We start from the raw sequence: 53410 nt of genomic DNA, 5'->3' as shown, positions 1-53410 counted from the left end.
ATCGTTCGTCAGGTCGAAGCCGAAGCAGCCGCTTAAGGGCGCAGGAGAACACGATGGGTCAAAAGATCAATCCGATCGGTCTGCGTCTCGGCATCAACCGCACCTGGGATTCCCGCTGGTTCGCCGGCAAGCAGGAATACGGCAAGCTGCTGCACGAAGACGTCAAGATCCGTGAGATCCTGCACAAGGAGCTCAAGCAGGCGGCCGTCGCCCGCATCGTGATCGAGCGTCCGCACAAGAAGTGCCGCGTCACCATCCACTCGGCTCGTCCGGGCGTGGTGATCGGCAAGAAGGGCGCGGACATCGACAAGCTGCGCAAGAAGGTCGCGGACATCACTTCGTCCGACGTCGTCATCAACATCGTCGAGATCCGCAAGCCGGAGCTCGATGCGACGCTGGTGGCCGAGTCGATCGCGCAGCAGCTCGAGCGCCGCGTGGCGTTCCGCCGTGCCATGAAGCGCGCCGTTCAGTCGGCGATGCGTCTCGGCGCGGAAGGCATCCGCATCAACTGCTCGGGTCGTCTGGGCGGTGCGGAAATCGCGCGCATGGAGTGGTACCGCGAAGGTCGCGTGCCGCTGCACACGCTGCGCGCCGACATCGACTACGGCGTTGCGACCGCGTTCACGACCTTCGGCACCTGCGGCGTCAAGGTCTGGATCTTCAAGGGCGAGATCCTCGAGCACGATCCGATGGCCCAGGACAAGAGAATGGCCGAAGGCGAGACGGGTGGCAGTGGTGATCGTGGTGGCCGTCAGCGCCGCGATACGGCTGCAGCCTAAAGCCGCACAGGAATTTGAGGGCTTAAAGCCATGATGCAACCTAAGAAAACGAAGTTCCGGAAGGCGCATAAGGGCCGCATCCACGGCGTTGCGTCTTCGGGCGCGACGTTGGCGTTCGGCCAGTTCGGCCTGAAGGCGACCGAGCCTGAGCGCGTCACCGCGCGCCAGATCGAAGCCGCTCGCCGCGCGCTGACTCGCCACATGAAGCGCGCCGGCCGCGTCTGGATCCGCGTGTTCCCCGACGTTCCGGTGTCGAAGAAGCCGGCCGAAGTCCGCATGGGCTCCGGCAAGGGTTCGCCGGAATTGTGGGTCGCGCGCGTCAAGCCGGGCCGGGTGCTGTTCGAGATCGACGGCGTCAACACCCAGACGGCGCGTGAGGCGCTGACCCTGGCGGCCGCCAAGCTGCCGATCAAGACGCGCTTCGTCGAGCGCATTGCGGAGTAATGGCCATGGCCCAGATGAAGATCGAAGACATCCGCGCGATGAGCCCCGACCAGCAGGACGATGCCGTCCTGAACCTGAAGAAGGAGCGCTTCAACCTGCGCTTCCAGCGCGCCACCGGGCAGCTCGAGAACACCTCGCGCCTGCGCGAGGCCCGCCGTGACATCGCCCGGATCAAGACCGTCGCCGCGCAGACGCGCGCGAAGAAGAAGTAAGAGGCTTACGAAGATGCCGAAACGTACTTTGCAGGGCGTGGTCGTCAGCGACAAGCAAGCCAAGACCATCGTGGTGCGCGTCGATCGCCGCTTCACGCACCCGATCTACAAGAAGACGATCCGCCGTTCGAAGAACTACCACGCGCACGACGAGAGCAACGAGTTCAAGCCGGGCGACATGGTGTGGATCGAGGAATCGAAGCCGATTTCGAAGTTGAAGCGCTGGGTCGTGATCCGGGGCGAACACAAGAAAAGCGCCTGATCTGTTGGCTTTAGCCGACTGACTTCAGGGAAATGTTGAGCGCCGGCTGGGCTGGCGCAAAGAGAAGAGGACGAGGTGCATCAATGATTCAGATGCAGACCAACCTCGACGTGGCCGACAATTCTGGCGCACGCCGTGTCATGTGTATCAAGGTGCTCGGGGGCTCCAAGCGCCGCTACGCCACGATCGGCGACATCATCGTCGTTTCGATCAAGGAAGCAATTCCGCGTGGCAAGGTGAAGAAGGGCGACGTGATGAAGGCCGTCGTGGTGCGCGTCCGCAAGGACATCCGCCGCGCCGACGGTTCGGTCATCCGCTTCGACCGCAACGCCGCCGTTCTGATCAACAACCAGTCCGAGCCGGTCGGCACCCGTATCTTCGGGCCCGTGCCGCGCGAGCTGCGCGCGAAGAACCACATGAAGATCATCTCGCTCGCGCCGGAGGTGCTGTGATGGCTGCCAAGATCCGCAAGGGCGACAAGGTCGTCGTGCTGACCGGCCGCGACAAGGGCCGTACCGGCGAAGTGTTCGAAGTGCGTCCCGCCGCCGGCACGGCGCTGGTGCGCGGCATCAATATGGTCAAGCGTCACCAGAAGCAGACGCAGGCCCAGGAGGGCGGCATCATCTCGAAGGAGTCGCCGATCCAACTGTCCAACATCGCGTATGTCGGCAAGGACGGAAAGCCGACCCGCGTCGGATTCAAGATTCTGGCGGACGGCAAGAAGGTCCGCATCGCCAAGAGCTCGGGAGCTGAGATCGATGGCTGAGGCCGCTTACACGCCGCGCCTGCGCGCGGAATACGATGCGAAGATCCGCACGGCCATGACCGAGAAGTTCGGTTATGAGAACGTCATGCAGGTTCCGCGTCTGGAGAAGGTCGTGCTGAACATGGGCGTTGGCGATTCCGTCAACGATCGCAAGAAGGCCGAGACCGCCGCTGCCGAGCTGACCCAGATCGCTGGCCAGAAGGCGATCGTGACCTATTCGCGTATCGCGATCGCGACCTTCAAGCTGCGTGAAAACCAGCCGATCGGCTGCAAGGTCACGCTGCGCAAGGCCCACATGTACGAGTTCATCGATCGCCTGGTGACGGTCGCGCTGCCGCGCGTCCGCGACTTCCGCGGCCTGAACCCGAAGAGCTTCGACGGCCGCGGCAACTACTCGCTCGGCATCAAGGAGCACATCATTTTCCCCGAGATCGACTTCGACAAGGTCACGGAAGCCCGCGGCATGGACATCACCGTCTGCACCACGGCCAAGACCGACGAAGAGGCGAGGGCCTTGTTGACCGCTTTCAATTTCCCGTTCCGGCAGTGAGACGCTGACCTAAAGCCTCTCAAACGCGGATACCCAGGAGCCAAGCATGGCAAAGAAGAGTTCAGTCGAGAAGAACAACCGGCGCAAGCGGATGGTGAAGAACGCCGCCGCCAAGCGCGAGCGGTTGAAGGCGATCATCGCCGACAAGAAGCTGCCGATGGAGGAGCGTTTCGCTGCGACGTTGAAGCTGGCGGAAATGCCGCGCAACTCGTCGGCAACCCGCATCCGCCTGCGTTGCGAGCTGTCGGGTCGCCCGCGCTCGAACTACCGCAAGAACAAGCTGTCCCGTATCGCGCTGCGCGAACTTGGCTCCAAGGGCATGGTCCCGGGCCTCGTGAAGTCCAGCTGGTAAGGAGGGTCGTTTAGATGTCTACGCACGATCCAATCAGCGATCTGATCACCCGTATCCGCAACGCGCAGATGCGCTCCAAGACCAAGGTCTCCACGCCTGGCTCGAAGATGCGCGAGAACGTGCTCGAGGTCCTCAAGTCCGAGGGCTACATCCGCGGTTACGCCACGCTCGAGCATTCCTCGGGCCGCAGCGAGATCGAGATCGAGCTGAAGTATTTCGACGGCGAGCCCGTCATCCGCGAGATCGAACGTGTTTCCAAGCCCGGGCGTCGCGTCTACGCCTCGGTGAAGAACCTGCCGCGGGTCAACAACGGGCTCGGCATTTCGGTGTTGTCGACGCCGAAGGGGATCATGGCCGACCACAGCGCGCGCGACGCGAATGTGGGCGGTGAAGTCCTCTTCACGGTGTTCTGAGAAGGATTTTTGATCCATGTCACGTGTTGGCAAAAGGCCTGTGGCGGTGCCGTCGGGTGTTACCGCGACCGTCGATGGGCAGACCGTCAAGATGAAGGGGCCGAAGGGCCAGCTTCAGTTCGTCGTTCATGACGACGTCGAGGTGAAGCTCGAGAGCGGCCAGATCAAGGTCAAGCCGCGGCTCGAGACCAATCGCGCGCGCGCGCTCTATGGTACCGCTCGCGCCCAGGTCGCGAATCTGGTCGAAGGCGTCACCAAGGGCTTCGAGAAGAAGCTCGAGATCACCGGCGTCGGTTACCGCGCCGCGATGCAGGGCAAGAACCTGCAGCTCGCGCTCGGCTACAGCCACGACGTGATCTACACGATCCCCGAGGGGATCACGATCACCGTGCCGAAGCCGACCGAAATCACGGTGGCGGGCAGCGACATCCAGCGCGTCGGCCAGGTTGCGGCCGAGATCCGCGGTTATCGCCCGCCGGAGCCCTACAAGGGCAAGGGCGTGAAGTATGTTGGCGAATTCATCTTCCGCAAGGAAGGCAAGAAGAAGTAACGGAGCCGGTCATGTCCAAAGCCAAGGTTACCAATGCCCGGCGCAAGCGGAGTGTGCGGCTGAAGCTGCGCCGCTCCGGTGGTGGTCGTCCGCGTCTGTCGGTGTTCCGCTCGTCCAAGCACATCTACGCCCAGGTCATCGACGACCTCAAGGGCGAGACGCTGGCCTCTGCCTCGTCGCTCGAGAAGTCGATGCGCGACGGCGGCAAGACCGGCGCCGACATCGATGCAGCGAAGGCGGTCGGCAAGCTGCTGGCCGAGCGCGCCGCCGAGAAGGGCGTCAAGGAAGTCGTGTTCGATCGCGGCAGCTACCTCTACCACGGGCGCGTCAAGGCTCTTGCCGACGCGGCGCGTGAGAGCGGGCTGAGCTTCTAACAGAATTTGAGGATTGAGGCGCAAGCCTCTGAAGGATTGGAAAAATGGCAGAACGCGAACAACGTGGTGGACGCGATCAACGCGGCGGCGGCGGACGTGAACGCAGGGAGCGCGAGGAGCGCGACAGCGAGTTCGTCGACAAGCTCGTCCACATCAACCGCGTGGCCAAGGTCGTCAAGGGCGGCAAGCGCTTCGGGTTCGCAGCGCTGGTCGTGATCGGCGACCAGAAGGGCCGCGCCGGCTTCGGTCACGGCAAGGCGCGCGAAGTGCCGGAAGCGATCCGCAAGGCCACCGAGTCCGCCAAGCGCAACCTGACCCGCGTCTCGCTGCGCGAGGGCCGCACGCTCCATCACGACATCGCCGGCCGTCACGGCGCGGGCCGTGTCTACCTGCGTGCAGCTCCCGCCGGTACCGGCATCATCGCCGGCGGCCCGATGCGTGCCGTGTTCGAGACGCTCGGCGTCCAGGACGTGGTCGCCAAGTCGATCGGCTCGTCGAACCCCTACAACATGGTTCGCGCGACCTTCGACGCGCTGAAGCATCAGGATTCGCCGCGTTCGGTCGCAGCCCGCCGCAACATCAAGGTGTCCACTCTGCAGTCCCGCCGTATCGGTGGTGATGCCGAGGCGGCCGCCGACTAACGGAAGCTCTGGAGTAGACTCCCATGGCCAAGGCCAGCAAGACGATCAAGCTTGAGCAGACCGGCAGCGCGATCCGCCGCCATCACTCGCAGCGCTCGACGCTGATCGGGCTCAAGCTCAACAAGATCGGTCGCACCAGCGAACTGCAGGACACCCCGGCGGTCCGTGGCATGATCGAGAAGGTTCACCATCTCGTCCGCATCGTCGACGAGAAGTAAATAAGGAGAAGGGCGATGAAGCTCAGCGATATCGCCGACAACGCCGGCTCGCGCAAGAAGCGCATGCGCGTCGGCCGTGGCATCGGTTCGGGCAAGGGCAAGCAGTCCGGCCGCGGCGGCAAGGGCCAGACCGCGCGTTCCGGCGTGCGCATCAAGGGTTTCGAAGGCGGCCAGATGCCGATGCATCGCCGTCTGCCCAAGCGCGGCTTCAACAACATCTTCCGCGTCGAGTTCGCCGAGATCAATCTCGACCGGCTCCAGGAAGCGGTCGACGCCAAGAAGATCGACGCCGGCAGCGTCGTGAACGTCGAGGCCCTGGTGAAGGGCGGCGTGCTGCGCCGCGCCAAGGCCGGCCTGCGGCTGCTCGGCCGCGGCGAGCTCAAGTCCAAGCTCAACATCGAAGTCCACGGCGCCACCAAGACCGCGATCGCCGCGGTCGAGAAGGCCGGCGGCTCGGTGAAGATCCTCGCCCCTGCCAAGGAAGAAGGCGAGGCGGCGTAACAACTGCGTCATTGGCCCGCGGCTAGCGGGCCTTTACGCGTGCGGGACGTGGACTTATCGAAGCCGAGCCCCAGATAATGTCCGGTGTCCGGTATAATGTAGCCCGGCCGCGGGCATGACGGCGCAATAGGCGGCGGGAGAAAGTCCAAGATGGCCTCTGCAGCGGAACAACTGGCAGCCAATCTCAATTTCGGTGCGTTTGCCAAGGCTGACGAACTGAAGAAGCGCATCTGGTTCACCCTGGGTGCGCTGCTCGTTTATCGGCTCGGGACCTACATCCCGCTCCCCGGCATCGATCCCAATATCTGGGAGCAGGTGTTCCGTTCCCAGGCGGGTGGCATCCTCGGCATGTTCAACATGTTCGCCGGCGGCGGCATCCACCGCATGGCGATCTTCGCGCTGAACATCATGCCGTATATCTCGGCCTCGATCATCATCCAGCTCCTCACCACCGTCTCGCCGCAACTCGAGGCGCTGAAGAAGGAAGGTGAGTCCGGCCGCAAGCTGCTGAACCAGTACACCCGCTATCTCACGGTGATCCTGGCCGCGTTCCAGTCCTACGGCATCGCGGTAGGCCTCGAGGGCGCCGGCAACGTCGTCAGCGACCCCGGCCTGTTCTTCCGCCTGTCCACCGCGATCACGCTGACCGGCGGCACCATGTTCCTGATGTGGCTGGGCGAGCAGATCACCTCGCGCGGCATCGGCAACGGCATCTCGCTGATCATTCTCGCCGGTATCGTCGCCGAGCTGCCCGCCGCGCTCGCCAACATGCTCGAGCTCGGCCGTCAGGGCGCGATGTCGACCGGCCTGATCCTGGTCGTCATCATCATGGCGGTCGCCGTGATTGCCTTCATCGTGTTCATGGAGCGGGCGCAGCGCCGTCTCCTGATCCAGTATCCGAAGCGCCAGGTCGGCAACAAGATGTTCGAGGGCCAGTCCTCGCATCTGCCGCTCAAGCTCAACACCTCCGGCGTGATCCCGCCGATCTTCGCGTCCTCGCTGCTGCTGCTGCCGACGACGGTTGCGAACTTCAACGCGGGCAGCGGGCCGGAATGGTTCCAGTGGATCACGACCCAGCTCGGCCACGGCCGTCCGCTGTTCCTGATCATGTATCTGGCGCTGATCGTGTTCTTCGCCTTCTTCTACACCGCGATCGTGTTCAACCCGACCGAGACCGCGGACAATCTGAAGAAGCACGGCGGTTTCATTCCGGGCATCCGTCCCGGCGAGCGCACTGCGGAATATATCGACTACGTGCTCTCGCGTATCACCGTGCTTGGTGCGATTTATCTCGCGATCGTCTGCTTGATCCCGGAGATCCTGATCTCCTACGCCTCGGTGCCGTTCTACTTCGGCGGTACCTCACTGCTGATCGTGGTCAGCGTCACCATGGATACGGTGGCACAGGTGCAGGGCTATCTGCTGGCGCACCAGTATGAAGGCCTGATCCGCAAGTCGAAGCTGCGCGGCCGCCGTAGATGAGCAGGGAGCTCGCGCGCCGAATCGCTTTCACGATCGGCGCGCTGCTCCTCTTCAGGCTCGGCACCCAGATTCCGGTCGCGGGTGTTGCTGTGCATGGCGGGTTCGCGGCAAACAAGATCGCCCCGCTTTCGATCTTCTCGCTGTCCCTGTTTCCTTATCTGACTGCCGCAATGCTTGTTCAGCTCGTCGCTGTGGTGTGGCGAAGGCTGAGGGCGCTCGAACGATCGGGCGAGGCCGGTCGGCGCAAGCTGGCGCGTATCACCCTGATCCTGACGTTGCTCCTTGCTACGTTTCAGGCCTTTGGCATCGCCTCGACCATGCGGCAAATGCCGGGACTTGTCGTCCATCCCGGCGACTGGTTCGTCTTGAGCGCCACGGTCTCGCTTGTCGGCGGCGTGTTCGTTCTGATCTGGCTCAGTGAGCAGATCACGCGTCGCGGAATCGGCAATGGCCTCGCGCTCGTCCTAACCGTCAGCATCGTGGCTTCGCTGCCGTCCGATGTTGCGACCCTCCTCACCCAGCTGCGACGAGGAGCGATCTCCGGCAATGTTCTGGCGAGCAACGCGGTCTTCCTGATCGTGGTGGTCGCGCTGATCGTCTTCGTCGAGCGCGCGCGGCGTAACGTTCCGGTGCAGTTTGCCGCGCGCCGCGTCGGGGAGCGCTCGCTGCCTTCGCGTTCGGCGGTGCTGCCGCTCAAGATCAACAGCGCCGGTTACCTGTTGCCCGTGACCGTCGCGCCCTGGGCGATCTCGCTGCCAGTGATTTTTGCCGGCTTCATCTTCGGTGCCGATGACGGATCCTGGGTCGAAACCATCAGCGCGCATCTTCAGTTCGGCGAGAAGGCTCACATCGTTTTCGGATCGATCGCGGTATTCGCGCTGGCCTTCGTCTACACGGCCTTTGTCATCGATCCCGATCATGCTGCCGAATCGCTTGCCCGGCAGGGCGGCGTGATTCCCGGCGTCACGCCGGGCGAGGCAACAGCTAGCTATCTCGACCACGTGGTGTCGCTGACCACCGTGATCGGCGCCAGCTACCTGACTGCGCTTTCGTTGATTCCCGAGGTGTTCTTGGCCTACGGGAATGCGCTAGTTTATAAAATGGGTGGTGGTGCGGCGCTGATTGTGGTTTGCACTATTCTCGATCTTCAAACACAGGTGCGCGAGGTATCGCTCACCAATCCGGGGGGCGTACGCCGATGAGAATTATACTTCTGGGACCGCCGGGGTCGGGCAAGGGGACCCAGGCGCAGCTCTTGGTGCAGCGTTATGGCATCGTCCAGCTCTCGACCGGCGAGATGCTGCGTGCCGCGGTTGCGGCCGGTACGCCGGTCGGGCTGAAGGCCAAGGAGATCATGGCCAGCGGTGGTCTCGTACCCGACGAGGTCGTGGTCGGAATCATCTCGGATCGGATCGACCAGCCGGATGCCCGCAACGGCTTCATCCTCGACGGTTTCCCGCGCACCGTGCCGCAGGCCGAGGCGCTGGACGAGTTGCTCAAGCACAAGCACCTCAAGCTCGACGCCGTGATCGAGCTTCGCGTCAACGAGAGCGCGCTCCTGAACCGTGTCGAGACCCGCGTCGCCCAGATGCGTGAGCGCGGGGAGGAGGTCCGACTCGACGACACGCCGGAGGTCCTGACCAAGCGGTTAGCCAGCTACCGCAACCAGACGGAACCGCTGATTCACTACTATTCCGAGCGGCGGAAGCTTTCGACCATCGACGGTATGATGGCCATCGACGAGGTCACCCGCGCCATCCATCGCCAGCTCCTGGCGCTGGGGGCGGTCGAGCCCAAGACCCACGCCAAAAGCGCAGCCAAGGCGGGCCCGGCCAAGCAGGCCAAGGCGGGCAAGAGCAAGACGGCCCGGAAAACAGCCCCAAAACCGGCCAAAACGAACAAAAAACCCGCCAAATCGGCCAAAAAGGCCGCCAAGAGGGCGGTGAGGGGTCCCAAGAAGACGGCCAAGAAAGCCGGCAAGAAGGCCGCCGGGAAGACCGTCAAGAAAGCGGCGAAAAAGGCAGCCCAAAAGACCGCCAAGAAGGCTTTCAAAAAGGGTGCCAGAAAGGCCGCAAAAAAGGTCACGAAAAAGCGAGCTAAGCGCTAGCGGCGGTTGACGAAAGCCCCTGGAATCCCCTAATAAGCCCCGCATCCAAGTCGGATAGTTTCAAACGATGCCGGGCCCCAGGAAGACCAGGGGTGGGCGTCGTGTTCGCGTTTGTGAACACCTGCCCGAGAAACCAAGCACTTAAAGACCGATTCCTGACGAGGGATCGGCAACAGGAGAGAAGGCCGTGGCCCGTATTGCCGGCGTGAACATCCCGACCAACAAGCGCGTGCTGATCGCGCTCCAGTACATCCATGGCATCGGCCAGAAGATCGCCGGTGAGATCCTGGAGAAGGTGAAGATCCCCGTGGATCGTCGCGTCAATCAGCTGAGCGACGCCGAAGTGCTCCAGATCCGCGAAGTGATCGACCGCGACTATCTCGTCGAGGGCGACCTGCGTCGTGAGGTCGGCATCAACATCAAGCGTCTGATGGACCTCGGCTGCTATCGCGGCCTGCGTCATCGTCGCGGCCTGCCGGTGCGCGGCCAGCGCACCCACACCAATGCGCGCACGCGCAAGGGTCCGGCCAAGGCCATCGCCGGCAAGAAGAAGTAAGTTTTCGAATCCAATCGCGGCGTGTGGCGAACAGGGATGACCCGTTCGCCACGCGCCTTTCGTTCCACAGGTGTAGCCGCTGGCATTACGGCGGCGTTTGAGATCTTCAGGAAAGGTAATCTATGGGCAAGGAAGCCACCCGCGTTCGTCGTCGCGAGCGCAAGAACATCGCCTCCGGCGTCGCGCACGTGAACTCGTCGTTCAACAACACGACCATCACCATCACCGACGCGCAGGGCAACACGATTGCCTGGTCTTCCGCCGGCACGATGGGCTTCAAGGGCTCGCGCAAGTCGACCCCGTACGCCGCGCAGGTTGCCGCCGAGGACGTGTCCAAGAAGGCGCAGGAGCACGGCATGCGCACGCTGGAAGTCGAAGTCGCAGGTCCCGGTTCGGGCCGCGAGTCGGCACTCCGCGCGCTTCAGGCCGCAGGCTTTACCGTCACCTCGATCCGCGACGTGACCACGATCCCGCATAACGGTTGCCGTCCCCGCAAGCGTCGGCGCGTTTGATCCCGAGTTGCGGGCGCATTGGCGCCCGCAATGACTTTTCTAAGAAGCCGCGGGAATGATCCGCGGCCTTTCTCCAACGCCAGTATTTGAGTTCTCAAATTGACTGGCCTGTATGGGTGAAACAGTGACGATCCAGAAAAATTGGCAAGAACTGATTCGACCGAACAAGCTCCAGGTCACGCCCGGCAGCGATTCGAACCGTTTCGCGACCATCGTCGCCGAGCCGCTCGAGCGCGGCTTCGGCCAGACGCTCGGCAACGCGCTGCGCCGCATCCTGCTCTCCTCGCTCCAGGGCGCGGCGGTGCAGTCGGTGCACATCGACGGCGTGCTGCACGAGTTCTCCTCGATCGCTGGCGTTCGTGAGGACGTCACCGACATCGTGCTCAACATCAAGGACATCTCGATCAAGATGCAGGGCGAAGGCCCCAAGCGCATGGTCGTGAAGAAGCAGGGCCCGGGCGTCGTCACCGCCGGCGACATCCAGACCGTCGGCGACGTCGTGGTGCTGAACCCGGATCTGCAGATCTGCACGCTCGACGAGGGCGCCGAGATCCGCATGGAGTTCACGGTCGCCACCGGCAAGGGCTACGTGCCCGCCGAGCGCAACCGCCCCGAGGACGCGCCGATCGGCCTGATCCCGGTCGACAGCCTTTACTCGCCGGTCCGCAAGGTCTCCTACAAGGTCGAGAACACCCGTGAGGGCCAGATCCTCGACTACGACAAGCTGACCATGACGATCGAGACCAACGGCGCGATCTCGCCGGATGATTCCGTGGCTTACGCCGCGCGCATCCTGCAGGATCAGCTCAACGTGTTCGTCAACTTCGAAGAGCCGCGCAAGGAAGTCGCCCAGGAGATCATCCCGGACCTCGCCTTCAACCCGGCCTTCCTCAAGAAGGTGGACGAGCTCGAGCTGTCGGTGCGTTCGGCCAACTGCTTGAAGAACGACAACATCGTCTACATCGGCGACCTCGTGCAGAAGAGCGAGGCGGAAATGCTCCGCACTCCGAACTTCGGCCGCAAGTCGCTGAACGAGATCAAGGAAGTGCTGGCCCAGATGGGTCTGCATCTCGGCATGGAAGTGCCGGGCTGGCCGCCGGAGAACATCGACGAGCTCGCCAAGCGCTTCGAGGATCATTACTGAGCGAGTTGGGAGTGGCGAATAGCGAATAGGGAAGATCATCCATTCGCTACTCGCCATTCGCTATTCGCGACCTAGGGCGAACGCAGGCAGCCCACCTGAGCAACATGTCCGACGAACCGTCGCGGCAGTTTTTACGTAAGGAATAGTCAAATGCGTCACGGCAAGGTTCATCGGAAGCTCAATCGCACTGCCGAGCATCGCCGCGCGATGTTCGCCAACATGTGCGCCGCGCTGATCAAGCACGAGCAAATCGTCACCACGCTGCCGAAGGCGAAGGAATTGCGTCCGATCGTCGAGAAACTCGTCACCCTCGGCAAGAAGGGCGGGCTGGCCATGCGCCGCCAGGCGATCTCCGAGATGCGCGACAAGGACCAGGTCAAGAAGCTGTTCGACGTGCTGGCGCCTCGCTACAAGGATCGCCAGGGCGGCTACACCCGCATCATCAAGGCCGGCTTCCGCTACGGCGACAATGCCGCGATGGCCGTGATCGAGTTCGTCGATCGCGACGTCGATGCCAAGGGCCAGGATTCCGGTCCGGTGCAGGAAAAGGAAGCCGAGGCGGCGTAAGCCGATCGGTATTGAATTCAGAGAGCGGCGCCTTCGGGCGCCGCTTTTTTTGTTGGCCGTCGCCGATACCTTATCGGTGCTCGTCTCGTAGTCCCGGGTTTCGCCGTGGCGACGAGCCCATGTCCTTCTCACGCGTGAGTGAGCGCCAATTGCGGTCTCATGTCGAGCGCCCGATATCTCCACCGACATCGATGGAGATGAGACATGAAGATCGACCTTTCTGGAAAGACCGCCCTCGTGACCGGCTCGACTGCCGGCATCGGCCACGCCATCGCCAGAGGCCTAGCAGCCTCCGGCGCCAGCGTCGTGATAAACGGGCGCGGCCAGGACAAGGTCGATGCCGCCGTGCGCAAGCTGGAAGGGACGGGCGCGAAGGTGCGCGGTATCGCCGCCGACGTATCGACCGCAGCGGGCTGCAAGGCGCTCGTTGCGGCGCTGCCCGACGTCGACATCCTCATCAACAATGCCGGCATCTTCGAGCCCAAGGATTTCTTCGAGATTCCGGACGAGGACTGGAGTCGTTTCTTCGAGGTCAATGTCATGAGCGGCGTGCGGCTGTCGCGGGCCTACCTGAAGGGCATGCTCAAGCGCAATTGGGGCCGCATCGTCTTCATCTCATCGGAGTCCGGGCTCAACATTCCCGTCGAGATGATCCACTACGGCATGACCAAGACGGCCCAGCTCTCGGTCGCGCGCGGTCTGGCGCAGCTCACCCGCGGCACCGGCGTCACCATCAATTCCGTGCTGCCGGGCCCGACCATGTCGGAGGGCGTCGAGACCTTTGTGAAGGATCTCGCCAAGCAGAACGGCCAGTCGGTCGATGAGGCTGCAGCCAATTTCGTCAAGCAGCATCGCCCGAGCTCGCTGCTGCAACGCTTCGCCAGCGTCGACGAGATCGCCAACATGGTGGTCTATGCCGCGTCGAAGGAGGCGTCGGCGACCAACGGTGCGGCGCTGCGGGCCGAGGGCGGCATCGTCAACACCATCGCCTGAGCCGCGCATGACAGCCTATGTGATTTCCGAAGTCGAGATGCGCGATCCCGAGGGGTTCGAAGCCTATCGTGTGCTCGCCGCAGAGACGATCGCGCAGTATGGCGGGCGTTATCTCGTCCGCGGCGGCAAGGCCGAGCTTGCCGAAGGCAACCTTCCAGCGAAGGCCATCGTCATCGTCGAATTCGCGTCGATGGCGCGGCTGAAGGAATGGTACGCCTCGCCGGAATATGCCGAGGCGCTGAAGCTGCGGCAGTCGGCGCTGGAGCGGCGGCTGCTGTTCGTCGAGGGCGCGGCGGAAGCATAGCTGCGGTAGGGTGGGCAAAGCGTAGTGCCCACCACTCCTGTCCTCGTTGAGCGTTGGTGGGCACGGCGCAAGTGCGCCTTTGCCCACCCTACGAGACCTTCGCCTACCATCCCTCCAGCACGATCTTGCCGCGCGACTTGCCGCTCTCCAAGAGCGCATGCGCGCGCTTGAGGTTGGCGGCGTTGATCGTGCCAAAAGTCTGGTCGAGCGTGGTGCGCAGCACGCCTTTGTCGACAAGGTCGGCGACGTCGTTCAGCAAATGATGCTGCGCGATCATGTCTGATGTCTGGAACGAGGAGCGCGTGAACATCGATTCCCAGTGCACCGAGATCGCCTTGCCCTTGAACGTGCTCATGGTGAATTCAGGGGGGTCGTCGATCAGGCCGAACCGGCCCTGCGGCGCCATGAACTCGACGATCGCCTTGTAATGCTGATCGGTGAAGGTGAGGCTCGCCACCAGCGCGACCGGCGGCAGCTTCAATTTTTCGATCTGCTCCTTCATCGGCTTGCTGTGGTCGATCACCGCATGCGCGCCGAGATCGAGGCACCATTTCTGCGAGTCCGGCCGCGTCGCGGTGGCGAGCACCGTGAGGCCGGTGAGGCGGCGCGCGAGCTGGATCAGGATCGAGCCGACGCCGCCGGCGCCGCCCGTGATCAGCAGCGTGCGCGGATCGACGCTCTTGCCGGGCACCGCGCCGAGCCGATCGAACAGCAATTCCCAGGCGGTGATGGAGGTGAGGGGAAGGGCAGCGGCTTGCGCGAACGACAGGCTCTTCGGCTTGTTGCCGACGATGCGCTCGTCGACCAGGTGGAATTCGGAATTGGTGCCCTGGCGCAGGATCGAGCCGGCGTAAAACACCTCGTCGCCCGGCTTGAACAGCGTGACTTCAGGCCCGACGGCGTCGACCACGCCTGCCGCGTCGTAGCCCAGGATCTTGGTCTCGCCCTCGGGCGGCGCTGCGCGCTTGCGTACCTTGTAATCGACCGGATTGGCCGAGATCGCCTTCACGGCGACGCGGATGTCGCGCCCTTTGGGCTCGGGTTTTGCGGTCTCGAAATCGATCAGCGCATCCTGATCCTCGATCGGGAGCGATTTCTTGTAGCCGACGGCCTTCATGGCTTGTCTCCATCAGATGGGGCGCAGCTTGGCATGGGCGCGCCTGACCTGCTAACTGTCGCGCTGGCTCCGACTTGGCAAGTACTGTAAATTCGGGGATATAGTCCCTGTTTGGATACTATTGGGAAAATACGCATGAAACGGCGCGATTTTGCCCGTCGCCCGGGCTGCTCGGTCGAGGCGACGCTGGATCTGATCGACGGCAAGTGGAAGGGCGTGATCCTCTACCATCTGCAGAGCGGCACCCAGCGTTTCGGCGAACTGCGCCGCCGGATGCCCGGCATCACCCAGCGCATGCTGACAAAGCAGCTGCGCGCGCTGGAGGAGGACAAGCTTGTCATCCGCAAGGTCTATGCCGAAGTGCCGCCGCGCGTCGAATATTGCCTCTCCGAGCTCGGCGAGAGCCTCAAGCCGGTGATCGATATCCTGAAGGCCTGGGGCGAGAGCCACCAGCAGCGGCTGTCCTGCGCGCCGCCGCCGGTCGTGGTGAAGAAGCCGAAGCGCGCGGCGTGAGTTGGTCGTAAAGCTGGCGCCTCACTCTCGGTGTCATCCCCGCGAACGCGGGGATCCATAACCCCAGGAAGAAGTTGTAGCGCGAGCGGCCAACTCTGAGACTTCGCCAAACTACTCCCTGTGGTTATGGGTCCCGGGTTCGCGCTTGCGCGCGCCCCGGGACGACAGCGAGTTTAGAACGCGAACTGCGTGCGCATCGCGACCGCATCGAACTTCGAGCCGACATCTGCGGTCGAGATCGGCGAGGCTTGCCTCGACACCGTGCCGTGCAGATAGTCGAGCATGAAGCGGACGTTGCCGTTGACGTACCAGTTGAGCGCCAGCGTATAGACGGTCTGCCGTCCGCCGGCGATGCCGGTAGCCGTGCCCAACTGATTGTTGAGGTCGACCGTCGAGAAGCGCCCCGCGATCTCCCACGCACCCCAGCCGCCGCCGTCGAGCGAGAACGGATGCGCCGGCTTGACGCCGCTATAGGCCGCGTTCGCCGCGTTGTAGCTGCGGCCTTCCCCCGTCAACACGTAGCCGGCCTGCGCGTAGCCGCCCTGGAATTTCAGGCTGGGTGCGCCGACCAGCGGCACGCCGGTGTTGGCGGTCCGGTCGACATTGTACCAGAAGTACTCGCCTTGAACGATGAGCGGACCGTAGGTCGCCGCGGCCTCGACGCTGTAGACCTGCGCGCCCGAGGCATTGGCGATCGCGCCGGTCGAGATCAGCGTGGTCGGGTCGAGACGCAATTCCGGACGATCGCTGAGCGTGACGGTCTGCGTGTTGGCAATGAGATTGCGCGGCGGCTGGATCAGCCACTGGGCGTCGGCGCCGATATGCACCGAATAGTCCTTGCCGCTGATCGGGTTGCCGGCAATGCGCGCCACAGCGCCGTATTGCTCGCTCGTGCCTGCCGGTGCCGCGCTGGAAGCCGAGTGGATCGCGCCAGTCGATGGCCCCGTGACGTAGCCGCCGATCCAGAGCTGGTCGTTGTACCAGCGCGTACCGGCCGCGGAGCGGAAGTCGCCGGCGGCGATATTGGTCGCGATGATGCCGGCCGAGGCGCGCTCCATGAACATGATGTCGTTGGAGCTCGTGGCCTCATCGAGCGTGTAGGGCAGGTCCATGATGCCGGCTTCGATCGCCATCTTGCCGCCGAATGGCTTCAAGCCGGTGTAGCTGAGATAGGCGTTCTCGACGCCGGAGACGCCGCCGCCCGGCAGTGATCCAGGGGCCGTGCCGCCAAAACCGTCGGACGTGCCGCCGAAATCGTAGACCAGCGCGAAGTTCCAGTCGTTGAAGAATTTGCCGGTGACGCCGATGCGCGCGCGGCGGACGTTCTGGCCGCTGTCGAGCTTCTGCGGCACGGTCGCTGCCGTGTTGGGACGATAGTCATAGCCGCCGACATCCCAGTGCAGGCGGCTGGTGATGGCGACGCAATTGGCCTGGTCCGCGGTGCAGATGGTCGGCCGGTTGTTCGGCATGGTCACGACGACGCCGGATGCCGGTGCCGGGCCCTTGACCGGGATCGCCGCGTTCGCGTTGGCCACGGCGACCTTCGCCTCCGACCGCGCTTCGGCCTTGGCCTCTGCCTTTGCTTCGGCTTTGGCTTTTGCCGTGGCCGCCGTGTTCGCCGCGGTCTGGCTCTGGAGCTTGTCGAGCTTCTGCTCCAGCATCTTCAGCTGCTGCTTGAGCAGCGCGATCTCCTGCTCGCTGCTGCTTGCTGATTGGGCCTGGGCCTGCGAGGCCGCCAACGCTCCGGCGAGGCCAATCGCCGTGGCTGCAATCCTTGTCCTGCTCACGTCATGACTCCATGGTTTGACCAATTCCCCAAGTCGTAGGCGGTGAGGCTAGGAACGATTGATGACTGCCCCGCGACGACGCGCATCGGTTGCCTGGTTCCCGGTGATGTAAATTCGCCGCAACCGAATCCACCGCGAGCAAGGATGCAAGATGATGCGTGTCATGCCAATCCGCGAGGCAAGACAAATCGCCGTTCCGCACGCTTGGCTTGCAGGCCGTAGACGTCAGACCGAGGCCGAATATTGCCGCCCGGCGCCCTTCTATTGGGGGACGAACGCGCCTATATTCCGGCGTCTTTTCCAAGAGGTAGGAATGTTTCGATCGATCCGGACCGCCGTCGTCACGGCATTGTGCATAGGCTTTTCCGCCCACTTCAACCCGGCTGCTGCGCAGGACCGTCGGGTCCCGTCATCGCCGGCCGAGCTGCGGCTGTCCTATGCGCCGATCGTGCAGCGGGTGCAGCCGGCCGTGGTCAACGTCTATGCCGCCAAGGTGGTGCAGAACCGCAACCCGCTGCTGGACGATCCGATCTTCCGCCGCTTCTTCGGCGTGCCGGGCCAACAGCCCGAGCAGATGCAGCGCTCGCTCGGCTCCGGCGTCATCGTCGATGCGTCCGGCCTCGTCGTCACCAACGTCCACGTCATCGAGGGCGCGGACCAGGTGAAGGTGTCGCTGTCGGACAAGCGCGAGTTCGAGGCGGAGATCCTGCTGAAGGATACGCGCACCGATCTTGCCGTGCTGCGCCTGAAGGACACCAAGGAGAAATTCCCGACCCTCGATTTCACCAATTCCGACGAATTGCTGGTCGGCGACGTCGTGCTCGCGATCGGCAATCCCTTCGGCGTCGGCCAGACCGTGACTCACGGCATCATCTCGGCGCTGGCGCGCACGCAGGTCGGCATCACCGACTATCAGTTCTTCATCCAGACCGATGCGGCGATCAATCCCGGTAATTCCGGCGGCGCGCTGGTCGACATGGCCGGCAAGCTCGCGGGCATCAACACCGCGATCTATTCGCGCTCCGGCGGCTCGCAAGGCATCGGCTTCGCGATCCCTGCCAACATGGTGCGTGTCGTCGTCGCCTCCGCCAAGAGCGGCGGCAAGGCGGTGAAGCGTCCCTGGCTCGGGGCAAAATTGCAGGCGGTGACGCCCGAGATCGCCGAGAGCCTCGGCCTGCGTTCGCCGACCGGCGCGCTGGTCGCGAGCGTGGTGTCGAACGGCCCCGCCGCGAAGGCCGGCCTGAAGTCCTCCGATCTCATCACTGGGATCGATGGCCAGACCGTGGATGATCCCAACGCCTTCGACTATCGCTTCGCCACTCGTCCGCTCGGCGGCAGCGCGCAGATCGACGTGCAACGCAGCGGCAAGCCGCTCAAGCTGACGGTGGCGCTGGAGACCGCGCCCGATACGGGACGTAACGAGCTCGTCGTCACCGCGCGTTCGCCGTTCCAGGGCGCGAAGGTCTCGACCATCACGCCGGCGGTCGCCGACGAGCTGCATCTTGACGCCGACACCGAGGGTGTCGTGATCACCGATCTCGGCGGCGACAGTGCGGCCGCAAATGTCGGCTTCCAGAAGGGCGATATCATTCTGGCGGTCAACAACCAGAAGATCAGCAGGACCGGCGACCTCGAAAAGGCGGCCGGAGAGCGCCCGCGAATCTGGCGTATCACGCTGGTGCGCGGCGGCCAGCAGATCAACGTCACGCTGGGCGGATGAGTCCGAAGCGACCACAAACGCCAACGCTCTTTGCCGCGGCGGGGCTCGACCACGACGCTCCGCATCCGCTGCCGGACCGGTTGCGCCCGCGCGCGCTGTCGGAGGTCGTGGGCCAGGACCACATCCTCGGTCCCGACGGGGCGCTGACGCGCATGCTGGAGACGCGCACGCTGGGATCGCTGGTGTTCTGGGGCCCGCCCGGCACCGGCAAGACCACGGTGGCGCGGCTGCTGGCGGATGCGACCGACCTGCATTTCGAGCAGATCTCCGCGGTGTTCTCCGGCGTCGCCGATCTGAAGAAAGCCTTCGACGCCGCGCGCGCCCGCCGCGAGATGGGCAAGGGCACGCTGCTGTTCGTCGACGAGGTGCATCGCTTCAACCGCGCCCAGCAGGATTCGTTTCTGCCCGTGATGGAAGACGGCACCGTGGTGATGGTCGGCGCCACCACGGAGAATCCGTCCTTCGAGCTCAACGCGGCGTTGCTCTCTCGTGCGCGCGTCTTGGTGTTTCGCTCGCTCGATGCCGCCGCGATCGAAAAACTGTTTGCGCATGCCGAGGAGGTCGAAGGTCGCAAGCTGCCGCTCGATGCGGAAGCGCGCGCCGTGCTGGTGCGCATGGCCGATGGCGATGGCCGCGCCTCGCTGACGCTCGCCGAAGAGGTCTGGCGTTCGGCGCGGGCGGACGAGATCTTCAATGCCGCGCAGTTGCAGGAGATTTTGCAGCGCCGCGCGCCGATCTACGACAAATCGGCTGACGGCCATTACAATTTGATCTCGGCGCTGCATAAGTCGGTGCGCGGCTCCGATCCCGATGCCGCGCTGTATTACCTCGCGCGCATGCTCGATGCCGGTGAGGATCCGCTGTTCCTGGCCCGCCGCGTCGTGCGCATGGCGGTGGAGGACATCGGCCTTGCCGATCCGCAGGCCCTCGTCATCGCCAATGCGGCCAAGGACGCGTTCGACTTCCTCGGCCATCCCGAAGGCGAACTCGCCATCGCGCAGGCCGTCGTCTATCTCGCCACCGCGCCGAAATCGAATGCGGTCTACACCGCCTTCGGCACGGCGATGCAGGTCGCCAAGCAGGCCGGCTCGCTGCTGCCGCCAAAGCACATCCTCAATTCGCCGACCAAGCTGATGAAGTCCGAAGGCTACGGCGCATCTTACGAATACGACCACGACGCCCCCGACGCCTTCTCCGGGCAGGACTACTTCCCGGAAGCCCTGGGCCGCCAAACGTTCTACGACCCGCCCGAGCGCGGCTTCGAGCGCGAGATCAGGAAGCGGCTGGATTACTGGGCCAAGCTGAGGAAGGAGCGGGGCAGCCCGCGCTAAAAACGGCCATTTCGTCGTGACGGGACCCGGCTTTTAGGGTACGCAGGCAACCATGAGCCGCCGCATCAAGAGAATGAACCCGAAGCCCCGTTCGCGTGACGAGCGCGACGATTCTCGCCCGTTCAAGGCACGTAGCGCGTCTAAGGCTGGACCCCGGCCGGGTGGCAAGCCCGGCGGCAGCAAGCCGCCGCGCTTTGCCGGCGAGCGGGCCGAGCGGCGCGCGCCCAAGGCTAGGCTGGAGAAAGCCGAGCTGGAAAGGGCCGCGCCCGAAAAGCCCGTCGAGGCGCTGCTGCCGACCAAGGTGCAGACCGTCAAGGTGACCGCCGACGAGAACAACATGCGCGTCGATCGTTTCCTCGAGGCGCGCTTTCCCGGCCTGTCGTTCTCCCACATCCAGCGTGTCGTGCGCAAAGGCGAGCTGCGCGTTGACGGCAAGCGCGTCGACAGCAAGGACCGCCTGGAGGAGGGCCAGAGCGTCCGCATTCCGCCGCTCAAGCTCGACACGCCGAAGGGCGTCGGCGAGCTCTCGGAAGCCGCCCAGAAGACCCTCAAGGCGCTGAAGGAGATGACGATCTTTGAGGACGACGACGTCCTTGTCCTGAACAAGCCGGCCGGCCTTGCCGTGCAGGGCGGCTCGGGCATGACGCGGCACATCGACCAGATGCTGGAGGTGATGCGCGATTCCAAGGGCCAGAAGCCACGCCTGGTGCACCGTATCGACCGGGAGACGTCAGGATGTCTGCTGGTCGCCAAGACGCGGTTTGCCGCTTCGCATCTGACCGGCGCGTTCCGCTCGCGCTCGGCGCGAAAAGTCTATTGGGCGCTGGTGCCGGGCCTGCCGAAGCCGAAGCAGGGCCGCATCTCGACCTTCCTCGCCAAGGAGGAGAGCGAGGACGACACCATCATGCGCATCGCCCAGCATGGCGACGAGGGCGCCAGCCACGCGGTGACATATTACGCGGTGGTCGAGACCGCCGGCAACAAGTTGACCTGGGTGTCGCTGAAGCCGGTGACGGGACGCACCCATCAGCTGCGCGCCCACATGGAGCATATCGGCCATCCCATCGTCGGCGATCCCAAATATTTCAACATCGAGAACTGGCAGCTGCCGGGCGGCCTGCAAAACCGGCTGCATCTGCTCGCGCGCCGCATCGTCATTCCGCATCCGCGCGGCGGCGTGATCGACGCCACCGCGCCATTGCCGCCGCACATGCAGCAGTCGTGGAATCTGCTCGGGCTGGATGCAAGCCGGTTTGATCCAATCGAGAACGCGCCTGAAGAATAGCCGGGTTGAACGGGGGTGGTAGACCCACGACATATCCTCCATGACACGGCTCTCGATCTATCTTGTGCTGTTGGCCGCGCTATGTGTGGGGCAGGCCACCCACGCGCAATACGTGCTGCCGGACGCTTCACGGCTCGCCCCACCGCTGCCTCAGCCGCCACCGCCGCCGAAGATCGAGGTGCCGCAGGTTCCGCAAGTCGACGCGCCGCCGCGCTACAACTACCAGCCGCTTCCGCGTAACTCGTTCAGCGATCGTGTCACAAAGTGCCTCGACGCCGCCGCAGCTGCGGGACTGGGCCCAGCCGATCGCGGCACTTACGCACGCGCTTGCGCGAACTAGCAGCACTCATGGTCGTGGTGAAGTCATGACGAGACAGATAATCTGACCGACGACAGGGACCGAAAAAACGATGCGCGAATTGTTCGAAGAAGCAGCAGGGCAACCCCCGCCTGACCCGCGGGAATCGGCGCGCGCGTCCGCGCGCCCGCCGCAGCGCAAGCGCTTCTACAAGGAGGCGACTACGACTGAAGCCGAAGGCGGTTTCGCCATCACGCTCGATGGCAAGCCGATCCGCACGCCCTCCGGCCGCCAGGTGGTGATTCCGTCGCGCGCGCTCGCCGATGCCGTGGCCGCGGAATGGGCGGCTCAGGGCGAGAGCATCGACCCCATGACCATGCCGCTGACGCGGATCGCCAACAGCGTGGTCGAGGGCGTGGTCGATCGCGTCGAGCTCGTCAGCGACGACCTTGCGAAATATTTCGAGTCCGATTTGCTGTTCTATCGTGCCGGCCATCCCGAAGGGCTGGTCGCCCGCGAGGCCGCGCATTGGGATCCCGTGCTGTTCTGGGCCGCGGACACGCTGGGCGCGCATTTCATCCTGTCCGAGGGCGTCATGCATGTGAAGCAGCCCGATGAGGCGGTCGAGGCCGCGCGTGCCGCGCTGCCGGGCGATGCCTGGTCGGTCGCTGCACTTCACGTGGTGACGACCCTGACCGGCTCGGCGCTGCTGGCGCTGGCGCTGGCGCATGGGGCACGCGATGCCGGCCAGGTCTGGGCCGCCGCCCATGTCGATGAGGACTGGAACATCGACCAATGGGGCGTGGACGAGGAGGCCGCCAGCCGTCGGGCCACCCGTCTCAGGGATTTCGAGGCCGCCGTAGCGGTTCTGGCGGCGGCAAAGGCGTCCGCAGCCGAAGGTCCTTAACGAGAGGTTTACGACGGTGGCCTTAGGGTGTGGCCAGCGCTCCATGGGCCCCTGAGATGCCGACGCCGGTCACTTCCATCCTCCCCGTCAGTGCCGCCAGCCCCGTGGCTGATGCGACGACGCCGGACCTCGTGCTGCAGGCCGGCAGCGTCGTCGATGCCAGGGTCGTCAGCGTGATGGCCGACAATCTGGTGCGGATCGCGATCGCCAACCTTTCGATGGACGTGATGTCGGAGGTGGCGCTGACGCCGGGGCAGAATCTCCAGCTGGCGGTGTCGCAGAACGACGGCACCATCAGGCTCGCCGTGATGAACGGGGCAGGCGAGGCAACTCCCGATCAGATCACGCTGACGCCGCGTGCGGCTTCGCTGGTGGAAAGCCCGCCGCTGGCGCCGTCCGCGGCCGCGACACGCAACACGCTGACGCCATTGGAGCAGGTCGCTGTCACCGCGGCCTCGGCCGAGGCCGCCACAAAACAGGGCAGCCAGGCACCGCTGTTCGCCAATCTGGCGTCCGTCGTCACCGGCAGCAATCTGCCTGCGGGCTTGAAGCAGGCAGTGCTGGACGTGCTGGCGCAGCAGACGCCGCTCAGTCCCGGGCTCGATGGCGCCGATGTCGAAACCGCGTTCCAGAAATCCGGCTTGTTTTTCGAGGCTTCGCTGGCCGCGGGCGCGAGGCCGCCCGCCGGCACGACGCCCGACCTGAAGGCGGCGCTGCTGGTGCTGCGCCAGACGCTGACCACGCTCGAAACCGCCGCGCCACAGGGCGGTGCAACTCCCGCTGCGACGACAGGGACACCGCAGGTCGCCACTGCGCCTGCTCAGGCCGGAGGTGAGGCCGCGCAGTCCGCGTCCGCTTCCGGCCCCGAGATCGCGCAGACGCCGCGCAACGCCAATCTCGCGGCCGCCGTGCTCGCGGACGTCGTCGGAAACGCTCAGCAAGCCGCGATGCCGCGCACCATGTCCGCGGGGCTTGCCGCGAGCCTCCTGCAGGAGGTCACGGAAAACCTGCCGCGCCTGACCGGCAACGTGTCCGGCTCGAACAAAGCCGTGCCCGACGGCCACATCTTCGAAGCAGCCGCACGTGCGACGCCACCGCCGTTCCGTGGTGCATTGCCCTCGCCGCAGGCGATTGCCTCGCCCTCGCTCGCGCCGGACACGCCGTTGTCCGCAACCGTGCATCGCCTGCTCGACGACACCGATGCCGCCATCGCGCGGCAGACATTGTTGCAGGTCGCTTCGCTCCCGGATCGCACCGACGCCTCTGGCCACCGCATCGACCCGGCAATGCCGCAGTGGAATTTCGAGATTCCCTTTGCAACGCCGCAGGGCACCGCGATGGCGCAGTTCGAAATCTCGCGCGATGGCGCTGGCGAATCCTCCGATGCCGCCAAGCGCGCCTGGCGCGCGCGCTTCTCGCTCAACGTCGAGCCGGCCGGCCCCGTGCACGCGCTAATCACGCTGAACGGCGACAAGACTTTCGTGCGGATGTGGGCGGAGCGGCCGGCGACGGTGCAGCAGCTGCGCGCTGGCATCGGCGAGCTCAATCAGGCGCTGACGCGGGCCGAGCTCAAGCCCGGCGACATTCTGGTTCGCGAGGGCACGCCGCCGCAGCCGGCACCGGCCCGCGCCGGCCACTTCCTGGATCGGGCGACATGAGCGACCCATCCAAGCTCGCCATCGCGCTGCATTACGAAAAGGGTACCAACGCGCCCGTGGTCGTCGCCAAGGGCAAGGGCACGATCGGCGAAAAGATCGTCGAGATCGCCAGGGCTCACGACATCCCGATCGAGGAGAACGAGGTTTTGGCCGGCGCGCTGTCCAAGGTCGAGCTCGGCGAGGAGATCCCGCCGGACCTTTACAAGGCTGTCGCCGAAGTGCTGGTATTCGTGCTGCGGCTGTCGGGCCGGGGGCGGTAGAGCATGATCTGTCATCGTTTCACCATGGAGCGGCGGCATGGTCGCGATCACTTTCATCGTTTGACGGACATCGCTCTTGCTCACCCGCCGCTCCACTCTCGGCCTTCTCGCCGCATCTGCCATCCTGCCATCGCGCGCGCTCGCCCATGTCGCGCCGCCGCGCAACGAGATCCGCGATAGCCTCGCAAAGCGCTTCACCGACCTCGGTACATCAGGCACCTTCGTCGGCTACAAGGTCGAGGACTACCTGGTCGTCGCCAGCGACAAGGAGCGCTCGGGCGAAGGCAAGCTGCCGGCCTCGACCTTCAAGATTCCGAACTCGCTGATCGCGCTGGAGACGGGCGTCGTCACTGACCCCGACAAGGACGTGTTTCCCTGGGATGGCGTGAAGCGTCCGATCGAGGCGTGGAACAAGGATCACACGCTGCGTAGCGCGATCGCCGTGAGCGCAGTGCCGGTCTATCAGGAGATCGCCCGCCGCATAGGCCAGGAGCGGATGCAAAAGTATGTCGACGAGTTCGACTACGGTAACCGCGACATCGGCGGCGGCATCGACCAGTTCTGGCTCACCGGGAATTTGCGCATCGACCCGGTCGAGCAGGTCGATTTCGTCGACCGGCTGCGTCGCCGCGCGCTGCCGATCAGCAAGCGCAGCCAGGATCTGGTCGCCGACATCCTGCCGGTGACCAAGGTCGGCGACAGCGTCATTCGCGCCAAGTCCGGATTGCTGGGGGCCGAACGCGGCGAGCCGTCGCTCGGCTGGATGGTGGGCTGGGCGGAAAAGGGCGAGACGCACACCGTGTTCGCGCTCAACATGGATTGCAAGGAGCCGCGACTCGTCGGCGAGCGCATGACACTGACGCAAGCCTGCCTTACCGAGATCGGCGCGATCTAGCCTGTGAGTGGTGCAATCGTTCTGTCGAGCGCAGCCGCCCTAGGGTGGGCAAAGGCGCGTAGCGCCGTGCCCACGATCTTTATGCCGTAAGCGACGATTCGTGGGCACGCTACGCTTTGCCCACCCTACGGCACCGGTGCAGGCCGAGATGCCTCTCACCCCAACTTGAACAACACCTGCAAAAACTCCTCCACCGCCTTGCGCGACTCGGCGGCCGTCTTCGGATTGCCGCCGACATGCGGGTTGAGCTCGACGTAGCCAGGGGCGACCGCCTCAGGCGGTGTCGCTCTTCTTCGCCGTCAGCGCCTGGTCGATCGCAAAGCCGCCGATCTCGCTCATCGCCTGCGAGATCACGTCGCCCTTGCGGGCAAACCCTGCGGAGAGGAAATCGAACTGCGTCCGCGCCAGCCGCAGCACCTCGATCGGCACGGAGACCGCGGTCGCGTTGAAGCTGTCGACTGAGGCGCGCAAGCTGTCCAGCTCGGTCGTGAGCTTGCCGATATGGCTCTCGGCATTCTGCATCACGCCGATCAGCTTGCCGCGCTCGGCATCGAAGGCGGTGCGCTCGGCGGCGGCTGCCGCGGTGACCTCGGCAAGCTGTGCCCGCAGCACCTCGATCTGGCCGACCATGGCATCGGAGGCGAGATCGGCGGCCTCGCGCAGCTCGGCGTTACGCGTGCTCGCATCCAGCTGCTCATGATAGAGCCGCTCGGCCGACATGGCCCGCTGCGCCAGCGACTCGATCAGGCTTGCGGCGCGCAGCAGCATCTCGCCGTTCCGCCCCGACACCATGCTGGCCATCCGCCGCAGGAAGTCGATGGTTTGGGACGACGAGTTCGGCGGCAGGGGGACGACCGTCGCGGACATCTCAGTGATGCTTGCGTGATGCTCGAGCCAAGGCGTAATGACCGCCGCCGTACCAACTGAGCTCACGCAACATTCGGCGCCTGATCGCGAGCGCGAAGCAAGCCTGAATCGGCAGGCCCGGTCAACCGGGCCGGGCGACCAAATTCGTGCGCGTCAGGCGTCTTTTTGCCGCCCGATCCGGCCCAGATGGGTGAAGCCGAACCCGGCGGAATATTTCAGGCCATAGCCGAGCGCCCGGTCGATGCCGATATGGGCGAGCCAGATCAAGGCGATGGACAAGGTGAGCGGCGAGCCGAGGCCGAAGCCCAGCGTCAGCAGCGACACCGGCGCCATGTAGCTGTGGGCGGCGTTGTAGATCAGCGCGCCGAATTTGGCGTCGGACAGGTATGCCAGGAAGCTGAGATCGGGGACGAAGAAGAGCAGGGCAAAGACCAGCCAGGAGCCGTCCCAGGCCCAGTAAAGCATCACCATCCCGATAAACAGGGTGAGGCCCTCCAGCCGCAGCAGGATGTTGACGCCGCCCGTCGCCGCACCAGTCTCGGCCATTCTCTCGTCCGTGCTCGCCTCCCGGGCAAAACTTTGTAATCTCTCACGCTTTTAGCCCGGACAGGGCAGCCCTGCGGCGCGGAAAGGCGCTTTCCGGTCCGCAAAATGCCGTGTTAGAACCCCGCATCACTTAAGAACTGGCGGGAGCAAATGAAACACATCCTGGACGCCCTTGAAGACCGTCGCGCCGGCGCAAAGCTCGGCGGCGGGGAGAAGCGCATCGAGGCGCAGCACGCCCGCGGCAAGCTGACCGCGCGTGAGCGTATCGAGCTGTTGCTCGACAAGGGATCGTTCGAGGAGTTCGACATGTTCGTCGAGCACCGCTCCACCGAGTTCGGCATGGAGAAGAACAAGGTGCCCGGCGACGGCGTCGTCACGGGGTGGGGCACCGTCAACGGCCGCAAGACGTTCGTGTTCGCCAAGGACTTCACGGTGTTTGGCGGCTCGCTATCGGAAACGCATGCGCTGAAGATCACCAAGCTCCAGGACATGGCGATGAAGGCGCGGGCGCCCATCATCGGCCTCTATGACGCGGGCGGCGCCCGCATCCAGGAGGGTGTCGCCGCGCTCGCCGGCTATTCCTACGTCTTCCGCCGCAACGTGCTGGCCTCCGGCGTGATCCCGCAGATCTCCGTCATCATGGGCCCCTGCGCCGGCGGCGACGTCTATTCGCCTGCCATGACCGACTTCATCTTCATGGTGAAGAACACCAGCTACATGTTCGTGACCGGTCCTGACGTCGTGAAGACCGTCACCAACGAGGTTGTCACCGCCGAAGAGCTTGGCGGCGCCTCGGTGCACGCGACGCGCTCCTCGATCGCGGACGGCGCCTTCGAGAACGACGTCGAGACGCTTCTGCAGATGCGCCGCCTGATCGACTTCCTGCCGTCCAACAACAGTGACGGCGTGCCGGAATGGCCGAGCTTCGACGACATCGGTCGCGTCGACATGTCCCTGGATACGCTGATCCCGGACAATCCGAACAAGCCTTACGACATGAAGGAGCTGATCCTGAAGGTCGTGGACGAGGGGGACTTCTTCGAGATCGCGGACATGTTCGCCAAGAACATCGTCACCGGCTTCGGCCGCATCGCTGGCCGCACCGTCGGCTTCGTCGCCAACCAGCCGATGGTGCTGGCCGGCGTGCTCGACAGCGACGCATCGCGGAAAGCCGCGCGCTTCGTCCGCTTCTGCGACGCCTTCAACATCCCGATCGTCACCTTCGTCGACGTGCCGGGCTTCCTGCCGGGCACCGCGCAGGAATATGGCGGCCTGATCAAGCACGGCGCAAAGCTGCTGTTCGCCTATTCGCAATGCACCGTGCCGCTCGTCACCATCATCACCCGCAAGGCCTATGGCGGCGCCTTCGACGTCATGGCCTCCAAGGAGATCGGCGCCGACATGAACTACGCCTGGCCGACCGCCCAGATCGCGGTGATGGGCGCCAAGGGCGCGGTCGAGATCATCTTCCGCTCCGACATCGGCGACCCCGACAAGATCACCGCGCGCACCAAGGAATACGAAGACCGCTTCCTGTCGCCGTTCATCGCCGCCGAACGCGGCTACATCGACGACGTCATCATGCCGCATTCGACACGCAAGCGCATCGCACGGGCGCTGGCGATGCTGAAGGACAAGAAGGTGGAAGCGCCGGCGAAGAAGCACGACAATTTGCCGTTGTGAGATGAACTTACCGGGGGCACTACGTATAAAATCGCATGGTGCCCCCGAACGGACTCGTCTATATTGGTGTCATGACCGACGCACTCAAGAAGCTGATCGAAGCTGCCAAGACGGCTAATCCATCCCCGGAACATCGGGAGGAGCAGCGGCGGAGCTTCGTGTATGGCAATACCCATTTCGAAAATTCGCTCATCACGCGCGAAATGGTGGATCGTGAGGCCGAAAAGCTGGCCAAGGATAAAAAATGACAAGCGAAGAGCGTGAACGGCGCGATAGCCGTGCGCTCGAACCTGAGTTGATTACCGATCCTCAGGAAAACGCTGCGGCCGAAGCTCGGAACGGGTTCCGTCAGTACGACGCAGCAATTGGCGTGATACAGACGGCTCTTGAGCGAGGCTCATTCAAGCTCCGTCCGTCACTCATCCTCGGTTTGCAGCGAGAAGCTTTAGCGGGCATCAGCTCTTACGCTGGCAACTATCGCCCCGGCGGCGTTGCCATCGAGGGAAGCAAGCATGAGCCCGTTGGTGCACATCTGGTCCCCGAACTCGTTGAGGACATGTGCGACTACGTCAATGATCGGTGGGAGGCTAGCACGCCGATCCATCTCGGCGCCTATCTCATGTGGCGGCTGAATTGGATTCATCCGTTCGCGGACGGGAATGGTCGTACCTCCCGGATTGTCTCGTATGTCGTCCTTTCAATTCGTGCTGGTGCGCTTCTGCCGGGCACACCGACGATACCGGATCAAATTGTCGACAACCGAAAGCCCTATTTCGACGCGTTGGATGCGGCCGATTTAGCCTTTCGCGATGGAGACCGGATCGACGTCTCGCAGATGGAAGATTTATTGGCCTCACTGTTAGCGAACCAACTTGCGGAATTCTACAAGTCGGTTGGAGGCAAGCTGCCTGGCTGAACGAGAGCCTTCGTTGCTAGGTTCTATTTGCAATCGAGTCACCTTAAAATTGCGAATCCAATGACCAAAGACGATCCGACCGACGAAATCTCCGACATCGAGGATCGCATCGAGCGGCTTGCCGAGATCGCCGAGCGGTGCCGGAAGTACATCCTGGCGTCCAAGATCGCGATCGGCGGTGGGGCCGCGCTGTTGCTGATCACGATCCTCGGTCTGTTTGGCTTTGGTCAGACCGCGGCCCTCGGATCGATCGCGTTGGTGCTGGGGGGGATCGTGTCGCTGGGCTCGAACGTCAGCACGTTGCGGCAGACGGACGACGCCATTAGTGCTGCGGAGGCACGCCGGGCGGCGTTGATTGGCAGCATCGACTTGCGCGTGGTCGCCGACGCGCCGCTGAAGCTGGTGTGAGGTGTAGGGCGGATTAGCGACAGCGTAATCCGCCAATGTCTTTATCGCCGGATGCAGGCGTTGGCGGATTACGGCTTCGCCTAATCCGCCCTACGAACTACGCGTGCCTTATCCGCCGCAGCGAAATGCGCCATCTGGTCGGCGTGGGCTTTTGCGAAGGCCGGTCGGGCCGTGGCGCGCGCGACGTAGGCGCGGCAGGCAGGACTGCCCGCCAGGCCGCCAAAACCATCGACGACGCGCAGCACGTCCGACATCAGGATGTCGGCGACGGAGAAGGAGCCGGCCAGCCATTCGCGGCCGGCCAGCACCGGCCCGAGATGCTTCAGCCGAAGCTTGAGGAAGTCGTCCACGAATTTCCACGCCGCCGTGTCGGTCGGATGGCCCATGAACTTCGACATTCCCCAGGGCAGGCTGGCCATCTCCACCGAGTTGAGTGCCGCGAACACCCATTCCGTCGTCTCAGCGCGACCGCGCGGATCGGTCGGCATCAGCTTCGCGCTGAGCCCGCCGAGATGCAGCAGGATCGCGCCGGTCTCGAAGATCGAGAGGTCGCCGTCGGTCAGCCATGGCACCTGGCCGAAAGGCTGATGCGCGAAATGTGCGGCGCCGCGATCGTCGAACGGGGCGCTTGCGACGCGATAGGGCAGCGCGGCCTCTTCGAGCGCCCAGCGCACGCGAAGGTCGCGCACGAATCCTCGCGGCGGTTCGGGAACCCAATTGAAGGTGGTCAGGGTGAGGTCGGCCATTTGCTGTCTCCGTGTCCTGGTTCGAAACAAAGGACGAGCGAAGGGCGTCCGTTCCGACACCCGCGCCAACTCTTTTTGTCGGCGGCGGCTTATCCGGCTAGGTCGCGCCAAACAATAGGAGGAAATCCGATGCCCGCTGCCTTCTTCGTCGTTCGCGCCATCGTCACCGATCCCGGCAAGCGCGCCGCTTTCGACCGATGGTATGAGACGGAACATGTGCCCGACGCGGTGAAGGCATTCGGCGTGAGCAAAGCCTGGCGATTCTGGAGCCTGGACGATCCCTCGCTGCATCAGGCGATGTATCAGTTCGATGACGAGGCCAAGCTCGCGGCGATGCTGAAGGGCGATGCGCTCAACCAGCTCGTCGCCGATTTCAACCGCGACTGGCCCGATGTCAGGCGTTCGCGCGAGACGCTGGTGCTGGCGCAGGAGTTTGCGAAGTAGCGAGGTCCATCCAGGCTACGAACTCTCCACTCACTTCATTTCTGAATCTGAACGCAGGATTCAGCCTTGGTTCATGTCGTGACCGCGACACTCCCTCTGCATCACTTGCTCGATAGCCTAGAGGACATGTCATGGAGCGCCGGAACTTTTTGAAACTTGCATTGGGAGTGACGGCGGGCGCCGCCGCCTTCGCCGCGACCGCGCAGGCCGCGCCGTTGTCGCCGCAGCCGGTCGGCGATCCCGCGCGCATGCCGCAAGGCAACCCCGACGCTCATCCTGCCGTCACCACCAGCGAGGAAGCCGCCAAGCTGACGCCGGAACAGGTTCACTGGCATGGCCGCCACCGGGGCTGGGGTCACCGTCATTGGGGCTGGCGTCGCCGGCGCTGGCACCGCCGCCACTGGTGAGCCGCGGCAAGCCGCGAATTGGACGGGGACCGCAGCCGCGGTCCCCGTTTCGATTCCAGGCCGCTCAAAATCCACGGCGGACGATTAGTCGGCGGCAAGCCTGAAAACGAACAAGCCTGAAAACGAAAATGGCCGCGCAGGCTGAACCTGCGCGGCCATCTTTGCGATGCAAAGAGATCAGAACGGGCGGCAGCGGCCGGCGTACCAGCGGAAGCCATAGGGGCACACACGCGCGCGCGGCACGACGACGACTGGCGGAGCGACCACCACCGGGGCGGGGCGCACGACGACCGCGCCGCGCATCGGGCGGCAGCCGCCGTAGGCGCCACGATACCAACCCGGGCCGCAACCCTGCGCGGCGCTGGCGGCCTCGCTGAAACCGACAACCGCGCTGGCGAGCATGGCGGCGGCGAACAGGTATTTCATGTGATGTTCCTTCTCGTCCTTGGGGCAAGTCTTTGGGGGCAAGTCTTTGGAGGCAACTCTCGGGAGGCAGGTCTTTGGAGCAAGTCTTCGGGAGCTTGGCGCTTGCGGCGCACAATGAATCAAAAGACACGATTCGACATGTTAATTTTGCAACATGCCGGCACGGCGCGATCCAAACCTGCCAATCATGACCTGAATGCGGCATGAACGTTCCCGGCATGCGGCTTGGCGCGACAGACACTGGCGTCGGCGGCCGGCCCGGCAGCAATCCTCCATGACGCCGGGGCCGGGAGCATTTGAGGCGCGCACTTCCGGTGTGGCGGCGCGTGGGTCAGTCCTTCCCGTCGCCGAACAGCGCGGCAAACTGCTTCTCGCCGGTGCGGGTGAAGTTGACGACACGACTGCCGGGCGTGGCATCGCGCGCCGCCCATTTCAGCTCGGCGAAGCGCTGCATCATGGCGGCCCCCAGCGTGCCGGCGAGATGATGGCGCCGTTCGCTCCAGTCGAGGCAGGCTTTGCACACCGGGCGACGTGGATGGGTGAGCATGCCGGGCGAGATCTGCAGATGCCTGGCGAGAAAGCGTTCGCCCTCGGCCGTCAGCTCGATGTCCTGCTTCTTCTGCTTGACCAGATGCCGTTCGCGCAGGGAATCGAGCATCTGCACGCCGAGATCGCCGGCGAGGTGGTCGTAGCAGATCCGCGCGCGCCGCAAGGCGGGATCCTTCGGCCCGGTGCGCACGCGCATGTGGCCGGTGCGCGCGGCAAGGCCTGCAAGGCCCTCGAGCACGCTGGCGACGTCGTCGTCGGTGAGGCGATAGTAGCGGTGGCGGCCCTGCTTCTCCGGCTCGACCAGCCCGCCGGCCTCGAGCTTGGCCAGATGCGAGCTCGCAGTCTGCGGCGTGATGCCGGCCTCCTGCGCCAGCTCGCTCGCCGTGAGCGCGCGGCCGTTCATCAGCGCGGTGAGCATGTTGGCGCGCGCGGGATCGCCGACCAGCGAAGCGACCAGGGCGATGTCGGGTCCTGATTTCATGCTTCGATGGTAGCCGAAGCATTGTGGTCGGGCAAGGGCGTAGCGTGTTGCTGCAAACACGTCATTGCGAGGAGCCGAAGCCGTAGGGTGGGCAAAGCGTAAGCGTGCCCACGTTCTGTTGCTATTACGAAGAAATGGTGGGCACGGCGCTGACGCGCCTTTGCCCACCCTACGAGACCGCGCTCGCAGTGACGGAAGAAAACAGGAGCCATCATGTCCGTCACCGTCTTCATCCGCTACCAGATCGACCCGTTCAAGCGCGCGCAGTTCGAGGAATATTCGAAGCGCTGGCTCACCATCATCCCGAAATGCGGCGGTGACCTGATCGGCTATTTCATGCCGCATGAGGGCACCAACAACATCGCCTTCGGGCTGATCAGCTTCGAGAGTCTGGCCGCATACGAGGCCTATCGCGCGCGGCTGCGGCAGGATGCGGAGGGCATGGCGAATTTCCATTTCGCCGAGGAACACAAATTCATCCTCGCTGAAGAGCGCACCTTCCTGCGCAAGGTGGTATTGTAGGCCCGATAGCAGCAGGAGATGCCCATGATCGCCGTGATCTTCGAGGTCTGGCCGAAGCCGGAACACCGCCAGGACTATTTCGACCTCGCAGCCGATCTGAAGCCGATCCTGCAAACCATCGACGGCTTCATCTCGGTCGAGCGCTTCGAGAGCCTGACCGAGAAGGGCAAGATCCTGTCGGTGTCGTTCTGGCGCGACGAGGCGGCAGTGCAGGCCTGGCGCAACACGATGGAGCACCGCCGCACCCAGGCGAAGGGCAGGGCGCAGATCTTTGCCGATTATCACCTGCGCATCGCCAGCGTGGTCAGAGACTACGGCATGAATGATCGCGAGCAGGCGCCGAAGGACAGCCGGGCGGTGCACGACGCGCACTAGCACTGCCGGGTGCGCACTGGCGCTGCCGGGTGAGCACTGGCGCTGTCGTGTCGGCACGCCTATGTCTGCGCGGCCAACAAGGGAGAGAAACATGCACGTCACGACCGCGGACAAGCGCGCGACCTTCAAGAAGATGCACGAAAGCGGCTGCTTCATCCTGCCCAATCCGGTCGATATCGGCAGCGCCAAGGCGTTGCAGCATCTCGGTTTCAAGGCGATTGCGTCGTCGAGCGCGGGCTTTGCCTGGACCATCGGCAAGGCCGATAACCACGTCAGCGTCGAGGATGTCTGTCAGCATCTGGCAGCATTGAGCTCGGCCGTCGACATCCCCGTCAACGCCGATTTCGAGGGCGGCTTTGCGGTCGAGCCTGACAGGGTCGCGGACAATGTCGAGCGCTGCGTGCGCACCGGCGTCGCCGGCTTGTCGATCGAGGATTCCACTGGCGACAAGGACAGGCCGCTCTACGATCGCGCACTCGCGGTCGAGCGCATCAAGGCCTCGCGCACGGCGATCGGCGACAGCGGCACGCTGCTGGTCGGCCGCTGCGAAGCGTATTTGTGGGGCGTGACCGACTTGAAGCTGGTCATCGACCGGCTCACCGCTTACGCCGATGCCGGCGCCGACTGCCTCTATGCGCCAGGCCTGAAGACCCGCGAGGACATCAGCGCCGTGGTGAAGGCGGTGCATCCCAAACCGTTCAATCTTCTGATCGGTGCCTCCGGCCTGTCATTGCAAGAGGCCGAAGATCTCGGCGTCCGCCGGATCAGCGTCGGCGGCTCGCTCGCCCGCGCCGCCTGGGGCGGCTTCATGCGTGCGGCAAAGGAGATGGCGGAGAAGGGTACGTTCACCGAGCTCGGCAGCGGTTATTCCGGCGGCGAACTGAACAAGATGTTCAGCTAAAGGCGACGATCAGCCCAGGAAACGAAAAGCGGCGGGACTTTTTGAGTCCCGCCGCTTTCACGCGCTATTGCTAAGTGTTACTTCGCGCCGTCAGACGGCTTCTGCGTATCCGGGGCCGGCTTGCTCGGTGCCGCACCCGTGGTCACGCCCGGCTCGGCGTTGTTGCGCGGTGGCGTCACGTCGCGCATGCCGGGAGGCGCGGCCGGATTGGTGGGCTGCGTCTGTGCCGTCTGCGAGGCCGGTGCGTTGCTGGCCTGGTTGCTAGTGGTGGTATTGTTCAGGCCGTAGAACACGGCACCCAGCACCAGCGCAATCGCAACGGCGAACAACGCAACCTTGCCGCTGGAGGCGGGGCCTTCGCCAAGCTCGGGGTCGGCCTGAAGGTCGGCATCCCGGCGCGCCGCGCGAAGATACTCATCGTCGGCGAGGTTCGGGCGGTACGGATCGTTGGGAAAACGGTCGTCAGCCATCGATTCAATCTCCTCGTTGATTGCGCCGTGACAACCCGGGGATGCGAGCTTCTGTTCCGCCCGTTTTATGCTTTCGTCGGATGTTGCCCTCCCGGCGGGAATCGGGAACCTGTCTGGCTGGGAACTGGACGCGGGTTCCATGGCCGCGACGAAGGGAACAAGCCGATGTGGAGCCTGCCGCCGACGGATAGCGTGCTGCATCTTCTGGGACTCGTCGCCATCACGGCAGAGGGCATGACGGCGGCACTCGCCGCCGGCCGGCGCAGCATGGACTATGTCGGCGTTTGTCTTCTCGCCTGCGTGACCGCGCTCGGCGGCGGCACGCTGCGTGACCTGTTTCTCGGTCACTACCCGCTGGTGTGGGTGGCGAGCCCGATCTACCTCGCGCTGCCGGGTGGCGCGGCGCTGCTCACGATCCTGATCGCGCGGCTGGTGCATCGGCTGCACCTCGCGTTCATCGTGCTCGATGCCATCGGCCTCGTCGTCTTCACCATGATCGGCTGCAACGTCGGCTGGCAGATGGATGCCTCGCTGCCGATCGTGATCGTGTCGGGCATGGTGACGGGCTGCGCCGGCGGCGTGCTGCGCGACGTGCTCTGCAACGACGTGCCGCTGCTGTTCCGATCCGAACTCTACGCCAGCGTCTCGGTCGTGACGGGACTGTTCTACGCCACCGCCTTCGGCCTCAACCTCAATGCCGAGCTCTGGACCATCCTGACCTTCGTGCTCGGTCTCAGCTTCCGCCTGCTCGCGGTGCGCTACAAATGGGAGATGCCGAAATTCGTGTTCACCGGGGATGAGGAGAGGTGAGCGCCGCGCGCGCGAATGGCGAATAGCGGATAGATCTGGCTATTCGCTACTCCCCATTCGCCCCTGCTTCCTGGCCTTCGCCACCTGCGCCGGCGTCACCAGGGGGGCCGCATTGCCCCAGGCGTTGCGGATGTAGTTCGTCACCGCAGCGATCTCCTCATTGGACAGCCTGTCATAGGGCGGCATCTCGCCGGTGTTGGGCGCGCGCGGGGTGGTCACGGTGTGGGCGCCGTCGAGGATGATGCGCAAGGTGGAGGACGGATTGATCGATTGCAGTAGCGCATTGCCGGGCAGCGGCGGATAGATCCGCGGCGCGCCCGTGCCGTCGGCTTCATGGCATGCGATGCAGAGCTTGGCGTAGACCGCCTGGCCCGCCTTCATCTCGGCATCACCGGGCGGCGTCACGATGGTCTCGCGCCGCGACGGCGGCAGGCTCTTCAGGTACACCGCGATCGCGCGCACATCGGCATCGCTCATCTTCGAGGTCGAGTTGACGACCACCTCCGCCATCAGCCCGCCGGCATGGCTCCTGGCATTGCGCCCGCTCTGCAGATATTCGGCGATGTCCGCCTCGCTCCACGACTTCAGGCCCGTGCGGGAGGCGCCGTCGAGCCTTGGCGCGTACCAGCCGCCGACCTCGTTGCCCGAGAGCGCCTGCGCCTGTTTGTCCGCGCCAAAATAGTTCTTCGGCGTGTGGCAGGCGCCGCAATGACCGAGCCCGGTGACGAGATAGCCACCTCTGTTCCACGCCGCGCTCTGGCTCTGGTCCGGCTCGTACAGGCCGGGCTTGAAATACATCGCGTTCCAGACGCGCATCAGGCCGCGATAACCGAACGGCCAGCGCAGCTCCGGCGGCTTGTTGCGGCTGACGACGGGCGCAAGCGTGCCGAGATAGGCGCGGATCGCCAGCGTGTCGTCCTTCGTCATCTTCGTGAAGTAGGGATAAGGGAACGCCGGATAGTAGTTTGAGCCGTCGGGCGCGACGCCGGTGCGCAACGCGCGGGTGAAATCGGCATCTTTCCAGGCGCCGATCCCGGTGTCGCGGTCCGGGGTCAGATTCGGCGCATAGATCGCGCCGAACGGCGTGTCGATGCGCTTGCCGCCCGCGAACGGTTTTGCGGGATCGGCGGTGTGGCAGCCCGCGCAGTCGCCGGCCTCGACCAGCGTCTTGCCGTAGGCGATCAGCTCCGGCGACGGCTCGGCGGCGCGGGCTGCACTTGCAACCGCACTGCACAACGCCAAGCCGACAACAGCCGCGCCAGCCAGAATCGCCCGCATCGAAAGTCTCTCCTGCGACCAATCGCCCGTACCCGGCACGACAGCGGCATCAGTTCATTTCGCCACAGTGGGGGTATGGTGACACAAATTGAAAATGCTCAACGTGTTTCAGGCCACGAAATTGCGATTTTTACCCAGGCCTCCCTTTGGTCCAGATTTGTGATGCGGATCGTGAAATATCCGACATAGAGTGGCGAGATTGGTCGGCGCGCCCTAGCTAAAAACAACGGGAAGGCAACGGCTTAAGTCGGAAAGACCTGAACAGGGCGATAAAGAGGACAGCATGGGAATCAACCAGGGTCCGATCAGTCTCGATCAAAAATACACCCAGGAAACCGGACACGTCTTCACCACGGGCATCCAGGCCCTGGTCCGCCTGCCCATGGCCCAGATCCGGCGTGACCGCGCCAGCGGCCTCAACACCGCGGGCTTCATCTCCGGCTATCGCGGCTCGCCGCTCGGCGGCTACGACCAGCAGCTCTTTGCCGCCCGCAAGCATCTCGAACAGTACAACATCAAGTTCCAGCCCGGCGTGAACGAGGATCTGGCGGCCACGGCCGTCTGGGGCTCGCAGCAGCTTAACCTCTCGCCCGGCGCGAAATATGACGGGGTGGTCGGCATCTGGTACGGCAAGGGCCCCGGCGTCGATCGCTGCGGCGACGTGTTCCGCCACGGCAATGCCGCAGGCTCGGCCAAGAACGGCGGCGTGCTCTGTCTCGCCGGTGACGACCACGGCGCAAAATCCTCGACGGTCCCGCATCAGTCCGACCATGCCTTCATGTCGGCCTTGATGCCGTATCTCTATCCCTCGAGCATCCACGAGATGATCGAGATGGGCCTGCTCGGCATCGCGATGTCGCGCTATTCCGGCTGCTGGGTCGGCATGAAGGTGATCACGGAGACGGTGGAGACCACCGCCGAGATCGATCTCACCGACGAGATGAAGCCGTTCATCATCCCCACCGATTTCGAGATGCCGCAAGGCGGACTCAACCTGCGCTGGCCCGACGATCGCTTCGAGCAGGATCGGCGCCTGCAGGACTACAAGGGCTTTGCCGCGATCGCCTTTGCGCGCGCCAACAAGGTCAACCGCGTCACCATGGATTCGCCGAACGCCCGCTTCGGCATCATGGCGTCAGGCAAAAGCTATGAGGACGTCCGTCAGGCGCTGCGCGAGCTCGGCGTCACCGAAGAGGTCGCTGCCAAGATCGGCCTTCGCCTCTACAAGATCGGCATGCCGTGGCCGCTGGAGCCGGAAGGCGTGCATGAATTCGCCGTCGGCCTGGAGGAGATCTTCATCGTCGAGGAGCGCCGCGAGATCGTCGAGAACCAGGTCAAGCAGGTATTGTTCAACTGGCGCGACGACGTGCGCCCGCGCATCGTCGGCAAGATGGACGAGCACGACAAGCGCTTTTTGACCTTCGCCGCCGAGCTCAGCGTCGCCTCGCTTGCGACCTCGCTTACCGAGCGACTTCTCAAGCTCGATCTCAATCCTGAGATTGCTTCGATGCTCCGCGCCAAGGCCGACTGGTTCAACGGCCGTCAGGCCACCCAGATGCAGGCGGTCGCACCTGTCTCCCGCACTCCGTATTTCTGCTCCGGCTGTCCCCACAACACCTCGACGAAGGTCCCCGAAGGCAGCCGCGCGCTCGCCGGCATCGGCTGCCACTTCATGGCGCTGTGGATGGACCGCTCGACCGAGACCTTTACGCATATGGGCGGCGAGGGCGTGCCGTGGGTCGGCATCGCACCCTTCACCAACGAGAACCACATTTTCGCCAATCTCGGCGACGGCACCTATTTCCACTCGGGCCTTCTCGCCATCCGCCAGGCGGTGGCATCCAAGACCAACATCACCTACAAGATCCTCTACAACGACGCGGTGGCCATGACCGGCGGCCAGCGCCATGACGGCGATCTCTCGCCGCAGCAGATCACCCATCAGCTCCACGCCGAAGGCATCCGCGAGATCTATCTTGTCTCGGAGGCGCCCGATGCCTATCCGGCCGGCACCATCGCGCCGGGCGTGAAGCTCTATCATCGCGACGAGCTGCAGAACGTCATGAAGATGTGCCGGGAACACAAGGGCACATCGGCGATCGTGTTCGTGCAGACCTGCGCCGCCGAAAAACGCCGCCGCCGCAAGCGCGGCCTGATGGAAGATCCGGCGCGCCGCGTCATGATCAACCCCGCGGTCTGCGAAGGCTGCGGCGATTGCTCGGTGCAGTCGAATTGTATCTCGGTTGAGCCGCTGGAGACCGAGTTCGGTCGCAAGCGCGCCATCAACCAGTCGTCCTGCAACAAGGATTATTCCTGCCTCAAGGGCTTTTGCCCGTCCTTCGTCACCGTGGACGGCGGCAAGCCGCGCCACCGTGCGCCGGCTGAGCTTGCCGATATCGGCGCGCTACCCGAGCCGGCCTCGCGCCCGACGCTCGACAAGCCCTATAACATCGCGGTCGGCGGCGTCGGCGGCACCGGCGTGCTCACTATCGGCGCGCTGCTCGGCATGGCCGCCCATATCGAGGGCAAGGCCTCGATGATCCTCGACATGTCCGGCCTTGCACAGAAGGGCGGGGCGGTGCTCAGCCATGTCCGCCTGTCGGATCACCCCGCGGAAGTGACCTGCTCGCGCATCGTCACCGGCACGGCCGATCTCGTACTCGCCGCCGATGAGGTGGTCGCGGTCGCCAAGGACACGATCTCGCTCTGCGACTCCACGCGGACGCGCGGCATCATCAACAGCCACGTCATTCCTACCGCCGATTTCGTCCTTAACCGCGACTTCAACTTCCAGACCCGCAAGCTGAACGGGCTCTTGGAGACCGCGCTGCACAAGGACTCGGTGTTCTTCGATTTCACCAAGCCGGCCGAGCAGCTGCTCGGCGACAGCATCGCCACCAACATGATGATGATGGGCTACGCCTATCAGAAGGGCTTGTTCCCGCTGTCGGCGGAGTCGATCGAACAGGCGATCGAGGTCAATGGCGTCTCGATCAAGATGAACAAGGAGGCCTTCCGCCTCGGCCGGCTCGCGGTCGCCGATCCCGCACGTCTTGCCAACATGCTGAAGGGTACGGACCAGGTGGCTGCGCCCAAGACGCTGGACGCCATGAGCCTCGACGAGGTCATCGAGCACCGCGCCAAGCACCTCGCTGCCTATCAGAACAGCCGTCTCGCCAAGCGCTACCGCAAGCTGATCGACCAGGTGCGCGATGCCGCAGTGAAGGGTGGCTATGGCGATGCGCTGCCGCGCGCGGTTGCGGTGAACTACGCCAAGCTCTTGGCCTACAAGGACGAATACGAAGTCGCGCGCCTCTACACCGACGGGGCCTTCGCCCAGCAGCTCCGCGATCAATTCGAGGGCGACTTCAAATTCAGCTTCAACCTGGCGCCGCCGATCCTCGGCGGTGGCCTCGACGCGCTGGGACGCCCGAAGAAGCGCGCCTTCGGCCCCTGGATGCTGAACGTCTTCGGCGTGCTGGCGAAACTCAAATTCCTGCGCGGCACGCCGCTCGACATCTTCGGCCGCAGCGCCGACCGCAAGCTCGAACGCGACCTGATCGCCGGCTACGAGAAGGACGTCGCCACCGTGCTCGGCCTGTTGTCGCCGGTGACGATCGACACCGCGGTGGAACTGCTGTCGCTGCCCGACCGCATCCGCGGCTACGGCCCGGTGAAGGAGAAAGCGGTCGCGGACGCCAAGGCCCGCTACGCCCAACTCGCTGGGGACCTCGCCAACCCGCCGCCTGCGCCGCGGCAGATCGCGGCGGAGTAGGGCGATCTCGTAGGGCGGATTAGCGAAGCGTAATCCGCCACATCCGTGGCCGTGGAGATCAATACGGCGGATTACGCCTTCGGCTAATCCGCCCTACGCCAGCGGACGACAATTCATCCGTTTGACAAGAGTTGTGGCGCCGCGATATCAGCAACCTGCGATAGTGAGGCGCGCCGGGCGATGCGGCCCTGCGCTATGCGGGGCGATGATCGATGTCATTGCGCACTGTGTTGATTCTGTTTCTGGCCGTCGGTGTTTTGGCGGCGTTGGGGATGTTCTGGAATCAGCATGCCATCGAACGCGTCATGCGCGATGGCTATGGCACCACCGGAAAGATCATTTCGGCCAAAGTCGTCTCGCCGCGGTTTCCGTTCGTGTTTGACGGCGGCTGGCCGCGCTATGTCGACGAAAATCTGTCGATCGGATTGCAGTGGACCGGCAGGGATGGCGTCCAGCGCGAGCGCACGGGCATTGCGGTCAGTGCTGCCTATGCGGCGCGGATCATGGTTGGCAACCAGCTCAAGCTCCTGACGATTCCCATTCAGGCTGTTGACGACGATGCATCGCTTCCGGTCATTGTCGAGGATCTCGACGACCATCTGAACCATATCCGGTCCACGTCCAGGTTCATGGCGGCGGGAGTAGGCGTTTGCGCCGTGCTCCTGATGCTCGTGATCGGATGGCAGACATGGTCGGCGCGTCGAGGCGGGCCGAGGAGTGCGACGATCGCCGCCGGAGCAAGGCGTCCCTTTCCTTACATCCTCGGGACCCTGACTGCTGTGATGCTTCCATTCGGCGGCTACATGCTGGTGAACTCCTACATTGAGCAAAGCACGTTGAATGAGATCCTTGCCCATGGCGATGACGCCACCGCCGATGTGACCCGCGCCTACGGTGAGGTGAACAAGGCAGGTGAGGCCCCGAGCTATCTCGTGACGCTGGCGTGGACCGACAAGAGCGGACGACAGCAGGCCTACGGACCGACCCATATCAGCCCGGCGTTCTGGCGGCAGATCACGCGCAACGGCGTCCAGACCGTCAGACAGATCAGGATCCGCTATCTCACGGGCAGACCTGATGCGCGGCCCCTGATCGTCGACGACGCGGCCGAGCGCCAACACCAGGACAGTTTTGGCGTGAAGGGAGGCGCTGTTTTTCTCGTCCTCGGCCTGATGTTCGCCGGGCTGACCGCGTTCCGTTATCGCGCGCGCCCGAGCACCGCCTCGTAGCGAAGAGTCTGTCTTTCACCCCTCGTATCGGACGAGCGAGCAATGTTCACAGCCCTTGATGCGCCTCCCGATCGGCTCGATAAGCACGAGCAGAATTTCGTCGAGAAAGTTCGCAATCACGGCTGGTTCGGCACGCATGTCTTCCCCGATGGCGAAGGACCGGGCTTCGCCTACACGACCGGATTCTGGTTGAAGTTCAGGTTTCCGGAGATGATCGTGTTTTCAATGGGGCAGCAGACCGCCCAGGATACGTTCTGGACGATCTACCACGAACTCGACGCAGGACGGCGACCGCTGGTCGGCGAGCCCACCGATGCGCTGTTTGAGAATGTCGCCGCCGTGCTCCTTCCGGTGTCGTTGCAGCACTACCGCTCGCATCTCGGATGGAGCAGATGGTTCTACGGCAATGATGAGTTCGAATGCCTGCAAGTCGCGTACCCCGATCGCGACGGGCATTTTCCCTGGGCTGCGGAGGCATCCGCTGAGGCCCGTGCCGCACAGCCCGACCTGACGGAAGGCAACTGGCTGGGACGGCGCAAGGTCCCGTAGGGTGGGCAAAGGCGCGAAGCGCCGTGCCCACGACCTCGCCATGATTGCGCAAAAGACGTGGGCACGCTTCCGCCTTCGCTCTCCGAGCTACGGCGGACAAGTCGCTTTGCCCACCCTACGGCACCATCCCTTGTGTTGCCCGTCGGGCAAAACACCCACGCCGTGGGTCAATCCGCTTGCGCAAAAACATTCCGCTTTACCGAAATTCGGAAACGTCGTATTTCCTTGGCCACCTCATCCCTCTCAGAGGGGCGTATCGCGATCGTCACGAAACGCGGGGTGAGTGGCGGTGGACGCGGGCTGCGTCGCGCGGGCGATTGGCTCGTGCACGACGGGCGCGGTCTCGCGTACGGCAAAATCGTGTGGTCCTGACGCCCGCAGGCTGGCGTCAAGTCTTGCGAGTAATTGCAAGGCGACGGGGGCAATAGTGCATCGCTCCCCGGGGAGAGCACGACATAAGCCGTAAAGCCACTGCGCAGGGAAGGCCGGATGTTTGGCCGCACCTGTATGCCGCTGTGCATCTGTTCTTCGCGCAATCGCGCACAGCGGACCGTGGGTGCCCAGCCGGCACCCGGTCTTCCCTGCGCCCTCTGTTCAAGGAGGGAGCGAGACGGAAGCAAAGCTCGGGCGAGATGGGCCGCGAGGATGCGGGGGTGTGTCTGCGATGTGAGAGCGAGCCGGTCATCTAGACCGTCACCCTGAGGCGCTCGCCTCTTCGGCGAGCCTCGAAGGGCGACGGCCCGGCTGTCGCTCAGTGGGCGTCGAGATAGCTTGGCCGTGCATCCTTCGAGGCTCCTGATGGGGCGCGCTGCGCCCCATCACTCGCACCTTAGGATGACGGGATTGGGAGTTGCGCCGACCCGCTGCCCTCTCGCGGGGCGGAATATTTCCGCGCTTGCCAATCTGCCCAGTGCGGTTCAGAAAAACGGGGCAATCAAGAAACGCCAGCGGAGACCTGAAGTTTGACCATCAAGGGCAAGGCCTACATTGCCGGGATCTACGAGCACCCGACCCGGCATGCGCCGGACAAATCCACCGCCCAGCTCCACGCTGAGGTCGCCAAGGGCGCGATCGAGGATGCCGGGATCAGCAAGGACGACGTCGACGGCTATTTCTGCGCGGGCGATGCGCCCGGCGGCGCCTGGCCGATGGTCGATTATCTCGGCCTGAACACCAAGAAACTCCGCCACGTTGACTCCACCGAGACCGGCGGCTGTTCCTACATCATCCATCTCGGCCATGCCGCCGAGGCGATCGCGGCGGGCAAGTGCTCGATTGCGCTGATCACGCTCGCCGGCAAGCCCCGCACCGGTGTGATGCCGCCGCGTGCGGCCGGTGCCGAGGTCGATTTCGAATCCGCTTACGGGGCGACCACGCACAATGCCTATGGCATGTGTGCCATGCGCCATATGCACGACTATGGCACAACTTCAGAGCAGCTCGCCTGGATCAAGGTCGCGGCCTCGCATCACGCGCAATACAATCCGCATGCAATGCTCAAGGACGTCGTCACCGTCGAGGACGTCCTGAACTCGCCGATGATATCCGATCCGCTGCATCGCATGGATTGCTGCGTCGTCTCCGACGGCGGCGGCGCGCTGATCGTGACGACGCCGGAGATCGCCAGGAGCCTGAAGAAGCCACTGGTCAAGCTGATCGGCCATGGCGAGGCGATGAAGGGCCCGCGCGGCGGCAAGGATCTCGATCTCACGTACTCCGCCGGCATCTGGTCCGGCCCGCGTGCGTTCGAGGAAGCCGGCATCACGCCGAAGGACATCAAATACGCTTCGATCTATGACAGCTTCACCATCACGGTGCTGATGCAACTCGAGGATCTCGGCTTCTGCAAGAAAGGCGAGGGCGGCAAGTTCGTCGCCGACGGCAATCTGATCTCTGGCGTCGGCAAGCTGCCATTCAACACCGACGGCGGCGGGCTTTGCAGCAATCATCCCGTCAACCGCGGCGGCATGACCAAGATCATCGAGGCCGTGCGGCAGCTGCGCGGCGAGGCGCATCCGAAGGTGCAGGTCAAGAATTGCGATCTCGCCATCGCTCACGGCACCGGCGGCCTTTTGGGAGTTCGCCACGCCGCCTCGACGGCTATTCTGGAGCGCGTGTGATGAGCGAGACGAAGAAATATCCGGCACCGGTCACGAACCCCGAGACCGCCGCGTTCTGGGATGCGGCGAAGCAGGGCAAGTTCATGATCAAGCGCTGCACGGCGTGCGGCGAAGCGCACTATTTCCCGCGCTCGATCTGCCCGTTCTGCTACTCCGACAAGACGGTGTGGGAGGAAGCCTCGGGCGAGGGGACGATTTACACCTGGAGCCTGATGCGGAAGTCGCCGACCGGCCCATACGCCATCGGCTACGTCACGCTGAAGGAGGGGCCGTCGGTGCAGACCAATTTCGTCGACTGCGATCTTGGGAAGCTCAAGATCGGCCAGAAGGTGAAAGTGGTGTTTAAGCCGACGGATGGTGCGCCACTGCCGTTCTTCACGCCTGCCTGACACGAACCAAGATGTAACCCTCTCCCCTTGTGGGAAAGGGTGGCAGCTGAAGGCTGCCGGGTGAGGAGTCTCCCTCCGCACGAGAAGTGTCAATGCGGAGCCAACCCCTCACCCACGTGACTTTGTTGCAAGAGCGGTGCTGCCCTCTCCCACAAGGGGAGAGGGCACATTCACGGGCATCGCCGCCTGCGGATAAGAAACTCGGGAGGAAGACAAACAACATGTCCGCCAGATACGAAGAGCTCAAAGGCCTGAAAAACCTCGGCCAGAAATACGCCTACACCGATCGCGAGGTGATGCTCTACGCCTACGGCATCGGGCTCGGCGCCGATCCGATGGACGAGAATGAGCTCGCCTTCGTCAACGAGGGCACGCTGACGCCGCGGCCGCTCAAGGTGGTGCCGACATTCGCGTCCGTCGCGGCGTGGGGCGCGGGTCCCGGCGAGATGAACCTCAACCGCGTCATGGTGGTCGATGGCGAGCGCGACATCACCTTCCACCAGCCGCTGCCGGTCGCCGCGCACATCACCGCCGACTCTTCCGTCGTTGAAGTCTACGACAAGGGCAAGGACAAGGGCGTCGTCATCGCCCACCAGACCGTGCTCAAGAACGAGAAGGGCGAGAAGCTCGCGACCCTCGTCGCCTCGCGCTTTGCCCGCGGCGACGGCGGCTTTGGCGGGCCGAGCCTGACCCAGCCCGATCCGCACAAGATCCCGTCACGCGCACCCGACAAGACCATCGACATCACCACGCGCCCCGACCAGGCGCTGGTCTATCGCCTCTGCGGCGACCGCAACCCGCTGCATAGCGATCCCGAGTTCGCCAAGAAGGCCGGCTTTCCGCGTCCGATCCTGCACGGCATGTGCACCTACGGCATCACCTGCCGCGGCGTGCTGCAGACCTACGCCGACTACGACGCGAGCGCCTTCCGCCAGCACATCGCGCGGTTCTCCTCGCCGGTCTATCCCGGCGAGACCGTGACCATGGACCTCTGGAAGGACGGCAACGTGATCTCGTTCGAAGCCAAGGTGAAGTCGCGCGGCGTCACCGTGATCAAGAACGGCAAGACGGTGCTGGGTTAGGCGGGCACTGGTGCTTCACTGCCTCGCCCCGCTTGTGGGGTGAGGGGGAGTCTCCCCGGGGACGGTGACAGTTGAGCTCGCGGAGGCTCCCCCTCACCCTGAAATCAAGCTGCGCTCGATTTCAGGCCTCTCCCCGCACGCGGGGAGAGGCGAAGAAAACAAAACAGGGAGAAGCCACCATGGGACTACTCGACGGCAAGGTCGCGCTGATCACCGGCGCGGGCGGCGGGCTCGGTGAGGCCTACGCGAAGCTGTTTGCGCGGGAAGGGGCCTCGGTCGTCGTCAATGACCTCGGCGGTCCCCGTGACGGCTCCGGCGCCGACAAGTCGATGGCGCAACTCGTGGTGGACGCGATCAAGGCCGAAGGCGGCAAGGCGATCGCCAACGGCGCCGACATCTCCACCATGGAGGGCGGCCAGTCGGTGTTCGACGACGCCATCAAGCATTTCGGTCGCGCCGACATCCTGGTCAACAATGCCGGAATCCTGCGCGACCAGACCTTTCACAAGGCTTCCGAAGCCGACTGGGACAAGGTCATCAAGGTGCATCTGAAAGGCACCTTTTGTTGCACCATGCCGGTGTTTCGCTGGATGCGGGAAAATGGCGGCGGCGTCATCGTCAACACCTCCTCGACCTCGGGCCTGATCGGCAATTTCGGCCAGACCAATTACGGCGCGGCCAAGGGCGGCATCTGGGGCCTGTCCAACGTGCTGGCGATCGAGGGCCGCAAGTACAACATCCGGATCTGGACGCTGGCCCCGGGCGCCCTGACCCGCATGACCGCAGACCTGCCCCGCTATAAGGAGAACCCCTCCGCGGCGCTGGGGCCGGACGGCATCGCGCCGGCCGTGCTATACATGGTCAGCGACTTGTCGGGCGACCAGACCGGCAAGGTGCTGGGTGTGTCCGGGCCCCGCGGCGTGCGCGAGATGCGGATGATGGAAATGGAAGGCTGGAAACCGCCGCACACGGGCTGGAAGGCCCAGGACATCGCCGATCATGCCAAGGAGATCTTCTTCTCCGAGGAGCAGATCAAGATGGGCGCGCGGAGGTTTTAGGCTGTTGTTGTCGTTCCGGGGCGATGCAAAGCATCGAACCCGGAACCTCGAGATTCTCAGGTGCGCAATTGCGCACCAGAGTTCGGCTCTGCGAGCCGCCCCGGAATGACGAACAGAGACGAGGACTAAATGAAACTGACCGCCGACGCCAAGGGCACTTTCGCAATCGCCCCGACGCCGTTCCACGACGACGGCCGGATCGACGAGCGCTCGATCGACCGCCTGACCGATTTTTACGAGGAGGTCGGCTGCGACGGCGTCACGGTGCTGGGCATCCTCGGCGAGGCGCCGAAGCTGGACGCGGCTGAGGCCGAGCAGGTGGCGGTGCGCTTCGTCAAGCGCGCCAAGAAGATGCAGGTGATCGTCGGCGTCTCCGCGCCGGGCTTTGCCACCATGCGCTCGCTGGCGAAGGCCTCGATGGACGCGGGTGCGGCCGGCGTCATGATCGCCCCGCCGCCGTCGCTTCGGACCGACGACCAGATCGTCGGCTATTTCAAGCAGGCGGCGGAAGCGATCGGGCCGGATGTGCCCTGGGTGCTCCAGGACTATCCGCTGACGCTCTCGGTGGTGTTCACCCCCGCCGTGATCCGCAAGATCGTCATGGACAATCCGAACTGCGTGATGCTCAAGCACGAGGATTGGCCGGGCCTGGAGAAGATCACGACGCTGCGCGGCTTCCAGAAGGACGGCTCGCTCCGTCCGCTCTCGATTCTGTGCGGCAATGGCGGCACGTTCCTGGACTTCGAGATGGAGCGCGGCGCCGACGGCGCCATGACCGGCTACGCCTTCCCGGAGCTTCTGATCGACGTCGTCAACCTCTCCAAGGCCGGCAAGCGCGATGCCGCGCATGACCTGTTCGACGCGCATCTGCCGCTGATCCGCTACGAGCAGCAGCCCGGCGTCGGCCTGACCATCCGCAAATACGTGCTGCAGAAGCGCGGCATCATCGCCTCCAGCGCCCAGCGCAAGCCCGGCGCGACCATCACGGCGACGGCGAAGGCCGAGGTCGAGTACCTGCTGTCGCGCGTCGCCCGTGTCGACAAGCGCGCCAATCTCGGCCCGCAATCCAGCGCCGCAGGTTAGTTGGATGACCGAGACATCAGCATCACGCCCGGCGTCGACGATCCTCCTGCTCCGTGATGGCGCCAAGGCCGACGGCAAGGGCCGCGGCGAAATCGAAGTCTTCATGATGGTCCGCCATCATCAGATCGAGTTCAACTCGGGCGCGCTGGTGTTTCCCGGCGGCAGCGTCGATGCCGGCGACAACGAGATCGTTGCGCGCTCCGACCTGTATTCGGGCGGTGAGGGCCTCAGCGAGGCGGATCGCGGTTTTCGCATCGCTGCGATCCGCGAGACCTTTGAGGAGAGCGGCATCCTGCTGGCGCGGTCGAAGGGGACGGGCGCGCCTGTCGATGTCAGGCGTGCCGGCGAGATCGCCGACAAGCACCGCGTCGCGCTCAACGAGCACAAGGTCAGCTTCCTGAGCATCCTGGTCGACAACGACCTTCAGCTCGCGCTCGACACGCTGGTGCCTTACGCGCACTGGATCACGCCGGAGGGCATGCCCAAGCGCTTCGATACCTGGTTCTTCCTTGCGGCGGCGCCCCCGGATCAGCTCGGCGCCCATGACGGAAGGGAGTCGACCGATTCGATCTGGGTCTCGCCGCGCGAGGCGGTGGAGGGCGGCGAGAGCGGCCGCTTCAAGCTGCCGTTCCCGACCACGCGCAATCTGATTCGCCTTGCGAAACAGGGCAGCGTGAAAGACGCGCTCGACCATGCCCGCGGCATGTCGATCATCACGGTGATGCCTGTCATGACCAAGACCGAAACCGGCCGCCAGCTGCGCATTCCCCGCGAGGCCGGCTATGACGGCGAGGTGTTCGAGGTCGGGGCGGTGGGCTGATACACTTCGACACGTAACGAACTATCTGCGACCGCAGACGCGCTAGGTTCCGTCCTGACAACGGGACGGACCGCGCGAAATGGACAGCCGGCAGGACACCAACATCGCCGTCGAGCTGGCACTCCTGGTCGCGCTCGCAACGCTGTGGGGCGGCTCCTACACTTTCATCAAGCTCGGCGTTGCCACCATTCCCCCGATTACCTTGATCGCGGCGCGGACCACGATCGCAGGCCTCCTGTTGCTCGCCGTGATGTGGGCGCGCGGCATCAGGATGCCCACGGACGCGGCGACCTGGCAGCGCTTCGCCTTCCAGGCCGTGCTCAACAGCGTCATCCCCTGGACGCTGATCGCCTGGGGCGAGCGCCATGTCGATGCCGCGCTCGCCACCATCCTCAACTCGGCGGGCCCGATCTTCACCTTCCTGCTCACGGCGGTCGTCACCCGCCACGAGGCGACGAGCCCGCGAAAGCTGTTCGGCGTCATCGCCGGCATGGCCGGCATCCTGCTGATCGTCGGCGTCGATGCCTTCCACGACATCGGCAGCGGTCTCCTCGCGGAGGCGGCCATCGTCGCCGCCACCATCTGCTACGCCTGCGCCGCGATCTTCGGCCGCAGCTTCAAGGGCCTCGACCCAATGGCGCCCGCAGCCGGCTCGCTGCTGGCCGGGGCCGCCGTCCTGATCCCGGCCTCGCTCGCGGTCGAGCAGCCCTGGACGCTGTCGCCGTCGCCGAGCTCGGTGCTGGCGCTGCTCGCGCTCGCATTGTTCTCGACGGCGGCGGCGTTTGCGATCTATTTCCGCCTGATCCAGACCCTGGGCTCGGTCGGCACCACCGCGCAGGCCTATCTGCGGGTGCCCATTGGCGTCGCCATCAGCGTCGCCTTGCTCGGCGAGAGCCTGAGCCGGACCGCCTGGATCGGGCTTGCCTGCGTGGTCCTCGGCGTCGCCGCCATGACGATCCCGGCCCGGCGGCAGGCAAGCGTTAAACCGTCATAGATCGGGCAAGGGGGCTCCGAGGCCAATATTAAGGATAAACGGCGGCCCGAGGCATGTTTCCCCGGGGCCGCAATACGTCGTATATTGGGCCTCCAATATCCCGGTCCCTCAAAGCCCAATGTCCGCCGAATTGACGCCGACCCCTGAGAAAAAGCGAACATTCTCGCTCTCCATCGGCCAGCTCACTTTCGGCAGCTTCCTGTTGGTGCTGGCGGTGATCATCGTCACGTCGACCGCGAGCGTGATCGCGATCCGGCACATCGATACGACCTTCGCCGAGCTGCAGCGGCTCCAGAGCGTCGGCGACCTCGCCGAGGACATCGATCGCCGCATGAACGAGCTGCGGCTCGCCGCGCGCGACTTCGTCACCGATCCCGGCGCCGGCATCCAGTTCAAGCAGGTCGGCGAGGCGGCCTCGACCCTCAGCGACATCCTGAAGAAGACCCGCATCGAGCTCGCCCCCGAGCAGCAGGACATGATCGACGGGGTGACCGAGCGGCTCGCGACCTATCGGACCGGCCTCGAGCGGATCTCGACCCTGATCGACCGCCGCGCCCAGCTGCTCGCCGGCCTGCCGCCGCTGCGCGAACAGTTCGATGCGGCCGTCTCCGGCACCGCCGACCGTGAGCTGGCCTCGCGCCTGTCGGAGGCGCAGAGCCGGATCGCGCTCGGGCTTCTCGCGCGCAACCCGTCAGCGGCGGAGCAGGCCGCGCAGAACATGCGGGGACTGAACATTGCCGATGCCAAGCTGAAATCGGCGGTGAACGATTACGCCGAGGCCATCATGGCCGTGGCCGTCCGCGAGCGGCAGATCGCCGACATCGACCGCGAGGTGCTGGGAACCGAGGGCCGGCTGATCGGTCGTGTCACCGAATTGCTACGCGAGGTCAGCGATCGGCGCGGCCACGTGCTGTCGCGCGACTTTGCCCGGACGCTGACGGAAGCGCGATGGCAGAGCATCGTGCTCGGCACCATCGGCGTGCTGATCGGCTTCGGCGCTGCCTTGTTCGTGGTGCGCAGGACGGTGCGTCCGCTCGCCCAGATCGCCCGCTCGATCCGCGCTCTTGCGGCGGGCCGGAAGGACACCTCGATCCCGTCCGCCGACCTCGACAACGAGATCGGCGACATCGCCCGCGCTGCCGAAGTGTTCCGCCGCGCGCTGGAGGAGGCCGACACGGCGCGGGAAGCGGCGGTGCGCGCGCTCACCGAGCAGCGCCTCGCCGAAGAGAGCTACCGGAAACTGTTCGAGGGATCGGTCGACGGCATCTACGTCACGACGCCCTCCGGCGATCTGCTCAACGCCAATCCGGCACTGGCGCGAATGATGGGCTATGACAGCCCGCAGCACCTTATCGACAGCATCAACGACATCGCCCACACCATCTACGTCCATCCCGAGGCACGCGTCGAATACCAGCGGCTGATGGCGCGCGACGGCATGGTGCGCGAGTTCGAGTACCAGGTGCGCCAGCGCAGCGGCAACATCCTGTGGCTCTCCGACAGCGCCACCGGTGTGCGCGACGAAGCGGGCAACATCGTCCGCTACGAGGGCACGCTGCGCGACATCACCGACCAGAAGCGGGCGGAAGACGCCATCGCCGAAGGCCGGCGCCTGCTCCAGCAGGTCATCGACACCGTGCCCGCAGTGATCAACGTCAAGGATCGCGACCTGCGCTATGTGCTGATGAACCGCTACATGGCCGGCATCTTCGGCATCGAACCCGGCGACGCGCTCGGCCGCACCACGGCCGACCTGATGTCGCGCTATGGCGCGGCCAAGTCCGACGAGAGCGACAAGCGGGTGCTCAAGCTTCGAAAAGGCCTCGGCTTCTACGAGGAGGAATACAAGGACGCCTCCGGCAACATGCGGCAATGGCTGGTCAACAAGCTGCCGCTGCTCGATGCCGAGGGCGAGATCGAGCGGATCGTCACCGTCGCGCTCGACATCGGCGAGCGCAAGCGCGGCGAGCAGGAGATGCGCAAAGCCAAGGAGTCCGCCGAGACGGCACTGCGCAACCTGCGCGAGACCCAGGCCTCGCTGATCGAGGCCGAGAAGCTAGCCGCGCTCGGGCGCCTCGTTGCCGGCGTCGCCCACGAGGTCAACAATCCCGTCGGCATCAGCCTCACGGTCGCCTCCGCGCTGGAGCGCAAGACCGCGATGTTCACCGCCGAGGTCGAGCGGGGCGAGCTGCGCCGCTCCACGCTCAACGACTTCCTCAGCACCAGCCGCGACGCATCCTCGCAGCTCGTCTCCAATCTCAACCGCGCAGCCGAGTTGATCCAGTCGTTCAAGCAGGTCGCCGCCGACCGCAACTATTCGGACCAGCGCAGCTTCGATCTCGGCGACCTTACCGAGCAGGTGGTGATGAGTCTGAGGCCGGGCCTGCGCAAGCACAATCTGACGCTCAACGTCGAGTGCCAGCCGGATCTGACCATGAACAGCTATCCGGGCCCGTACGGCCAGGTGCTGACCAATCTGTTTCTCAATTCGGTGGCGCACGCCTTCCCGGACGGCCGGCCGGGGACGATCGACATCCAGGTGCGCGAGTCCGGCAAGGACAATGTCGAGATCATCTTCTCCGACAATGGCTGCGGCATGTCGCTCGACGTCCGACGCCGTGCCTTCGATCCGTTCTTCACGACGCGGCGCGACCAGGGCGGCACCGGTCTTGGACTGCACATCGTCTACAGCATCGTCACCAACCGGCTCGGCGGGCGGCTCGATCTCGATTCCGAACCGGGCAGCGGCACCCGCATCCAGATCATCCTGCCGCGCACGGCGCCGCTGGAGCAGGCTGCGGAATAGGCGCGCTCCTAATCAGCTTCAGCAAGCTTGTGCAGCGTTGCGCCGAAAATCAGGCTGGCCTTGCCGACCAGCGCCGTGCCCGTCATTTCCGCGCGCGTGTCCGTGTAGGTCCCGCTGACGCCGATACCCACGGGAGCAGGACCGCCGAACAGCGGATTGTCGTCGCCGCGCGGCGAGG

64 protein-coding genes (2 of these 64 only partly in view) are annotated in these 53410 nt (G+C 64.5%); 54 read left to right on the top strand and 10 right to left on the bottom strand.

What is annotated here, in order from left to right; all coding sequences use genetic code 11:
• The 24 genes from rplV to GGD65_RS05685 form a co-directional block, all read left to right on the top strand.
• Positions 1-36: the end of a 50S ribosomal protein L22 gene (gene rplV, locus GGD65_RS05800; protein ID WP_008136353.1), read on the top strand. 351 nt of this gene lie to the left of the window's left edge; only the last 36 of its 387 coding nucleotides appear in the window; its start codon lies beyond the left edge, outside the window; it ends in the stop codon at positions 34-36.
• A gap of 17 nt (positions 37-53) precedes the next feature.
• Positions 54-779: a 30S ribosomal protein S3 gene (gene rpsC, locus GGD65_RS05795; protein ID WP_014494500.1), complete on the top strand. Its 726-nt coding sequence runs from the start codon at positions 54-56 to the stop codon at positions 777-779.
• A gap of 30 nt (positions 780-809) precedes the next feature.
• Complete coding sequence (rplP, locus tag GGD65_RS05790; protein ID WP_008136349.1) at positions 810-1223, top strand: 50S ribosomal protein L16; 414 nt, start codon at positions 810-812, stop codon at positions 1221-1223.
• A 5-nt stretch (positions 1224-1228) separates the two neighbouring features.
• Positions 1229-1435 carry a 50S ribosomal protein L29 gene (gene rpmC / locus GGD65_RS05785; RefSeq protein WP_026202715.1) on the top strand — a complete coding sequence of 69 codons (207 nt, stop codon included), beginning with the start codon at positions 1229-1231 and terminating at the stop codon, positions 1433-1435.
• Between the two features lie 13 nt (positions 1436-1448).
• Positions 1449-1697: a 30S ribosomal protein S17 gene (rpsQ, locus tag GGD65_RS05780; protein WP_007603028.1), complete on the top strand. Its 249-nt coding sequence runs from the start codon at positions 1449-1451 to the stop codon at positions 1695-1697.
• Positions 1698-1780: 83 nt separating this feature from the next.
• On the top strand, positions 1781-2149 hold the full coding sequence (gene rplN / locus GGD65_RS05775) for a 50S ribosomal protein L14 (RefSeq protein WP_007603030.1): 369 nt from the start codon (positions 1781-1783) through the stop codon (positions 2147-2149).
• The gene (gene rplX, locus GGD65_RS05770; protein ID WP_014494502.1) at positions 2149-2463 is read left to right on the top strand and encodes a 50S ribosomal protein L24; all 315 of its coding nucleotides are present in this window, start codon (positions 2149-2151) and stop codon (positions 2461-2463) included. The genes rplN and rplX overlap by 1 nt, the downstream gene beginning before the upstream one ends.
• Positions 2456-3013, top strand: coding sequence for a 50S ribosomal protein L5 (rplE, locus tag GGD65_RS05765; RefSeq protein ID WP_183234625.1), 558 nt, complete (start codon positions 2456-2458; stop codon positions 3011-3013). The genes rplX and rplE overlap by 8 nt, the downstream gene beginning before the upstream one ends.
• Before the next feature lie 46 nt (positions 3014-3059).
• The gene (gene rpsN, locus GGD65_RS05760; protein ID WP_018322268.1) at positions 3060-3365 is read left to right on the top strand and encodes a 30S ribosomal protein S14; all 306 of its coding nucleotides are present in this window, start codon (positions 3060-3062) and stop codon (positions 3363-3365) included.
• A 14-nt stretch (positions 3366-3379) separates the two neighbouring features.
• The gene (gene rpsH, locus GGD65_RS05755; protein ID WP_018322269.1) at positions 3380-3778 is read left to right on the top strand and encodes a 30S ribosomal protein S8; all 399 of its coding nucleotides are present in this window, start codon (positions 3380-3382) and stop codon (positions 3776-3778) included.
• Positions 3779-3794: 16 nt separating this feature from the next.
• Complete coding sequence (gene rplF, locus GGD65_RS05750; RefSeq protein ID WP_018322270.1) at positions 3795-4328, top strand: 50S ribosomal protein L6; 534 nt, start codon at positions 3795-3797, stop codon at positions 4326-4328.
• Positions 4329-4339: 11 nt separating this feature from the next.
• Positions 4340-4702 (top strand): 50S ribosomal protein L18, encoded by a 363-nt coding sequence (gene rplR / locus GGD65_RS05745; protein WP_007603036.1) that lies wholly within the window; start codon positions 4340-4342, stop codon positions 4700-4702.
• A gap of 44 nt (positions 4703-4746) precedes the next feature.
• A complete protein-coding gene (gene rpsE, locus GGD65_RS05740; RefSeq protein WP_018322271.1) occupies positions 4747-5343 on the top strand; it encodes a 30S ribosomal protein S5 in 597 nt (198 codons plus the stop codon).
• 23 nt (positions 5344-5366) lie between these two features.
• A complete protein-coding gene (rpmD, locus tag GGD65_RS05735) occupies positions 5367-5561 on the top strand; it encodes a 50S ribosomal protein L30 (RefSeq protein ID WP_018322272.1) in 195 nt (64 codons plus the stop codon).
• Positions 5562-5576: 15 nt separating this feature from the next.
• Positions 5577-6062: a 50S ribosomal protein L15 gene (rplO, locus tag GGD65_RS05730; protein WP_018322273.1), complete on the top strand. Its 486-nt coding sequence runs from the start codon at positions 5577-5579 to the stop codon at positions 6060-6062.
• A gap of 150 nt (positions 6063-6212) precedes the next feature.
• Positions 6213-7544 carry a preprotein translocase subunit SecY gene (gene secY, locus GGD65_RS05725; RefSeq protein ID WP_018322274.1) on the top strand — a complete coding sequence of 444 codons (1332 nt, stop codon included), beginning with the start codon at positions 6213-6215 and terminating at the stop codon, positions 7542-7544.
• Positions 7541-8746, top strand: a complete 1206-nt coding sequence (locus GGD65_RS05720; RefSeq protein WP_183234624.1) for a preprotein translocase subunit SecY — start codon at positions 7541-7543, stop codon at positions 8744-8746. Before secY ends, GGD65_RS05720 begins: the two co-directional genes overlap by 4 nt.
• Complete coding sequence (locus GGD65_RS05715; protein ID WP_183234623.1) at positions 8743-9651, top strand: adenylate kinase; 909 nt, start codon at positions 8743-8745, stop codon at positions 9649-9651. The genes GGD65_RS05720 and GGD65_RS05715 overlap by 4 nt, the downstream gene beginning before the upstream one ends.
• A 187-nt stretch (positions 9652-9838) precedes the next feature.
• Positions 9839-10207: a 30S ribosomal protein S13 gene (rpsM, locus tag GGD65_RS05710; RefSeq protein WP_008549231.1), complete on the top strand. Its 369-nt coding sequence runs from the start codon at positions 9839-9841 to the stop codon at positions 10205-10207.
• Between the two features lie 122 nt (positions 10208-10329).
• Positions 10330-10719, top strand: coding sequence for a 30S ribosomal protein S11 (gene rpsK, locus GGD65_RS05705; protein WP_007603045.1), 390 nt, complete (start codon positions 10330-10332; stop codon positions 10717-10719).
• 112 nt (positions 10720-10831) lie between these two features.
• On the top strand, positions 10832-11863 hold the full coding sequence (locus GGD65_RS05700) for a DNA-directed RNA polymerase subunit alpha (protein ID WP_008136316.1): 1032 nt from the start codon (positions 10832-10834) through the stop codon (positions 11861-11863).
• A gap of 150 nt (positions 11864-12013) precedes the next feature.
• Positions 12014-12430: a 50S ribosomal protein L17 gene (rplQ, locus tag GGD65_RS05695; protein WP_018322277.1), complete on the top strand. Its 417-nt coding sequence runs from the start codon at positions 12014-12016 to the stop codon at positions 12428-12430.
• 204 nt (positions 12431-12634) lie between these two features.
• Positions 12635-13423 (top strand): SDR family NAD(P)-dependent oxidoreductase, encoded by a 789-nt coding sequence (locus GGD65_RS05690; protein ID WP_183234622.1) that lies wholly within the window; start codon positions 12635-12637, stop codon positions 13421-13423.
• A 7-nt stretch (positions 13424-13430) separates the two neighbouring features.
• A complete protein-coding gene (locus tag GGD65_RS05685) occupies positions 13431-13727 on the top strand; it encodes a DUF1330 domain-containing protein (RefSeq protein ID WP_018322279.1) in 297 nt (98 codons plus the stop codon).
• Positions 13728-13830: 103 nt separating this feature from the next.
• On the opposite strand, the gene GGD65_RS05680 is transcribed toward GGD65_RS05685, so the two are convergent.
• On the bottom strand, positions 13831-14844 hold the full coding sequence (locus GGD65_RS05680; RefSeq protein WP_183234621.1) for a zinc-binding alcohol dehydrogenase family protein: 1014 nt from the start codon (positions 14842-14844) through the stop codon (positions 13831-13833).
• A gap of 135 nt (positions 14845-14979) precedes the next feature.
• On the opposite strand from GGD65_RS05680, the gene GGD65_RS05675 reads away from it, so the two are divergent.
• Positions 14980-15357, top strand: coding sequence for a helix-turn-helix domain-containing protein (locus GGD65_RS05675; protein ID WP_027564389.1), 378 nt, complete (start codon positions 14980-14982; stop codon positions 15355-15357).
• A 173-nt stretch (positions 15358-15530) separates the two neighbouring features.
• Here the strand turns inward: GGD65_RS05675 and GGD65_RS05670 are convergent, their stop codons facing one another.
• On the bottom strand, positions 15531-17144 hold the full coding sequence (locus GGD65_RS05670) for an OprO/OprP family phosphate-selective porin (protein ID WP_183234620.1): 1614 nt from the start codon (positions 17142-17144) through the stop codon (positions 15531-15533).
• Between the two features lie 313 nt (positions 17145-17457).
• Here GGD65_RS05670 and GGD65_RS05665 point away from each other — a divergent pair, with 313 nt between their 5' ends.
• The 8 genes from GGD65_RS05665 to blaOXA all read left to right on the top strand — a co-directional run bounded on the left by GGD65_RS05665 (position 17458) and on the right by blaOXA (position 25498).
• Positions 17458-18864 carry a DegQ family serine endoprotease gene (locus tag GGD65_RS05665; protein ID WP_018322283.1) on the top strand — a complete coding sequence of 469 codons (1407 nt, stop codon included), beginning with the start codon at positions 17458-17460 and terminating at the stop codon, positions 18862-18864.
• Positions 18861-20195 (top strand): replication-associated recombination protein A, encoded by a 1335-nt coding sequence (locus GGD65_RS05660; RefSeq protein WP_183234619.1) that lies wholly within the window; start codon positions 18861-18863, stop codon positions 20193-20195. The genes GGD65_RS05665 and GGD65_RS05660 overlap by 4 nt, the downstream gene beginning before the upstream one ends.
• Positions 20196-20247: 52 nt before the next feature.
• Positions 20248-21480, top strand: a complete 1233-nt coding sequence (locus GGD65_RS05655; protein WP_179739867.1) for an RluA family pseudouridine synthase — start codon at positions 20248-20250, stop codon at positions 21478-21480.
• A gap of 40 nt (positions 21481-21520) precedes the next feature.
• Positions 21521-21820 (top strand): hypothetical protein, encoded by a 300-nt coding sequence (locus GGD65_RS05650; protein WP_179739869.1) that lies wholly within the window; start codon positions 21521-21523, stop codon positions 21818-21820.
• 70 nt (positions 21821-21890) lie between these two features.
• Complete coding sequence (locus GGD65_RS05645) at positions 21891-22685, top strand: ATP12 family chaperone protein (protein WP_183234618.1); 795 nt, start codon at positions 21891-21893, stop codon at positions 22683-22685.
• A 56-nt stretch (positions 22686-22741) separates the two neighbouring features.
• Entirely contained in the window at positions 22742-24343 is a 1602-nt protein-coding gene (locus tag GGD65_RS05640; protein ID WP_183234617.1) for a flagellar hook-length control protein FliK, read from the top strand.
• Positions 24340-24603: an EscU/YscU/HrcU family type III secretion system export apparatus switch protein gene (locus tag GGD65_RS05635; protein WP_018322289.1), complete on the top strand. Its 264-nt coding sequence runs from the start codon at positions 24340-24342 to the stop codon at positions 24601-24603. Before GGD65_RS05640 ends, GGD65_RS05635 begins: the two co-directional genes overlap by 4 nt.
• 76 nt (positions 24604-24679) lie before the next feature.
• Positions 24680-25498 (top strand): class D beta-lactamase, encoded by an 819-nt coding sequence (gene blaOXA, locus GGD65_RS05630; RefSeq protein ID WP_183234616.1) that lies wholly within the window; start codon positions 24680-24682, stop codon positions 25496-25498.
• Positions 25499-25771: 273 nt separating this feature from the next.
• Here the strand turns inward: blaOXA and GGD65_RS05625 are convergent, their stop codons facing one another.
• Positions 25772-26365, bottom strand: a complete 594-nt coding sequence (locus GGD65_RS05625) for a hypothetical protein (RefSeq protein WP_183234615.1) — start codon at positions 26363-26365, stop codon at positions 25772-25774.
• Positions 26366-26518: 153 nt separating this feature from the next.
• Positions 26519-26911: a DUF4260 domain-containing protein gene (locus tag GGD65_RS05620; protein WP_183234614.1), complete on the bottom strand. Its 393-nt coding sequence runs from the start codon at positions 26909-26911 to the stop codon at positions 26519-26521.
• A 150-nt stretch (positions 26912-27061) separates the two neighbouring features.
• Between GGD65_RS05620 and GGD65_RS05615 the strand changes: the two genes are divergently transcribed.
• The 4 genes from GGD65_RS05615 (at position 27062) to GGD65_RS05600 (ending at position 29918) form a co-directional block, all read left to right on the top strand.
• A complete protein-coding gene (locus tag GGD65_RS05615; RefSeq protein WP_091957395.1) occupies positions 27062-28594 on the top strand; it encodes an acyl-CoA carboxylase subunit beta in 1533 nt (510 codons plus the stop codon).
• A 71-nt stretch (positions 28595-28665) separates the two neighbouring features.
• Positions 28666-28842: a hypothetical protein gene (locus tag GGD65_RS05610; RefSeq protein WP_183234613.1), complete on the top strand. Its 177-nt coding sequence runs from the start codon at positions 28666-28668 to the stop codon at positions 28840-28842.
• Positions 28839-29510 carry a Fic family protein gene (locus tag GGD65_RS05605; RefSeq protein WP_183234612.1) on the top strand — a complete coding sequence of 224 codons (672 nt, stop codon included), beginning with the start codon at positions 28839-28841 and terminating at the stop codon, positions 29508-29510. The genes GGD65_RS05610 and GGD65_RS05605 overlap by 4 nt, the downstream gene beginning before the upstream one ends.
• Positions 29511-29570: 60 nt before the next feature.
• Positions 29571-29918: a hypothetical protein gene (locus GGD65_RS05600; protein ID WP_183234611.1), complete on the top strand. Its 348-nt coding sequence runs from the start codon at positions 29571-29573 to the stop codon at positions 29916-29918.
• Between the two features lie 80 nt (positions 29919-29998).
• Here GGD65_RS05600 and GGD65_RS05595 read toward each other — a convergent pair whose 3' ends face one another.
• Entirely contained in the window at positions 29999-30664 is a 666-nt protein-coding gene (locus tag GGD65_RS05595) for a glutathione S-transferase family protein (RefSeq protein WP_183234610.1), read from the bottom strand.
• 129 nt (positions 30665-30793) lie between these two features.
• On the opposite strand from GGD65_RS05595, the gene GGD65_RS05590 reads away from it, so the two are divergent.
• Both GGD65_RS05590 and GGD65_RS05585 read left to right on the top strand, forming a co-directional pair.
• On the top strand, positions 30794-31108 hold the full coding sequence (locus GGD65_RS05590; RefSeq protein ID WP_179739887.1) for a hypothetical protein: 315 nt from the start codon (positions 30794-30796) through the stop codon (positions 31106-31108).
• A 131-nt stretch (positions 31109-31239) separates the two neighbouring features.
• Positions 31240-31515, top strand: a complete 276-nt coding sequence (locus GGD65_RS05585; RefSeq protein WP_104461113.1) for a twin-arginine translocation signal domain-containing protein — start codon at positions 31240-31242, stop codon at positions 31513-31515.
• 177 nt (positions 31516-31692) lie between these two features.
• On the opposite strand, the gene GGD65_RS05580 is transcribed toward GGD65_RS05585, so the two are convergent.
• Positions 31693-31941, bottom strand: a complete 249-nt coding sequence (locus GGD65_RS05580) for a GCG_CRPN prefix-to-repeats domain-containing protein (protein ID WP_026202719.1) — start codon at positions 31939-31941, stop codon at positions 31693-31695.
• Positions 31942-32272: 331 nt separating this feature from the next.
• On the bottom strand, positions 32273-32971 hold the full coding sequence (locus tag GGD65_RS05575; RefSeq protein WP_177237286.1) for a helix-turn-helix transcriptional regulator: 699 nt from the start codon (positions 32969-32971) through the stop codon (positions 32273-32275).
• A 213-nt stretch (positions 32972-33184) separates the two neighbouring features.
• Between GGD65_RS05575 and GGD65_RS05570 the strand changes: the two genes are divergently transcribed.
• The 3 genes from GGD65_RS05570 (at position 33185) to GGD65_RS05560 (ending at position 34769) form a co-directional block, all read left to right on the top strand.
• Positions 33185-33493: an NIPSNAP family protein gene (locus GGD65_RS05570; RefSeq protein ID WP_018322300.1), complete on the top strand. Its 309-nt coding sequence runs from the start codon at positions 33185-33187 to the stop codon at positions 33491-33493.
• A gap of 24 nt (positions 33494-33517) precedes the next feature.
• Positions 33518-33868, top strand: coding sequence for an antibiotic biosynthesis monooxygenase (locus GGD65_RS05565; protein ID WP_026202720.1), 351 nt, complete (start codon positions 33518-33520; stop codon positions 33866-33868).
• A 91-nt stretch (positions 33869-33959) separates the two neighbouring features.
• A complete protein-coding gene (locus GGD65_RS05560) occupies positions 33960-34769 on the top strand; it encodes an oxaloacetate decarboxylase (protein ID WP_183234609.1) in 810 nt (269 codons plus the stop codon).
• Between the two features lie 77 nt (positions 34770-34846).
• Here the strand turns inward: GGD65_RS05560 and GGD65_RS05555 are convergent, their stop codons facing one another.
• Positions 34847-35239 (bottom strand): hypothetical protein, encoded by a 393-nt coding sequence (locus tag GGD65_RS05555; protein WP_018322303.1) that lies wholly within the window; start codon positions 35237-35239, stop codon positions 34847-34849.
• A 165-nt stretch (positions 35240-35404) separates the two neighbouring features.
• Here GGD65_RS05555 and GGD65_RS05550 point away from each other — a divergent pair, with 165 nt between their 5' ends.
• Positions 35405-36049: a trimeric intracellular cation channel family protein gene (locus GGD65_RS05550; protein WP_018322304.1), complete on the top strand. Its 645-nt coding sequence runs from the start codon at positions 35405-35407 to the stop codon at positions 36047-36049.
• Positions 36050-36088: 39 nt separating this feature from the next.
• Here GGD65_RS05550 and GGD65_RS05545 read toward each other — a convergent pair whose 3' ends face one another.
• Positions 36089-37327: a cytochrome c gene (locus tag GGD65_RS05545; RefSeq protein WP_183234608.1), complete on the bottom strand. Its 1239-nt coding sequence runs from the start codon at positions 37325-37327 to the stop codon at positions 36089-36091.
• Positions 37328-37610: 283 nt separating this feature from the next.
• On the opposite strand from GGD65_RS05545, the gene GGD65_RS05540 reads away from it, so the two are divergent.
• From GGD65_RS05540 to GGD65_RS05490, 11 genes are all read left to right on the top strand, one after another.
• Positions 37611-41102 (top strand): indolepyruvate ferredoxin oxidoreductase family protein, encoded by a 3492-nt coding sequence (locus tag GGD65_RS05540; protein ID WP_183234607.1) that lies wholly within the window; start codon positions 37611-37613, stop codon positions 41100-41102.
• 212 nt (positions 41103-41314) lie between these two features.
• A complete protein-coding gene (locus GGD65_RS05535; RefSeq protein ID WP_246783193.1) occupies positions 41315-42331 on the top strand; it encodes a hypothetical protein in 1017 nt (338 codons plus the stop codon).
• 42 nt (positions 42332-42373) lie between these two features.
• Positions 42374-42880, top strand: coding sequence for a DUF4262 domain-containing protein (locus GGD65_RS05530; protein ID WP_018322308.1), 507 nt, complete (start codon positions 42374-42376; stop codon positions 42878-42880).
• 962 nt (positions 42881-43842) lie between these two features.
• Complete coding sequence (locus tag GGD65_RS05525) at positions 43843-45000, top strand: thiolase domain-containing protein (protein WP_018322309.1); 1158 nt, start codon at positions 43843-43845, stop codon at positions 44998-45000.
• Positions 45000-45389 carry a Zn-ribbon domain-containing OB-fold protein gene (locus tag GGD65_RS05520; RefSeq protein ID WP_183234606.1) on the top strand — a complete coding sequence of 130 codons (390 nt, stop codon included), beginning with the start codon at positions 45000-45002 and terminating at the stop codon, positions 45387-45389. Before GGD65_RS05525 ends, GGD65_RS05520 begins: the two co-directional genes overlap by 1 nt.
• Positions 45390-45610: 221 nt before the next feature.
• Entirely contained in the window at positions 45611-46471 is an 861-nt protein-coding gene (locus tag GGD65_RS05515) for a MaoC family dehydratase (RefSeq protein ID WP_018322311.1), read from the top strand.
• 179 nt (positions 46472-46650) lie between these two features.
• The gene (locus tag GGD65_RS05510) at positions 46651-47529 is read left to right on the top strand and encodes an SDR family oxidoreductase (RefSeq protein WP_018322312.1); all 879 of its coding nucleotides are present in this window, start codon (positions 46651-46653) and stop codon (positions 47527-47529) included.
• A gap of 129 nt (positions 47530-47658) precedes the next feature.
• Positions 47659-48612 (top strand): dihydrodipicolinate synthase family protein, encoded by a 954-nt coding sequence (locus GGD65_RS05505; protein WP_018322313.1) that lies wholly within the window; start codon positions 47659-47661, stop codon positions 48610-48612.
• 4 nt (positions 48613-48616) lie between these two features.
• Positions 48617-49432 (top strand): NUDIX hydrolase, encoded by an 816-nt coding sequence (locus GGD65_RS05500; RefSeq protein ID WP_183234605.1) that lies wholly within the window; start codon positions 48617-48619, stop codon positions 49430-49432.
• Between the two features lie 79 nt (positions 49433-49511).
• The gene (locus GGD65_RS05495) at positions 49512-50426 is read left to right on the top strand and encodes a DMT family transporter (protein ID WP_183234604.1); all 915 of its coding nucleotides are present in this window, start codon (positions 49512-49514) and stop codon (positions 50424-50426) included.
• A gap of 118 nt (positions 50427-50544) precedes the next feature.
• Positions 50545-53232 (top strand): PAS domain S-box protein, encoded by a 2688-nt coding sequence (locus GGD65_RS05490; protein ID WP_183234603.1) that lies wholly within the window; start codon positions 50545-50547, stop codon positions 53230-53232.
• 8 nt (positions 53233-53240) lie between these two features.
• Here the strand turns inward: GGD65_RS05490 and GGD65_RS05485 are convergent, their stop codons facing one another.
• Positions 53241-53410: the final stretch of a GrlR family regulatory protein gene (locus GGD65_RS05485; RefSeq protein ID WP_026202721.1), read on the bottom strand. The gene runs 184 nt beyond the window's last position; the window shows 170 of its 354 coding nt (coding positions 185-354); the start codon falls outside the window, past its right edge; it ends in the stop codon at positions 53241-53243.

Origin of the sequence: Bradyrhizobium sp. CIR18 (genome assembly GCF_014198295.1) — a bacterium.
Classification (GTDB): domain Bacteria; phylum Pseudomonadota; class Alphaproteobacteria; order Rhizobiales; family Xanthobacteraceae; genus Bradyrhizobium.
The sequence above is the reverse complement of the archived record's forward strand: the minus strand, read 5'-3'. Positions and strand labels throughout refer to the sequence as shown.

Excerpts from the sequence above, each read along its gene's own strand:
- rpsC (WP_014494500.1), top strand. The coding sequence starts at position 54 with ATGGGTCAAAAGATCAATCCGATCGGTCTGCGTCTCGGCATCAACCGC.
- rplP (WP_008136349.1), top strand. The coding sequence starts at position 810 with ATGATGCAACCTAAGAAAACGAAGTTCCGGAAGGCGCATAAGGGCCGC.
- rpmC (WP_026202715.1), top strand. The coding sequence starts at position 1,229 with ATGGCCCAGATGAAGATCGAAGACATCCGCGCGATGAGCCCCGACCAG.
- rpsQ (WP_007603028.1), top strand. The coding sequence starts at position 1,449 with ATGCCGAAACGTACTTTGCAGGGCGTGGTCGTCAGCGACAAGCAAGCC.
- rplN (WP_007603030.1), top strand. The coding sequence starts at position 1,781 with ATGATTCAGATGCAGACCAACCTCGACGTGGCCGACAATTCTGGCGCA.
- rplX (WP_014494502.1), top strand. The coding sequence starts at position 2,149 with ATGGCTGCCAAGATCCGCAAGGGCGACAAGGTCGTCGTGCTGACCGGC.
- rplE (WP_183234625.1), top strand. The coding sequence starts at position 2,456 with ATGGCTGAGGCCGCTTACACGCCGCGCCTGCGCGCGGAATACGATGCG.
- rpsN (WP_018322268.1), top strand. The coding sequence starts at position 3,060 with ATGGCAAAGAAGAGTTCAGTCGAGAAGAACAACCGGCGCAAGCGGATG.
- rpsH (WP_018322269.1), top strand. The coding sequence starts at position 3,380 with ATGTCTACGCACGATCCAATCAGCGATCTGATCACCCGTATCCGCAAC.
- rplF (WP_018322270.1), top strand. The coding sequence starts at position 3,795 with ATGTCACGTGTTGGCAAAAGGCCTGTGGCGGTGCCGTCGGGTGTTACC.
- rplR (WP_007603036.1), top strand. The coding sequence starts at position 4,340 with ATGTCCAAAGCCAAGGTTACCAATGCCCGGCGCAAGCGGAGTGTGCGG.
- rpsE (WP_018322271.1), top strand. The coding sequence starts at position 4,747 with ATGGCAGAACGCGAACAACGTGGTGGACGCGATCAACGCGGCGGCGGC.
- rpmD (WP_018322272.1), top strand. The coding sequence starts at position 5,367 with ATGGCCAAGGCCAGCAAGACGATCAAGCTTGAGCAGACCGGCAGCGCG.
- rplO (WP_018322273.1), top strand. The coding sequence starts at position 5,577 with ATGAAGCTCAGCGATATCGCCGACAACGCCGGCTCGCGCAAGAAGCGC.
- secY (WP_018322274.1), top strand. The coding sequence starts at position 6,213 with ATGGCCTCTGCAGCGGAACAACTGGCAGCCAATCTCAATTTCGGTGCG.
- GGD65_RS05720 (WP_183234624.1), top strand. The coding sequence starts at position 7,541 with ATGAGCAGGGAGCTCGCGCGCCGAATCGCTTTCACGATCGGCGCGCTG.
- GGD65_RS05715 (WP_183234623.1), top strand. The coding sequence starts at position 8,743 with ATGAGAATTATACTTCTGGGACCGCCGGGGTCGGGCAAGGGGACCCAG.
- rpsK (WP_007603045.1), top strand. The coding sequence starts at position 10,330 with ATGGGCAAGGAAGCCACCCGCGTTCGTCGTCGCGAGCGCAAGAACATC.
- GGD65_RS05700 (WP_008136316.1), top strand. The coding sequence starts at position 10,832 with ATGGGTGAAACAGTGACGATCCAGAAAAATTGGCAAGAACTGATTCGA.
- rplQ (WP_018322277.1), top strand. The coding sequence starts at position 12,014 with ATGCGTCACGGCAAGGTTCATCGGAAGCTCAATCGCACTGCCGAGCAT.
- GGD65_RS05690 (WP_183234622.1), top strand. The coding sequence starts at position 12,635 with ATGAAGATCGACCTTTCTGGAAAGACCGCCCTCGTGACCGGCTCGACT.
- GGD65_RS05685 (WP_018322279.1), top strand. The coding sequence starts at position 13,431 with ATGACAGCCTATGTGATTTCCGAAGTCGAGATGCGCGATCCCGAGGGG.
- GGD65_RS05680 (WP_183234621.1), bottom strand. The coding sequence starts at position 14,844 with ATGAAGGCCGTCGGCTACAAGAAATCGCTCCCGATCGAGGATCAGGAT.
- GGD65_RS05675 (WP_027564389.1), top strand. The coding sequence starts at position 14,980 with ATGAAACGGCGCGATTTTGCCCGTCGCCCGGGCTGCTCGGTCGAGGCG.
- GGD65_RS05665 (WP_018322283.1), top strand. The coding sequence starts at position 17,458 with ATGTTTCGATCGATCCGGACCGCCGTCGTCACGGCATTGTGCATAGGC.
- GGD65_RS05660 (WP_183234619.1), top strand. The coding sequence starts at position 18,861 with ATGAGTCCGAAGCGACCACAAACGCCAACGCTCTTTGCCGCGGCGGGG.
- GGD65_RS05655 (WP_179739867.1), top strand. The coding sequence starts at position 20,248 with ATGAGCCGCCGCATCAAGAGAATGAACCCGAAGCCCCGTTCGCGTGAC.
- GGD65_RS05650 (WP_179739869.1), top strand. The coding sequence starts at position 21,521 with ATGACACGGCTCTCGATCTATCTTGTGCTGTTGGCCGCGCTATGTGTG.
- GGD65_RS05645 (WP_183234618.1), top strand. The coding sequence starts at position 21,891 with ATGCGCGAATTGTTCGAAGAAGCAGCAGGGCAACCCCCGCCTGACCCG.
- GGD65_RS05640 (WP_183234617.1), top strand. The coding sequence starts at position 22,742 with ATGCCGACGCCGGTCACTTCCATCCTCCCCGTCAGTGCCGCCAGCCCC.
- GGD65_RS05635 (WP_018322289.1), top strand. The coding sequence starts at position 24,340 with ATGAGCGACCCATCCAAGCTCGCCATCGCGCTGCATTACGAAAAGGGT.
- GGD65_RS05625 (WP_183234615.1), bottom strand. The coding sequence starts at position 26,365 with ATGTCCGCGACGGTCGTCCCCCTGCCGCCGAACTCGTCGTCCCAAACC.
- GGD65_RS05620 (WP_183234614.1), bottom strand. The coding sequence starts at position 26,911 with ATGGCCGAGACTGGTGCGGCGACGGGCGGCGTCAACATCCTGCTGCGG.
- GGD65_RS05615 (WP_091957395.1), top strand. The coding sequence starts at position 27,062 with ATGAAACACATCCTGGACGCCCTTGAAGACCGTCGCGCCGGCGCAAAG.
- GGD65_RS05610 (WP_183234613.1), top strand. The coding sequence starts at position 28,666 with ATGACCGACGCACTCAAGAAGCTGATCGAAGCTGCCAAGACGGCTAAT.
- GGD65_RS05605 (WP_183234612.1), top strand. The coding sequence starts at position 28,839 with ATGACAAGCGAAGAGCGTGAACGGCGCGATAGCCGTGCGCTCGAACCT.
- GGD65_RS05600 (WP_183234611.1), top strand. The coding sequence starts at position 29,571 with ATGACCAAAGACGATCCGACCGACGAAATCTCCGACATCGAGGATCGC.
- GGD65_RS05595 (WP_183234610.1), bottom strand. The coding sequence starts at position 30,664 with ATGGCCGACCTCACCCTGACCACCTTCAATTGGGTTCCCGAACCGCCG.
- GGD65_RS05590 (WP_179739887.1), top strand. The coding sequence starts at position 30,794 with ATGCCCGCTGCCTTCTTCGTCGTTCGCGCCATCGTCACCGATCCCGGC.
- GGD65_RS05585 (WP_104461113.1), top strand. The coding sequence starts at position 31,240 with ATGGAGCGCCGGAACTTTTTGAAACTTGCATTGGGAGTGACGGCGGGC.
- GGD65_RS05580 (WP_026202719.1), bottom strand. The coding sequence starts at position 31,941 with ATGAAATACCTGTTCGCCGCCGCCATGCTCGCCAGCGCGGTTGTCGGT.
- GGD65_RS05575 (WP_177237286.1), bottom strand. The coding sequence starts at position 32,971 with ATGAAATCAGGACCCGACATCGCCCTGGTCGCTTCGCTGGTCGGCGAT.
- GGD65_RS05570 (WP_018322300.1), top strand. The coding sequence starts at position 33,185 with ATGTCCGTCACCGTCTTCATCCGCTACCAGATCGACCCGTTCAAGCGC.
- GGD65_RS05565 (WP_026202720.1), top strand. The coding sequence starts at position 33,518 with ATGATCGCCGTGATCTTCGAGGTCTGGCCGAAGCCGGAACACCGCCAG.
- GGD65_RS05560 (WP_183234609.1), top strand. The coding sequence starts at position 33,960 with ATGCACGTCACGACCGCGGACAAGCGCGCGACCTTCAAGAAGATGCAC.
- GGD65_RS05555 (WP_018322303.1), bottom strand. The coding sequence starts at position 35,239 with ATGGCTGACGACCGTTTTCCCAACGATCCGTACCGCCCGAACCTCGCC.
- GGD65_RS05550 (WP_018322304.1), top strand. The coding sequence starts at position 35,405 with ATGTGGAGCCTGCCGCCGACGGATAGCGTGCTGCATCTTCTGGGACTC.
- GGD65_RS05545 (WP_183234608.1), bottom strand. The coding sequence starts at position 37,327 with ATGCGGGCGATTCTGGCTGGCGCGGCTGTTGTCGGCTTGGCGTTGTGC.
- GGD65_RS05540 (WP_183234607.1), top strand. The coding sequence starts at position 37,611 with ATGGGAATCAACCAGGGTCCGATCAGTCTCGATCAAAAATACACCCAG.
- GGD65_RS05535 (WP_246783193.1), top strand. The coding sequence starts at position 41,315 with ATGTCATTGCGCACTGTGTTGATTCTGTTTCTGGCCGTCGGTGTTTTG.
- GGD65_RS05530 (WP_018322308.1), top strand. The coding sequence starts at position 42,374 with ATGTTCACAGCCCTTGATGCGCCTCCCGATCGGCTCGATAAGCACGAG.
- GGD65_RS05520 (WP_183234606.1), top strand. The coding sequence starts at position 45,000 with ATGAGCGAGACGAAGAAATATCCGGCACCGGTCACGAACCCCGAGACC.
- GGD65_RS05515 (WP_018322311.1), top strand. The coding sequence starts at position 45,611 with ATGTCCGCCAGATACGAAGAGCTCAAAGGCCTGAAAAACCTCGGCCAG.
- GGD65_RS05510 (WP_018322312.1), top strand. The coding sequence starts at position 46,651 with ATGGGACTACTCGACGGCAAGGTCGCGCTGATCACCGGCGCGGGCGGC.
- GGD65_RS05505 (WP_018322313.1), top strand. The coding sequence starts at position 47,659 with ATGAAACTGACCGCCGACGCCAAGGGCACTTTCGCAATCGCCCCGACG.
- GGD65_RS05500 (WP_183234605.1), top strand. The coding sequence starts at position 48,617 with ATGACCGAGACATCAGCATCACGCCCGGCGTCGACGATCCTCCTGCTC.
- GGD65_RS05495 (WP_183234604.1), top strand. The coding sequence starts at position 49,512 with ATGGACAGCCGGCAGGACACCAACATCGCCGTCGAGCTGGCACTCCTG.
- GGD65_RS05490 (WP_183234603.1), top strand. The coding sequence starts at position 50,545 with ATGTCCGCCGAATTGACGCCGACCCCTGAGAAAAAGCGAACATTCTCG.